51 protein-coding genes and 1 pseudogene are annotated in these 46,889 nt (G+C 35.9%); 24 read left to right on the top strand and 28 right to left on the bottom strand.

Translation table 11 applies throughout. The features are described from left to right. Positions 1 to 161: 161 nt before the first annotated feature. Positions 162 to 1,034, bottom strand: a complete 873-nt coding sequence (locus AC6CHR_RS23335; RefSeq protein WP_498251520.1) for a nucleotidyltransferase-like protein — start codon at positions 1,032 to 1,034, stop codon at positions 162 to 164. Between the two features lie 266 nt (positions 1,035 to 1,300). Here AC6CHR_RS23335 and AC6CHR_RS23330 point away from each other — a divergent pair, with 266 nt between their 5' ends. Then, a complete protein-coding gene (locus tag AC6CHR_RS23330) occupies positions 1,301 to 1,657 on the top strand; it encodes a YgzB family protein (RefSeq protein ID WP_498251518.1) in 357 nt (118 codons plus the stop codon). A gap of 86 nt (positions 1,658 to 1,743) precedes the next feature. Here the strand turns inward: AC6CHR_RS23330 and perR are convergent, their stop codons facing one another. The 5 genes from perR to AC6CHR_RS23305 form a co-directional block, all read right to left on the bottom strand. Beyond that, a complete protein-coding gene (gene perR / locus AC6CHR_RS23325) occupies positions 1,744 to 2,184 on the bottom strand; it encodes a peroxide-responsive transcriptional repressor PerR (RefSeq protein ID WP_498251516.1) in 441 nt (146 codons plus the stop codon). Positions 2,185 to 2,294: 110 nt separating this feature from the next. After that, on the bottom strand, positions 2,295 to 3,248 hold the full coding sequence (locus AC6CHR_RS23320) for a D-2-hydroxyacid dehydrogenase (RefSeq protein ID WP_498251514.1): 954 nt from the start codon (positions 3,246 to 3,248) through the stop codon (positions 2,295 to 2,297). A gap of 222 nt (positions 3,249 to 3,470) precedes the next feature. After that, positions 3,471 to 4,580 carry an aminopeptidase gene (locus AC6CHR_RS23315; RefSeq protein ID WP_498251512.1) on the bottom strand — a complete coding sequence of 370 codons (1,110 nt, stop codon included), beginning with the start codon at positions 4,578 to 4,580 and terminating at the stop codon, positions 3,471 to 3,473. 11 nt (positions 4,581 to 4,591) lie between these two features. Then, positions 4,592 to 5,068, bottom strand: coding sequence for a thioredoxin-dependent thiol peroxidase (gene bcp, locus AC6CHR_RS23310; RefSeq protein WP_498251510.1), 477 nt, complete (start codon positions 5,066 to 5,068; stop codon positions 4,592 to 4,594). Positions 5,069 to 5,175: 107 nt separating this feature from the next. Next, positions 5,176 to 5,646 (bottom strand): potassium channel family protein, encoded by a 471-nt coding sequence (locus AC6CHR_RS23305; RefSeq protein ID WP_498251508.1) that lies wholly within the window; start codon positions 5,644 to 5,646, stop codon positions 5,176 to 5,178. A 256-nt stretch (positions 5,647 to 5,902) separates the two neighbouring features. Here AC6CHR_RS23305 and AC6CHR_RS23300 point away from each other — a divergent pair, with 256 nt between their 5' ends. After that, positions 5,903 to 7,189, top strand: a complete 1,287-nt coding sequence (locus tag AC6CHR_RS23300; RefSeq protein ID WP_498251506.1) for a glutamate-1-semialdehyde 2,1-aminomutase — start codon at positions 5,903 to 5,905, stop codon at positions 7,187 to 7,189. A gap of 659 nt (positions 7,190 to 7,848) precedes the next feature. Then, complete coding sequence (locus AC6CHR_RS23295; protein ID WP_498251504.1) at positions 7,849 to 8,910, top strand: aromatic acid exporter family protein; 1,062 nt, start codon at positions 7,849 to 7,851, stop codon at positions 8,908 to 8,910. 73 nt (positions 8,911 to 8,983) lie between these two features. On the opposite strand, the gene AC6CHR_RS23290 is transcribed toward AC6CHR_RS23295, so the two are convergent. The 5 genes from AC6CHR_RS23290 to fabL all read right to left on the bottom strand — a co-directional run bounded on the left by AC6CHR_RS23290 (position 8,984) and on the right by fabL (position 13,519). Further along, positions 8,984 to 10,726 carry an ABC transporter ATP-binding protein gene (locus AC6CHR_RS23290; RefSeq protein WP_498251502.1) on the bottom strand — a complete coding sequence of 581 codons (1,743 nt, stop codon included), beginning with the start codon at positions 10,724 to 10,726 and terminating at the stop codon, positions 8,984 to 8,986. Positions 10,727 to 10,967: 241 nt separating this feature from the next. Beyond that, positions 10,968 to 11,498 (bottom strand): nucleoside tri-diphosphate phosphatase, encoded by a 531-nt coding sequence (gene ntdP, locus AC6CHR_RS23285; protein ID WP_498251500.1) that lies wholly within the window; start codon positions 11,496 to 11,498, stop codon positions 10,968 to 10,970. A 146-nt stretch (positions 11,499 to 11,644) separates the two neighbouring features. Continuing rightward, on the bottom strand, positions 11,645 to 11,899 hold the full coding sequence (locus AC6CHR_RS23280; RefSeq protein ID WP_498251498.1) for a YgaB family protein: 255 nt from the start codon (positions 11,897 to 11,899) through the stop codon (positions 11,645 to 11,647). A gap of 487 nt (positions 11,900 to 12,386) precedes the next feature. Next, on the bottom strand, positions 12,387 to 12,686 hold the full coding sequence (locus tag AC6CHR_RS23275; protein WP_498251496.1) for a gamma-type small acid-soluble spore protein: 300 nt from the start codon (positions 12,684 to 12,686) through the stop codon (positions 12,387 to 12,389). 77 nt (positions 12,687 to 12,763) lie between these two features. Then, on the bottom strand, positions 12,764 to 13,519 hold the full coding sequence (fabL, locus tag AC6CHR_RS23270; protein WP_498251494.1) for an enoyl-[acyl-carrier-protein] reductase FabL: 756 nt from the start codon (positions 13,517 to 13,519) through the stop codon (positions 12,764 to 12,766). 193 nt (positions 13,520 to 13,712) lie between these two features. Between fabL and yfhS the strand changes: the two genes are divergently transcribed. Next, entirely contained in the window at positions 13,713 to 13,937 is a 225-nt protein-coding gene (gene yfhS / locus AC6CHR_RS23265; protein WP_498251492.1) for a mother cell protein YfhS, read from the top strand. A gap of 113 nt (positions 13,938 to 14,050) precedes the next feature. Here the strand turns inward: yfhS and mutY are convergent, their stop codons facing one another. Further along, complete coding sequence (gene mutY, locus AC6CHR_RS23260) at positions 14,051 to 15,148, bottom strand: A/G-specific adenine glycosylase (protein WP_498251524.1); 1,098 nt, start codon at positions 15,146 to 15,148, stop codon at positions 14,051 to 14,053. Positions 15,149 to 15,483: 335 nt separating this feature from the next. Between mutY and AC6CHR_RS23255 the strand changes: the two genes are divergently transcribed. Beyond that, positions 15,484 to 16,464 (top strand): metal-dependent hydrolase, encoded by a 981-nt coding sequence (locus AC6CHR_RS23255; protein ID WP_498251490.1) that lies wholly within the window; start codon positions 15,484 to 15,486, stop codon positions 16,462 to 16,464. 243 nt (positions 16,465 to 16,707) lie between these two features. On the opposite strand, the gene AC6CHR_RS23250 is transcribed toward AC6CHR_RS23255, so the two are convergent. Next, entirely contained in the window at positions 16,708 to 16,974 is a 267-nt protein-coding gene (locus AC6CHR_RS23250; protein ID WP_498251488.1) for a YfhJ family protein, read from the bottom strand. Positions 16,975 to 17,068: 94 nt separating this feature from the next. Between AC6CHR_RS23250 and AC6CHR_RS23245 the strand changes: the two genes are divergently transcribed. Then, the gene (locus tag AC6CHR_RS23245; protein ID WP_498251486.1) at positions 17,069 to 17,218 is read left to right on the top strand and encodes a small, acid-soluble spore protein K; all 150 of its coding nucleotides are present in this window, start codon (positions 17,069 to 17,071) and stop codon (positions 17,216 to 17,218) included. Positions 17,219 to 17,356: 138 nt separating this feature from the next. Here AC6CHR_RS23245 and AC6CHR_RS23240 read toward each other — a convergent pair whose 3' ends face one another. After that, the gene (locus tag AC6CHR_RS23240; RefSeq protein WP_498251485.1) at positions 17,357 to 17,674 is read right to left on the bottom strand and encodes a YfhH family protein; all 318 of its coding nucleotides are present in this window, start codon (positions 17,672 to 17,674) and stop codon (positions 17,357 to 17,359) included. 22 nt (positions 17,675 to 17,696) lie between these two features. Beyond that, positions 17,697 to 18,497, bottom strand: a complete 801-nt coding sequence (gene recX / locus AC6CHR_RS23235) for a recombination regulator RecX (RefSeq protein WP_498251483.1) — start codon at positions 18,495 to 18,497, stop codon at positions 17,697 to 17,699. 125 nt (positions 18,498 to 18,622) lie between these two features. On the opposite strand from recX, the gene AC6CHR_RS23230 reads away from it, so the two are divergent. The 7 genes and pseudogenes from AC6CHR_RS23230 to AC6CHR_RS23200 all read left to right on the top strand — a co-directional run bounded on the left by AC6CHR_RS23230 (position 18,623) and on the right by AC6CHR_RS23200 (position 23,953). After that, complete coding sequence (locus tag AC6CHR_RS23230; protein ID WP_498251481.1) at positions 18,623 to 19,513, top strand: TIGR01777 family oxidoreductase; 891 nt, start codon at positions 18,623 to 18,625, stop codon at positions 19,511 to 19,513. 47 nt (positions 19,514 to 19,560) lie between these two features. Continuing rightward, entirely contained in the window at positions 19,561 to 20,685 is a 1,125-nt protein-coding gene (locus AC6CHR_RS23225; RefSeq protein WP_498251479.1) for an amidohydrolase, read from the top strand. Positions 20,686 to 21,362: 677 nt separating this feature from the next. After that, on the top strand, positions 21,363 to 21,920 hold the full coding sequence (locus AC6CHR_RS23220) for a GNAT family N-acetyltransferase (RefSeq protein ID WP_498251477.1): 558 nt from the start codon (positions 21,363 to 21,365) through the stop codon (positions 21,918 to 21,920). 185 nt (positions 21,921 to 22,105) lie between these two features. Continuing rightward, positions 22,106 to 22,234, top strand: a complete 129-nt coding sequence (locus AC6CHR_RS23215) for a YfhE family protein (protein WP_498251475.1) — start codon at positions 22,106 to 22,108, stop codon at positions 22,232 to 22,234. Between the two features lie 69 nt (positions 22,235 to 22,303). Next, complete coding sequence (locus tag AC6CHR_RS23210) at positions 22,304 to 22,495, top strand: YfhD family protein (protein WP_498251473.1); 192 nt, start codon at positions 22,304 to 22,306, stop codon at positions 22,493 to 22,495. A 348-nt stretch (positions 22,496 to 22,843) separates the two neighbouring features. Further along, positions 22,844 to 23,374: pseudogene (locus AC6CHR_RS23205) on the top strand (peptidoglycan recognition protein family protein); the annotation flags it as partial. Then, positions 23,357 to 23,953 carry a peptidoglycan-binding domain-containing protein gene (locus tag AC6CHR_RS23200; RefSeq protein WP_498251522.1) on the top strand — a complete coding sequence of 199 codons (597 nt, stop codon included), beginning with the start codon at positions 23,357 to 23,359 and terminating at the stop codon, positions 23,951 to 23,953. The pseudogene AC6CHR_RS23205 and the gene AC6CHR_RS23200, both read left to right, overlap by 18 nt. Positions 23,954 to 24,134: 181 nt before the next feature. Here AC6CHR_RS23200 and AC6CHR_RS23195 read toward each other — a convergent pair whose 3' ends face one another. Further along, positions 24,135 to 25,268 carry a DEAD/DEAH box helicase gene (locus AC6CHR_RS23195; protein ID WP_498251471.1) on the bottom strand — a complete coding sequence of 378 codons (1,134 nt, stop codon included), beginning with the start codon at positions 25,266 to 25,268 and terminating at the stop codon, positions 24,135 to 24,137. A 334-nt stretch (positions 25,269 to 25,602) separates the two neighbouring features. Between AC6CHR_RS23195 and AC6CHR_RS23190 the strand changes: the two genes are divergently transcribed. After that, positions 25,603 to 25,734, top strand: a complete 132-nt coding sequence (locus tag AC6CHR_RS23190) for a hypothetical protein (RefSeq protein WP_498251469.1) — start codon at positions 25,603 to 25,605, stop codon at positions 25,732 to 25,734. 184 nt (positions 25,735 to 25,918) lie between these two features. On the opposite strand, the gene AC6CHR_RS23185 is transcribed toward AC6CHR_RS23190, so the two are convergent. Continuing rightward, the gene (locus AC6CHR_RS23185; protein WP_498251467.1) at positions 25,919 to 26,758 is read right to left on the bottom strand and encodes a manganese catalase; all 840 of its coding nucleotides are present in this window, start codon (positions 26,756 to 26,758) and stop codon (positions 25,919 to 25,921) included. A gap of 225 nt (positions 26,759 to 26,983) precedes the next feature. Between AC6CHR_RS23185 and AC6CHR_RS23180 the strand changes: the two genes are divergently transcribed. Beyond that, positions 26,984 to 27,772, top strand: coding sequence for a nucleotidyltransferase domain-containing protein (locus AC6CHR_RS23180; RefSeq protein ID WP_498251465.1), 789 nt, complete (start codon positions 26,984 to 26,986; stop codon positions 27,770 to 27,772). Between the two features lie 60 nt (positions 27,773 to 27,832). Here AC6CHR_RS23180 and AC6CHR_RS23175 read toward each other — a convergent pair whose 3' ends face one another. Both AC6CHR_RS23175 and AC6CHR_RS23170 read right to left on the bottom strand, forming a co-directional pair. Then, positions 27,833 to 29,389 (bottom strand): glycine betaine uptake BCCT transporter, encoded by a 1,557-nt coding sequence (locus AC6CHR_RS23175; protein WP_498251463.1) that lies wholly within the window; start codon positions 29,387 to 29,389, stop codon positions 27,833 to 27,835. Between the two features lie 954 nt (positions 29,390 to 30,343). Beyond that, a complete protein-coding gene (locus tag AC6CHR_RS23170) occupies positions 30,344 to 30,535 on the bottom strand; it encodes a YczI family protein (RefSeq protein WP_498251461.1) in 192 nt (63 codons plus the stop codon). Positions 30,536 to 30,706: 171 nt separating this feature from the next. Here AC6CHR_RS23170 and AC6CHR_RS23165 point away from each other — a divergent pair, with 171 nt between their 5' ends. After that, positions 30,707 to 31,105 carry a YkvA family protein gene (locus tag AC6CHR_RS23165; RefSeq protein WP_498251459.1) on the top strand — a complete coding sequence of 133 codons (399 nt, stop codon included), beginning with the start codon at positions 30,707 to 30,709 and terminating at the stop codon, positions 31,103 to 31,105. Positions 31,106 to 31,388: 283 nt separating this feature from the next. Here AC6CHR_RS23165 and AC6CHR_RS23160 read toward each other — a convergent pair whose 3' ends face one another. Then, positions 31,389 to 31,916, bottom strand: a complete 528-nt coding sequence (locus AC6CHR_RS23160; RefSeq protein ID WP_498251457.1) for a P-loop NTPase family protein — start codon at positions 31,914 to 31,916, stop codon at positions 31,389 to 31,391. A 151-nt stretch (positions 31,917 to 32,067) separates the two neighbouring features. Here AC6CHR_RS23160 and AC6CHR_RS23155 point away from each other — a divergent pair, with 151 nt between their 5' ends. Beyond that, positions 32,068 to 32,268 carry a hypothetical protein gene (locus AC6CHR_RS23155; RefSeq protein WP_498251455.1) on the top strand — a complete coding sequence of 67 codons (201 nt, stop codon included), beginning with the start codon at positions 32,068 to 32,070 and terminating at the stop codon, positions 32,266 to 32,268. 326 nt (positions 32,269 to 32,594) lie between these two features. Here the strand turns inward: AC6CHR_RS23155 and AC6CHR_RS23150 are convergent, their stop codons facing one another. The 5 genes from AC6CHR_RS23150 to AC6CHR_RS23130 all read right to left on the bottom strand — a co-directional run bounded on the left by AC6CHR_RS23150 (position 32,595) and on the right by AC6CHR_RS23130 (position 38,252). Next, positions 32,595 to 33,791, bottom strand: coding sequence for a class I SAM-dependent rRNA methyltransferase (locus tag AC6CHR_RS23150; protein WP_498251453.1), 1,197 nt, complete (start codon positions 33,789 to 33,791; stop codon positions 32,595 to 32,597). A gap of 201 nt (positions 33,792 to 33,992) precedes the next feature. Then, positions 33,993 to 34,961: a sugar phosphate isomerase/epimerase family protein gene (locus AC6CHR_RS23145; protein WP_498251451.1), complete on the bottom strand. Its 969-nt coding sequence runs from the start codon at positions 34,959 to 34,961 to the stop codon at positions 33,993 to 33,995. 296 nt (positions 34,962 to 35,257) lie between these two features. After that, positions 35,258 to 36,289, bottom strand: a complete 1,032-nt coding sequence (locus AC6CHR_RS23140) for a Gfo/Idh/MocA family protein (protein ID WP_498251449.1) — start codon at positions 36,287 to 36,289, stop codon at positions 35,258 to 35,260. A 120-nt stretch (positions 36,290 to 36,409) separates the two neighbouring features. Continuing rightward, positions 36,410 to 37,132, bottom strand: coding sequence for a ThuA domain-containing protein (locus AC6CHR_RS23135; RefSeq protein ID WP_498251447.1), 723 nt, complete (start codon positions 37,130 to 37,132; stop codon positions 36,410 to 36,412). Positions 37,133 to 37,226: 94 nt separating this feature from the next. After that, positions 37,227 to 38,252 carry a LacI family DNA-binding transcriptional regulator gene (locus AC6CHR_RS23130; RefSeq protein ID WP_498251445.1) on the bottom strand — a complete coding sequence of 342 codons (1,026 nt, stop codon included), beginning with the start codon at positions 38,250 to 38,252 and terminating at the stop codon, positions 37,227 to 37,229. 196 nt (positions 38,253 to 38,448) lie between these two features. On the opposite strand from AC6CHR_RS23130, the gene AC6CHR_RS23125 reads away from it, so the two are divergent. After that, positions 38,449 to 38,643 (top strand): YwbE family protein, encoded by a 195-nt coding sequence (locus tag AC6CHR_RS23125; protein ID WP_498251443.1) that lies wholly within the window; start codon positions 38,449 to 38,451, stop codon positions 38,641 to 38,643. A 57-nt stretch (positions 38,644 to 38,700) separates the two neighbouring features. On the opposite strand, the gene AC6CHR_RS23120 is transcribed toward AC6CHR_RS23125, so the two are convergent. The 3 genes from AC6CHR_RS23120 to brnQ form a co-directional block, all read right to left on the bottom strand. After that, the gene (locus tag AC6CHR_RS23120) at positions 38,701 to 38,850 is read right to left on the bottom strand and encodes a hypothetical protein (protein WP_498251441.1); all 150 of its coding nucleotides are present in this window, start codon (positions 38,848 to 38,850) and stop codon (positions 38,701 to 38,703) included. Positions 38,851 to 38,892: 42 nt separating this feature from the next. Continuing rightward, positions 38,893 to 39,915, bottom strand: a complete 1,023-nt coding sequence (locus AC6CHR_RS23115; protein WP_498251439.1) for a LacI family DNA-binding transcriptional regulator — start codon at positions 39,913 to 39,915, stop codon at positions 38,893 to 38,895. A 463-nt stretch (positions 39,916 to 40,378) separates the two neighbouring features. Next, positions 40,379 to 41,698, bottom strand: coding sequence for a branched-chain amino acid transport system II carrier protein (brnQ, locus tag AC6CHR_RS23110; protein WP_498251437.1), 1,320 nt, complete (start codon positions 41,696 to 41,698; stop codon positions 40,379 to 40,381). A 447-nt stretch (positions 41,699 to 42,145) separates the two neighbouring features. Between brnQ and AC6CHR_RS23105 the strand changes: the two genes are divergently transcribed. The 6 genes from AC6CHR_RS23105 (at position 42,146) to AC6CHR_RS23080 (ending at position 46,510) form a co-directional block, all read left to right on the top strand. Next, positions 42,146 to 42,931 (top strand): hypothetical protein, encoded by a 786-nt coding sequence (locus tag AC6CHR_RS23105; protein WP_498251436.1) that lies wholly within the window; start codon positions 42,146 to 42,148, stop codon positions 42,929 to 42,931. A gap of 3 nt (positions 42,932 to 42,934) precedes the next feature. Then, positions 42,935 to 43,303 (top strand): GntR family transcriptional regulator, encoded by a 369-nt coding sequence (locus AC6CHR_RS23100; protein ID WP_498251434.1) that lies wholly within the window; start codon positions 42,935 to 42,937, stop codon positions 43,301 to 43,303. Position 43,304: 1 nt separating this feature from the next. Continuing rightward, a complete protein-coding gene (locus tag AC6CHR_RS23095) occupies positions 43,305 to 44,015 on the top strand; it encodes an ATP-binding cassette domain-containing protein (protein WP_498251432.1) in 711 nt (236 codons plus the stop codon). Then, positions 44,016 to 44,927: an ABC transporter ATP-binding protein gene (locus AC6CHR_RS23090; protein WP_498251430.1), complete on the top strand. Its 912-nt coding sequence runs from the start codon at positions 44,016 to 44,018 to the stop codon at positions 44,925 to 44,927. Continuing rightward, positions 44,920 to 45,876 carry an ABC transporter permease gene (locus AC6CHR_RS23085; RefSeq protein ID WP_498251428.1) on the top strand — a complete coding sequence of 319 codons (957 nt, stop codon included), beginning with the start codon at positions 44,920 to 44,922 and terminating at the stop codon, positions 45,874 to 45,876. The genes AC6CHR_RS23090 and AC6CHR_RS23085 overlap by 8 nt, the downstream gene beginning before the upstream one ends. A 274-nt stretch (positions 45,877 to 46,150) precedes the next feature. After that, entirely contained in the window at positions 46,151 to 46,510 is a 360-nt protein-coding gene (locus AC6CHR_RS23080) for a hypothetical protein (RefSeq protein WP_498251427.1), read from the top strand. Positions 46,511 to 46,889: the final 379 nt, after the last annotated feature.

The raw sequence follows: 46,889 nt of genomic DNA, 5'->3' as shown, positions 1-46,889 counted from the left end.
CGTTTGTCGTTTCGTCTAGAAGCGACTTTATTAATATAACATCTGCTTCATTTTCTGTCAATAACTTTTTCGAAAGTTTTTTTAGAAAATTGCGATGTACGCCGCTTCTGTTTTTGTAAACTGCATCAGCGACGTTTATTAATATAACACCACATTAATAATTAGTCAACACTTTTTCTAACAAAATATGATCGATGATAAATATCGCCCTTAGATCTAATTCGTTCAATTGATATAACATTCTTCTCAACCAAAAATTCTACTATCACACTTAGATCTACTGAATAATGAATGAGTTCTGGATGTTGGACGAGTTCATTATAAAACCACGATTCTCTCTCAGACATAATAGAAAGAATATGCGCTGAACCTACCTTTGTTTTAGAATGAATCAAAAAGTCACTTGCCAGAAATAGTAGCTCAAGTCTTTTTTCTAATGATTCATCACTTTCAACTAATTCTTTATACAGTTTGTAAATTTGTGGTTCTATTTGTTTCACCTGATTCCACACTGTTACCTCAGGATAGTATCCTCGGTCTATTACCTCAAGTCGGGCTAAATGGTGTAGCGCATGAACGATATGATTATACGCATCTAAAAGCTGATTCGATTCAAAAAACACTTTTCCTTCTAAGTATCTACGTATTAGCTTTCCGTATTCAATTCCAATTTTCAGTTTACGTTCAGAAGAAGGAAACGTTCGTAAACGATCAATTACCCCTATAATATACTCATTTCGATCAAAGAGGATTTTTCCATTTATTATCCAATCTACAATTCTTCTATTTGTACCTAATAGTATTGATTCATTTACTTCATCTTTTGTCATGACCATTAATGAAGCGTTCTTATCTCCATATTCATAATGTTTGATAAAAGTTGACTCATCCATTTCATTAATAATAACAAGTAAAATAACATCTAGATTATCCGTTAAAGGAGAGGTTTGATTCCTCTTTTCAATCATGATGATCGCTAATGTATTTAGTTGGCTGGCTCTTTCTTGATAAATAGGACGGAGAATATTTTCCATCATAATTCCTCCAATATAAAGGCTTTAATAAAGATTCTACATTAAAAAGCAAAAACCCTTTTCAAAATCGATTGATGATGATGATTAGTTAAACGAATTATTCACCAAAGTATTTTTGTTAAATTTATGTTTTTTCCTTTGCTAGTATAAAATAAAGACAACACGGAAGACAAACATTAAATACAGCATTGCTTTAAATAGCCATTTAAGTTAACAATTTATCTACAATACAAGCTGTGCTATATTTAATAGAGGAGGAATGTGTTATGGCTCGCAAATATACTAGTAAAATAAATAAAATAAGAACTTTTGCACTTAGCTTAGTCTTTATCGGCTTTATCATTATGTATCTTGGTCTATTTTTCAAAACAAACATCTGGATAATGACGATCTTTATGCTTTTAGGTATGTTATCTATCATAGGAAGTACTGTTGTTTACTTTTGGATTGGGATGCTTTCAACTAGAGCGGTACAGGTCATTTGTCCGTCTTGTGAGAAGCCTACGAAAGTGCTTGGACGTGTGGACATGTGCATGTATTGCAAGGAACCTTTAACCTTGGATAAGGATTTAGAAGGCGTAGAATTTAATGAGGATTATAACCGTAAATCAATAAAGAAATAAACAAGTAAGAACGGCTAGCCGTTCTTTTTTTTGTAAAATTTTCAAGAAATAAACAAAAAAACAAGCCCGTTTGAAGTGAGCTTGCTTTAATGTGTTTCTTTCTTTTCGCAACTTTTGCACAATCCGTATATTTCCAATCGGTGGTGACTTACATTAAATCCTGTTACATGTGCTGCTAGTGCCTCAACCTCATCTAGCCCTGGATAATGAAAGTCAACAATCGTACCACAGTTCTCACAAATACAGTGATAGTGATCCGATGTTACAAAATCAAATCGACTTGATGAATCGCCATACGTTAATTCTTTTACAAGACCAACCTCACGAAATACCCTTAAGTTATTGTATACTGTTGCAACACTCATATTTGGGAATTTACCTTCTAATGCTTTATATATATCATCTGCTGTAGGGTGTGTCATGGAGTCGACTAAGAATTCAAGTATAGCATGACGCTGAGGTGTGATACGCACTCCTGTTTCCTTTAGTGAATCTAACGCATCTTTTAATTGATGATGTTCAGACATCCGCCATGCACCTCGCTTTAATAAATATTATTACTTTATAATGGTTATAAATAGTGTACATGGTGATGAAGTCTTTTGTCAAATGTTTACCTAAAACGATGGTTAAGAGGTTAATATCTTTGTTGTAAAGATACAATATTTTTCATGTTAGTCACGTTGCCTTCTGAAAACAATTCAAGATTCGTTTCGAAAATTTGAATAGCTCTTGGTAGATAATTTTCGGTAATACCCGATAGGTGCGGAGTAATTGTTACATTATCCATCTCCCAAAAAGGGTGTTTTTCACTCAAGGGTTCTTCATCAAATACATCTAAAACCGCATGTCTTATCAAGTCCTCTTCAAGTGCCCGAATCAGATCTTCTTCAATTACCGCGTCACCTCTACCAATATTAATAAATACAGAATTGTTTTTCATCTGGATAAATGTTCCATAATCAATTAATCCCTTTGTTTTTTCGGTACTAGGTAGAACGGAAATAACAAAATCTGCCGTTTGAATCGCTAATGGCAGATCCGCTATTGGATAGACTTTATCGAATTGTTCAACATCTCTACCATCTTGATTAAGACCAAGAACCCTCATTCCAAATGCTTGAGTTAACTTGGCTATCGCTGATCCAATTGCCCCTGCTCCCAAAATAAAGACGGTCTTCCCATATAGTTCCTCCATCTTCACACGCCTATTCCACTCATGTTTTTTCTCATTCTCAATTAGAGCTTTTGTTTGACGTGATATTAGTAGCATCATTGCTAGGCAATATTCAGCCATAGGTATAGCATGGACACCTTTTGCATTTGTTACAGCTATTTTTCTTTTTTCGAGTTCAGCAAATGGAAGTTTTTCTATTCCTGCAGATGCTACCATAACCCATTTTAGGTTTTTAGCTGCTCTTATATGCTCTTCGGTTAAGTCCTCACCATAGGTTAAGATAATATCTGCATGTGGTAACAAATCCGTTACATCCTCAATCCTTTTATCATGATAAAAGTGGTGTTCTTTATCACTGTTTTCTAATTTCTTTTTCAAATCGCTTGGAAGTTTTACTGTCGATAAGACGATCACTCTAATCCCCCTCTTTATGAATTTAACTATAGCTTGGTTACAATTATTAAGTATGTATGATAATTAAACTCGTTACTATTCAAAAAAAAAAGAGTGCGGAGCACAGTCCGCACTAAGTCCGGCGCTAACATTTGAGGAGGTAATGCCTTCTCTATAAGCTACGTTTTTTTCTCTGTTTTGGCTGGACGTTCGCCTTGCTAAAAAAAAATAGGCAGTTTTAATTCATATAAGTTTGTCTTGATTTAACCCCTGTAAGTCAGGGAGAGCAAACTTTCCATCTTTACGAATTAAAACGTCATCAAAATAGATCTCCCCTCCACCGTATTCAGGTCGTTGAATTAACACCATATCCCAGTGAATAGCTGATCTGTTACCGTTATCCGCTTCCTGGTATGCTTGACCAGGTGTAACGTGCAAACTGCCGTTTATCTTTTCATCGAATAATATTTCCCCAATTGGCTCATCTATATAGGGATTGAAACCAATCGCAAACTCTCCAATAAACCTAGCACCAGTATCTGTATCAAGAATCTCATTTAACTTTTCTGTCTTATCAGACGTTGCATTAACAATTTCACCCTTATGAAAAGTTAATTCTACATTATGAAAGATTGTCCCATAATACGTGCATGGTGTATTAAAAAGGATCTTACCATTTACAGAATCTCTAATCGGTGCAGTGAAAATTTCCCCATCTGGTACGTTTGTTTCACCAGTACAAGGGATAACTGGTATATCTTTAATAGAAAAGTGCAAATCTGTTCCAGGACCTTTAATTCGGACACGATCCGTTTTTTCCATCAGCTTTTTTAGTGGTATTGAAGCTTCCTCCATCCTTTGATAGTTAACAGTACAGACCTTAAATAGATAATCCTCAAAATCACACAAATTCATTTTAGCTTTTTGGGCAAGACCCTCCGTTGGATAATTAAGCAGTACCCACTTTTTATGATTCACATAATACTCAGCTATTGGCTTCATTAATTCACTATGAAGTTTATGCATTTCTTTTGGGATGCCTGCCATATCATCATCAATTTCTTCGCCAATGATCAAAATCACAGCATCCACATCTTTATATACTTGCATTTGCCACTTTGCTAACGTGTCGAGCTGCTCCCTTTGATAATTCTTTGCTAGATTAAGATCGATTTCATCATCAAAAATCTCGATATAGGGGTATGCTCCCATGGCATAGGCGAGTTCAATTAACTCAAGGATCAGCGGTTTTGTTGTTAGATGCCCACGTATTAACACCTTTTCAGCCCTTTTTAACTTTACTGAATATGATAATAAAATAGAAGCTAGTTTGGCTATTCTCTCATCTCTCATTTATATACCAACTATCTGCTGGCCTGGACGTCCTTTATAGCTTGTAATGCTTCTTGGACATGATCCTTAACTTTTACTTTTCTCCACTCTTTAACCACTTTACCCTCAGGATCAATAATAAAGGTCGATCTTTCAATGCCCATATATTCTTTGCCAAAATTCTTCTTTAATTTCCACACACCATATGCGTCAGCTAACTTATGTTCATCATCCACTAATAACTGAAAGGGAAGATCATGTTTTTTAATAAATTTTTGATGTTTCTCATGAGGATCTGGGCTTACTCCTAGGATGACAGCATTTAATCCTGAAAAGCTTTCATATTGATCTCTAAAATCACAAGCCTCTGTTGTACATCCGGGTGTCATGTCCTTTGGGTAAAAATATAATACAATATATTTCCCACGATAATCAGCGAGTTTTACTTTTTCACCATTATCAGCTACTAATTCTAAATCTGGAGCAACGCTACCAATTTCACTCGTCATCATAATCCCTCCGATATCTAACTTGATTTCTAAACTTATCAATATAACAGGTCATTCGTCTCCTTGCCTGTTTACATAAGCGTAACCAACTTTCACTTTTCATACAACTAATTACTGTTTTCAATACCTATGACTGTACGTGCAAGAAAAACGGCAGGAAGGACATAACCGATTAATGCCTCAATCACAGCTAGAAATCTCCCTAAACCAATTGGAACTATATCTCCATAACCGACAGAAAATAGAGTAACCGCACTAAAGTAAAGTGCTGTGAACAGCTTATCAAAATACCCTCCAGAGATTGGGTTACCCGCTTCAATTATTACTGCCATATTACTTTGCATACAAATTAAATAAATCATACCAAAACCTAAAAGAAGTGAAATATATAGATAAGTAATCATTATAACTGTTTCATAGGATAAAAAATTCTTCTGAAAACATGCTTTCACAACAGTCTTAAAGCTCATAAAAATACAAACTACAATAAATACACCAACTATTAATTCCACTTCACCACCACCCAACTCTTGCTTTCGCTTTGTACAATATATACAAGCAGTTGGTCTCTTATTCAACAGACCTTCCAGATTTTTTAGAAACATCGCTATTTGTGAAGGGAAACAACTCAGAGTGATTTAAATGATTGCTGTTTTCGAAATCACTCAGCTTTTTGCTTTTTAATCAGCTTCCAATTATATGAAAAAAATCCCAATGTTATATAGCATAGAATTTTTAGAAAAGAGTGTATAAAAGATAAAGTGATGGAATTTTTTTAGAGTAAGCTTTCATGGTAAAATAGAACAAGATTTTGATACACAGTAGGAGGCAATCATGGAATTTACAAAATCGAAAGAAATACATGAAGAAGCATTAAAACATATAGTTGGTGGTGTTAACTCACCTTCTCGGTCTTATAAGGCAGTGGGTGGCGGTGCTCCAGTGGTAATGGAACGAGCAAAAGGCGCTTACTTTTGGGACGTCGATGGCAATAAGTACATAGATTACTTAGCAGCATACGGACCTATAATTACAGGTCATGCTCACCCACATATAACAAAAGCGATACAAAAGGCTGCTGAAACAGGGGTATTATACGGTACACCAACACCTCATGAAGTCACATTTGCAAAAATGTTGAAAGAAGCAATGCCAGCTCTAGAAAAGGTAAGGTTTGTAAATTCTGGAACAGAGGCAGTCATGACAACAATTCGTGTAGCAAGAGCATATACGGGACGTAACAAAATTATTAAATTTGCGGGTTGCTACCATGGTCATTCAGACCTTGTTCTTGTTGCAGCTGGCTCTGGCCCTTCAACCTTAGGTATCCCCGATTCTGCTGGAGTACCTAAGAGTATTGCACAAGATGTTATCACAGTCCCTTTTAATGAAATCGAACCACTTAAAGAAGCATTGGATAAATGGGGAGATCAAGTAGCTGCAATATTAGTAGAACCTATTGTTGGCAACTTCGGAATCGTCGAACCAAAGCCTGGCTTTTTAGAGACGGTAAATGAGTTAGTTCATGATGCTGGAGGAATTGTCATATACGATGAAGTTATTACAGCCTTCCGATTTATGTATGGAGGTGCTCAGGACTTTTTAGGTGTTTATCCTGACCTAACAGCTTTTGGAAAAATCATTGGTGGAGGACTACCTATCGGAGCTTACGGTGGTAAAGTTGAAATTATGGAACAAGTCGCACCACTAGGACCAGCTTATCAAGCAGGAACAATGGCAGGAAACCCAGCTTCGATCTTGTCAGGCATCGCTTGCTTAGAAGTTCTTAAGCAGGATAAAGTATACGACAACCTCGACGAATTAGGGGCAATACTAGAAGCAGGTATAATTAAACATGCTCGGACATATAATATTCCGATAACGATTAACCGTCTTAAAGGAGCATTAACAATATATTTTACAAATGAAAAAATCACCAATTATGAACAAGCTGAAAATACAAACGGAGAAACATTCGCAAAATTTTTTAAATTAATGCTCCACCAAGGTATTAATTTAGCACCATCAAAATATGAAGCATGGTTTTTAACAACTGCTCACACAAAAGAAGACATAACAGAGACATTAAAAGCAGTTGAATACTCATTTAGTAAGCTTTAAATCACGAAAAGCGCAAGGCGCCCGTTCATCGGCGACAAGCAGACGAGACGGCTGGAAGGTTGCTCTTTAACCTTCTAGACGGATTGGCTTATGACCTAGGAAAATAGGTATTAATTTTTCCTCGAGCCGATGGCGCCTGGAGCTAGACTACTCGAAAAGCGGAAGAGCCCGTTTAGCGACGTATAAACTGGAGCACTCCGCAATGAGATAAAAGAAACACGAAGAGCAAAGCGATTCGATGTTGACTTATCTTATGGAGGAGGGTGAAGTTCACTAGGCGCTGGGCTCTGGAGCTAGACAACTCGAAAAGCGCAAGGCGCCCGTTCATCGGTGACAAGCATAAGGCGAGACGGCTGGAAGGTTGCTCTTTAACCTTCTAGACGGATTGACTTATGACCTAGGAAAATAGGTATTAATTTTTCCTCGAGCCGATGGCGCCTGGAGCTAGACACAAACCTAAAATGAAAGCACCTATAAATTGATCATTCAAAAAAGACAAGCGTACATCAGTACCTTGTCTTCAATTTTCTTTACATCTGTTTTATTTTCATTATAAATAGGGAAATCACCTTGTATATAGAGACTAAAGCATGTATAGTACGATATTGGTTGAAAAATAGACAACTATGAAAATAAGAAGGGAATGTTATTAAACACACATGAAACTAGGTGCCCGCATCCTTAAAACTGGGATTGCTATTACACTAGCTTTATTTTTAGCTACTGCCTTTCAGTTACCTTCTGCAGCATTTGCAGGAATATCAGCCATATTTGCGATACAGCCGACAATTTACCGTTCTTATGTATCGATTATTGAACAAATACAAGCAAATATTATAGGTGCACTATTAGCTCTAGGTTTTGGACTATTATTCGGCTCACACCCGGTTATAACTGGACTAACTGCTATCATTGTCATTGCAATAAACATAAAGCTAAAAGCAGAGAAAACAATACCAGTTGCCCTTGTTACCGTTATTGCGATATTAGAAACTCCAGGAGATGACTTTACTGAAATAGCATTTATCCGTTTTTTCACCATCTTGCTTGGTGTTTTAGCTGCCTTTATCGTTAACTTGGTGTTTCTACCACCTAAATATGAAACAAAGTTGTATAATCGTATCTCTGAAAACACTGAGGAAATTATTAAATGGATTCGAATAAGTCTACGATCAACATCTGAACACACTGTTTTAAAGGAAGAGATAGTGAAACTTAAAGATAATATGATCAAAGTTGATCAACTAAATTTGCACTACAAAGAAGAACGAAATTACTTTAAACGAGAATCTTATGCAAAGTCTCGAAAACTTGTCATTTATCGACAGATGACTGTTACTACAAATCGGGCATTAGATACTTTAAAGAAACTACACCGTTTAGAAAATGAAATTCATCAACTTCCTGAAAATGTTCAACGGATGTTAATTAGCGAATTAGACTTCTTGCTACATATCCATGAAGAATCCTTACTACGGTTTATTGGGAAAATTAAAACACAGCCTTCAACTGAGATCTTACGAGAAGATAAATTCCATAAACAAGAGTTCACAGAGGCATTTTTGACTTTCCATAATGAACAAAAATCAGATTGTTTTTATCAGTTATTACCATTAATAGCTGCAATCATTGATTATAGTGATCAACTCGACCATTTAGATACATTAATCTCTAGTTTTCAAAGCTATCATAAAGAAGAAAATGAAATGAAAATTCACTAGGTCCTGTCTCTTCAAAGAGAAAATATAAGAAAAGCCACATCCTAAAATAAAACAGGATGTGGCTTTTTATTCGTTAGTCCAATTGCTGAATTTGAAATAACTTGTAGTAACTGCCTTTACTCTCCATCAATTCATAATGCGTACCTTGCTCAACAACCTTTCCGTCCTCAATTAAAACAATCTTATTAGAATGCGTTATCGTTGATAGTCGGTGCGCTACAATAAAGGTCGTTCGATCAACTGAAAGATTTTCAAGTGCTTCCTGGATTAAATGTTCACTTTCTAAATCTAGTGCTGAAGTAGCTTCATCTAAAATAAGAATCGGAGGATTTTTCAAGAAGACCCTTGCAATAGAGACTCTTTGCTTTTGTCCTCCGGATAGTTTAACTCCTCGCTCCCCTACCTTAGTATTATAGCCATTTGGCAATTTCAAGATAAAGTCATGAGCATTTGCAGCTTTTGCAGCACTTACCACTTCTTCTTCAGTTGCATTTGGTTTACCTATTAATATATTTTCTCTTACTGTATTGCTAAATAAAAACGTATCTTGAAGGACCATTCCAATTTGTTCCCGCAAGCTTTGAGCTTGATAATCGCGGATATCGATGTTATCCAATAAAATTTTACCGTCCGTCACATCATAAAATCGTGGCAAGAGGCTAACAAGTGTAGACTTACCGCCTCCACTCATACCGACAAGTGCAACAGTCTCTCCTCTTTTAACCTTTAAGGACAAGTCTTCAATGATTAATTCCTCATTCTCTTGATAACGGAAAGAAATGTTTTCGAACTCAACTTCTCCATCAATATTTTCCGCCACCTTTGCATCAGGCTTATCAACTACCTCATAAGGAACATCGACAAATTCAAATACACGGTCCATTGAAGCAAAAGCCTGTGTTAACGTCGTAGAAGAATTAATCAATCTTCGAAGCGGATTATATAACTGCTCAATATAAGCGATAAACGCAACCATTGTACCAACTGTTAAAGAATTGTTAATCACTTGATAAGCAGCAAAACTTATCACGACAAGTGGAGCAATGTCTGTTAACGTATTAACAACAGCGAATGTCCGGGCATTCCAGCTTGTATGGTCCAATGCTTTATTTAAGAAATTTTTATTCTCCTTAGCAAATTGCTCCTGTTCAAATCCCTCAGTCGCAAAACTTCGAATGACAGGCATACCTTGAACCCGCTCGTGTAGATGTCCTTGTACTTCCGCAAGTGCTTGAGATCGATCCCTCGTTAAATGACGAAGTCTTCCGTAGAAATATTTTATTGATAACCCATAAAATGGGAATAAAACAATCGATACTAGTGTTAGTTTTACATCTAATGTCATCATAATAATGATTGCAATAATAATTGTTACAACATCTAGCCATATATTCATCAATCCCGTAATGACGAAATTTTTTGTTTGCTCAACGTCATTTATAACACGTGAAATGATTTCTCCACCTCGCGTATTTGCATAATAACGCAAACTTAATTTCTGCATATGTGTAAACAATTGATTACGTATATCATATAAGATTTTACTTCCTACCCATTGCGCAAAATACTGGCGATAATATTCAATTGGTGGACGAACAATGACAAACAATCCAAACATAACTCCCATAATCGTCAGCAATGTTTTCGTTTTTTCGTCAGCTGTTCCTGATCCACCAATAATATCATCTAAAACATATTTAATAAGTAATGGCATTAATAATGGGATAGAAAATTTGATGATCCCAATTGCTATTGTTCCCACTATCTGAAACCTATATGGTTTAACAAAAGCCATATAGCGCTTTACAGATCCCAAAAAGATCCCCCGTTTCTCTCTATAATTAAGCTCTTCTCAACAACTTTATTATCCGTAATGGATTCTCAAGGGTAATGTATCAAAAGCCACAGAAAATAAAGACTCTGGTTCTGTACCGAACTTTTAAATTCCCTATTTTCTTTCTTTATTGCTCGTATTTGAACATAAAAAAGGCTGACTCTCTCATTTACTTCAACCATTTTCATAGTTGAAGTATCACCTGAGCCACCCTACTTCATTCTTATCGTACATATGTGAGATATCGTTCATACCACTCATCAATAAATTCTGGAGCAAATGGGCCCTTTCTTTGTCGAATCCATCGAAGCAAAGTGTCTAGATTATTTTTTAAGATGAGATCGATTACTTCTGGATAGTTCATTTGCTTACTATGTTGCTCGTACTCATCTTCATCCAAAATCGTATAAGTCATATCCGGGTACACTTTCACATCAAGATCATAGTCAATATATTTTAGCGCTTCATCATCCCAAACAAATGGCGAACTAATATTGCAATAATAATATACTCCATCTTCTCTAAGCATACCAATTATATTAAACCAATACCTTGCGTGGAAGTAGCAAATTGCTGGTTCTCTCGTTATCCAGGTTCTCCCGTCAGATTCAGTAACCATTGTGCGATCATTTCCGACGATAACACAATGCTGTGAGCCTTTAAGAACGGTAGATTCCTCCCAGACTCTGTGAATGTATCCATTATGCTTATAGCTGTGAATTTGGATTTTTTCTCCTTCCCTGGGAATGCCCAAACTTCTCCCCTTCTTTCAAATAGTTGCTTCATGAAATCTCGTGTTTCATAAATGTCATCTCGTAGTTACCTTCTCATCATTATACCGTTAGTCCATAAAAAAAGAAAATAAAAGAGTCATTCCATTTGAAATGACCCTAATTACCTTCAAGAAACTGTTTCAAACTTCTGATTTTCGTATGAACGAATAACCGCTTCTGTTTGTTTTTCAAACACCTTTTGAATGTTATTCAATTCTATCTTCATACACTCAATTTCACTCTGTACCGTTTGTAACTTTGACTCATCCTGTAACACTGTTAATTGTTGTTTAATATCTTTGCATCTCTCTATTTCGGACTGTAAATCTAATAACTTTTCCATCGTTTTTAACTGTTCACCGACTAGTTTATCAAAATTCATATTTCCTCTCCTTTCAAATACAGAGAAATTTTTATATTCGGTATTCGGTATTCGTTTTATCTCAATACTGTTTAATTCTCTGTAGCAACTAGCATTCCTTTGACTAGTTATGTTGAGTAAACAGAGGTTTTGTCGTAAAAAATTTTGTTGTGCAAAAAGGAAAGAAATGTTTAGTGATAAACGGATTAATATCATTGGGTTTATTAGCTGCTCTTAGGACTTAATCTTACATGTTACTTTTATGTAGTTATGCTTTATATTATTGCCTTTTTTCATTTGGTTGCACTACTATTCCGTTTTATTATTTATCTCTCTTCTCTAGTGTTCCTCTCCGATTCTAGTTTAACCATCACTTTCCGCTCAGTCGTAAAGAAACAAAAGCGCTTGGGTTGTATGTCGATGCTCATCCACTTTACCAGAATTTTAAAATTTCCTGACATACAAAAAGACATCTCTCATCGAGAAAGAGAGATGTCTTTTGTACTAATTAAGAGTTTTGGTTCTTATTAGATTCTGCTTGTTGGTTTTGTTTTTTCACTTTTTGAGCGTTTGTTTCACTAGCAAATTCAGTGCCAAATTGACCTGCACCTGCTTGTGAACCACCTTGTGCTGATTGAGCGTTTTGTTGTCTTACTTGTTGAGCGTTTGTTTCACTAGCAAATTCAGTGCCAAATTGACCTGCACCCGCTTGTGAACCACCTTGTGCTGATTGAGCATTTTGTTGTCTTACTTGTTGGATGTTAGTTCCTGATGATGTTTTACCAGCTTGTTTATTATTCTGTGCCATTCGATATCACCTCCACGAAATATAGATTGTCCTTTCGTCGAGGTTAATATCCATTAAAATTAAATTTTTTAAAAAAATTAAACGAGAATCGAGATGCCTCCATCTACAATCAGCGTTTGACCTCTAATCATTGATGCCTTTTCGGATAATAAAAATTCAATTGCATTTACCATGTCCTCAATTTCAACCATTCTGCCTGCCGGGGTATTTTTTCTAGCGTCTTCTAAGAGTTCTTCTCTATTTGGAAAATGCTTTAAGGCATCCGTATCAACAGCTCCACCTGAAACTGCATTTACAATTATATTTTTCGGGGACAATTCAACAGCCAAATACCTTGTCAATGCTTCTAGCGCTGCCTTGGAAACTCCTACAGTTGTATAATTCTCCAGATAGCGGATTGATCCTAGTGAGCTTGTGCTAACAATGAAACCCCCACCGTTTCTTTCCATAAGCTTAGCCGCTTCTTGAGCGCAAAAAAGCAAAGCCTTGCTATTAATATTCATCGTCCAATCCCAGTGATTCTCCTCCAATTCCATTGCAGGTTTTTGAACCCCCGATGCAGCATTACTTACAAAAATATCAAGTCTCCCAAACGTTTCATCAATTTGAGCAAATAGCTCTTTAATTTTTTCAGGCTTTCCTACATTTGCCTTTATCGCAATTGCTTTTACACCGAATTTCTCTATTTCTTCTACGACCTCTAATGCAGCCGTTTTACTACGTGCATAATTAACGACTATGTCATATCCCTTTTCAGCTAACCGAATTGCAACCGCCTTACCAATACCTCTACTACTTCCAGTTATGAGTGCTACTTTATTTTGTTGGCTCATTTTGTCAGCTCCTTTTATGTAAAACAATTGAATATATGACTATATTGTATCAGATAATAAGGAAAATACGCTCTCCTTTTTCAACAGTCTTAATAGCAAAGCAACCAAAGTAGCATGTGCAACACAAGGAAAAAGTGTTTTGCTTTTCCCTAACCAGGAAAAAGCAAAGTCCACTATCTTAGGAGGTATATCCATGTACGTAGGTCGCGACATGACTGAATTGTCTATGATGTCAAAAGCGGAGTGGAAGGACACCGAACTAGCCTTTTTCCACCACTCCCTTCAACAGGTAGTCCCATATTTAAACGTAGAAGGACAAGCCATCCACCGAAGTATAGTAGAAGAAATCACCTCCCGTGGCGGACTACAACGAAATGAAGCCACCTACACACAAGGTACAACAATTAGTTATGACTAACCAGAAAAGCGTAAGGCGTCCGTTCATCGGCGACAAGCATAATAACTAAAAAGAAAAAGACCTCTCAAACAAATATATGTCACATTGAAGACAAATTGTTTAGAGGTCTTTTTCTATTCATTTGCTTTTGATTGATAAATTTGATAAATCTTTTGATGGGAAACAGGAAATGCAAATGTAGATAACGTTTCTTCAGATACCGCGACTAAATTTTCATGCGCAATATTTTTTACTTCTCCGATAAAAATTGAGATATTCCAAATTAAATGGGAAAAAACATGCTCGACATTCCCGACTAATTCTGATAATTCTACTTTTACCTCATACTCTGATTGTAAAAAATCAGTAAGTTGTTCACGGTATGTTTTAGTCGAAGTGGAATCTAGCTCAAAATTCGGATGCTCCCATAAATTAGCCAGTAACCCACTTGATGGCCGTTTATGAACATAGAAATGACCCTTTTCATCGTATAATACAGCTGCGGCCATATTTAAAGGTCTCGGTTTCTTTTTCTTACTTTTAATTGGTAGATCCGTTTGTACACCTGCTTCAAAAGCTGTACATTGCTCACGAACAGGACATAGTAGGCAAGATGGTGAAGTTGGTGTACATATTAATGCACCGAGCTCCATTAACGCTTGATTAAAGGAAGATGGGTCCTCTTTCGATATAAGTACATAGGTTGCTTCCTCAAAAATTTTTCGAGTTTTTGGCTTGGCGATATCTTCTGAAATTGTTAATATTCTTGATAGCACCCTCATAACATTTCCATCAACCGCAGGCTCAGGAATGTTGTATGCAATACTTAAAATAGCTCCTTTTGTATAAGGACCGACACCTTTAAGTTTAGATATTTCTTGTGGGGAATCAGGAACAACACCACCATAAGTCTCTTTTACTTCCCTAACAGCAGCTTGGAGATTTCTAACGCGTGAATAATAACCTAAACCTTCCCATGCCTTTAGTACTTCTTCTTCATTTGCATCTGCTAACGCTTCGATAGTTGGGAATTTATTGATAAAAGATATGAAATACGGAATCACCGTATCAACTCGAGTTTGTTGCAACATAATTTCTGACACCCATACTTTATATGGATCTTGATCTTTTCGCCATGGCAAGTCTCTTTTTTCAGTTAGATACCAATTAATCAAATTTTCCTGAAATTCAACAATTGGAAAGTCTTTTAGTTTATTTTGTACATTGTTCACCATATAGAATTTCCTCCGAATGTTAATTTTCATGAAATGTGGGAAAATAGAGTATAGACGTTGTTCTTTTTACTTTATTTGATCAACGATCTTTTTAGGATTATTACTTTTAACTTACTTATTATCATCCATTTGACCAGATTAGTATCGGTCATCAAAGGTAACAATTAGAAAAGAACACAAAAATTTATACAATTTGAACACACCATTCATTCAAATGATTTTGAACTTATCTTCTAGCTAAACAGATCTCTCTCTATGAAGGAAGTTGGTATACGAACGCAAGGTCTAGATAAAAACTTTCACTTAAGAGTAGATACAAGGGGGCATCTTTTTTGGATACTGGAACACATATAGTAATGGGAATTGCATTAGGTGGATTAGCAACCTTAGACCCTGCTGTTGGTATCGCTAATCCAACAGCACATGCCGTGATGTTTGGAGCTATTATTGGCTCACAAGCACCTGATCTTGATACGATTTTAAAACTTAGAAATAACGCACAGTATATACGGAATCACCGTGGGATTACCCATTCGATTCCAGCTATTTTCATATGGTCCTTTTTAATAACTGGGATACTCTCACTCATTTTTACTGAAAGCAATTCACTACACTTATGGTTATGGACATTGCTTGCCATTGTTCTTCATGTTTTTGTTGATATATTTAATGCATATGGAACTCAAGCATTGAGGCCATTTACCAAGAAATGGATCGCCTTAGGGATTATCAATACGTTCGACCCATTTATTTTTATTACGCATATAATAGGGATCGCCATTTGGTTGTTTGGTGGCCATCCTGGGTATACATTTTTAAGTGTATATATTGTCCTTATTAGCTACTATGTCATTCGAATCACGATGCAAAGAAATATAATCAAAAGGTTGCATAAGTTAGTACCTCAAATTGAACAAGTGACGATCTCACCGACAATTCGATTCCGCCAATGGCATATTGCCATTATGACAGATAGTAGTTTTCATGTAGCAAGAGCTATAAACGGTGAGATAATGTTTCTCGATGAGTTTGAAAGGATACCTGTCCCTCAAACAGATGTGATTAGAGCTGCAGAGGAAGATGATAACCTATCTGCCTTTTTATCCTTCTCACCTGTTTATCGTTGGGAAGTAGATGAATATACAGATCATTACGAGGTCCGATTTATTGATTTGCGGTACCGAAGTAAAGGCTATTATCCATTTGTTGCTATTGTTCAACTTGATCAAGATTTAAATATTGTTAGTTCATATACAGGCTGGATCTTTAGTGAGGAGAAACTTCGGAAAAAACTTCAATTAATTCCTGACTAATTAAATTTTTATGGCACTGTTAACATTGAAGGGAGATTTCCGTTCCAGACATTTGCTTTGTGAGGGCGGTCTGGGAGCCCCTCGGCGCAGCTCCTGCGGAGGCTCACCATGTCATCCACTTCAATCAACATAGCGTTGTGAATCAACCAAAAGCTTTCACATAGCCATTTATATAAAAGATTTGACCCAAATAACCAACCTTGCATTTTAAACGGTTGTTTGGGTCTCAAGCTTTTTCTCCGCTTAATTGCGTAGATAATCATCATTTAACAGGTGGCTATACTTTGGATTTGATGCAATAAACTCATGTAGCTTTTCTCCATAATGAGTAATTAATTGTCTAACAACCTGCTCGGTTACTTTCTTCCCTTGATATTTCCTACCAGTTTTAGCTGATGTCGATTCAAAGTCTTCCCACAATAGCTCAACCCATGTTCTAGCCTGAGCATAAGAAAGCATCGTATTTTTCCCTAATAATTCGTTTGTTAATCGTTCAAAGTACATTTCCATTATTCTCACCTCTAGGAAGGATTCGTTACTTATAATTTCAAATGGAGGACCCATACTACTAATGTGCTTCTTATAAAACTTGGAGGGGATTATATTGCGCAACAAAGAAAAGGGTTTTCCCATCGACAGAGTTGAAGGCCAACCAAGAGCAAGAGCTGAATTCGCTTCAAAAAGAGCAGATGGAACAACAAATACCCACCCACAAGAACGCATGAGAGCATCTGGAAAACGAGAAAAATTATAAAAGCGGAAGGCGCCCATTTATCGGCGACAAGCATAAGACGAGCTGATGGCGCCTGGAGCTAGACAACATGAAAAACGCAAAATCCCGTTTTAGCTACTGAAGCAATTCGTTGTGTGTGACTGACTCAGTATAGATGAGTCAGTCTTTTTTCAACATGGAAATGGGTAATGCTTCTTCTATGTTTGGTGTGGATAGACGATACCCCCATGCAAAGATACCATTCATATAATTAATTTTAAATGATTCTCCTGGTGCCCCTTCAATCTCATAAACATCCTCAGACTTATAATCACTAGGATCTAGTAAGTATGATTTTGCCATTGTTATCTTACGTTCTAAAACAGCAAACTCATTTACAATTCCGAGTTGTTCCGCTTTGCGGGCTTTTTCTCTGAGAGTAGCTATTTCATTTTTTAAATCATATTCTGTCATTTCACTATAACGCATATTGCTCATTTTTTTATCCCCTTGCTATTCGTTACTCTTCTTCAAGAAATCGTTCAATTAATTCTATAGAGAACCCTTTACGGTATAAAAATTGTTTCACCTTCATTTTATATTGGTAAGGATCTTCTTTATTAAATTTTACCTTGGCTTTCTCAGCATGTTTTATAAGCGCAGACCATTCTTCTGATTCTTCTTGCTCCACCTGCACTTCTTCTAAAGCACATGTAATGATTTCATAAGAAAAACCTTTTCTCATCAAATGCTGTTCTACCTTTTGTTTTAGCATGACTGTAGATAGTCGATTGTTTTTCTTGAGAATTTTTCCAGCATGACTGATCGCCTCTTCAATCTGTCCTGATCTATCATACTGCGCTAGTGCTTGTTCGATTAATGGTTGGTCAACTCCCTTGCCAACGAGCTCGCGTTTAATCACACTCGGCCCTTTTCCATTTGTTTGTCGCTGTGTTCTTACAAATGCTAGTGCAAACTCTAAGTCATCAACATAACGGTATTCCTTGAGTTTAATGAGGACCTCACTAATTATTGCATCATTATATTCCTTTTTTCGTAATTGATCTTCTACTTCTTTTATTGAGCGCATTCGATAGCTTAAATAATCTATGGCTTTATTATATGCCTTTTTAACCTGGTCCCCATATTGAATTTCAACAATATCAAATTCGTCCAGCTCTTTACCCTTTAAAAGATTAAAACGAATTAAAATATCTTGGTCCACACTAAACGCATATTTTTCTCCCTTACCTTCATCTAGAAAAATATTAAAGCGATCATCCGTGTGCTTTTGTGAGGTAATTTTTGAAATGACAGCCATATTCTCACCTACTATTCAATATTAATGGTTTAACAACTAACAAGAATTCCACTTAAAAAGAGGAATCATCTATTTAAAATGGTATATATGAAAAGAAAGATTTTTTCTAAAAAGGGTGTGATCCAATGAAAATCGCAATTGCTGGTGGTACTGGTTTTATAGGACAGCAGCTAACCGAATATTTTTTAACAAAAGGTTATCATGTATATATTTTAACACGAAGTCAAAAAACTTCTTCAGAAAAAAACTTACATTACATGAATTGGTTTAATGATACAGAAGTTCCTATCGTACTAGAAACATTCGATGTTGTCATTAATTTAGCAGGGAAATCAATCAATGACCGATGGACTGATAAAACAAAGAATGAGATCGTTGAAAGTAGGGTTCGTTCTACGAATGCATTATATTCATTGTTAACAGAGATGCGAAAAAGACCTACTGTTTATATTAACGCAAGTGCTATCGGTATTTATGGAACATCGTTAGATAAGACATATACAGAAGCATCTACTACAGAGGGTCATGATTTTTTGGCTAACACTGTTAAGAAATGGGAAAAGGAAGCTGCTAAGGTGAACGAATTACAAGTAAGAACTGTCTATATGAGATTTGGGATTGTATTAGGAGAAGAAGGTGCTTTACCTAAGATGCTACTACCTTTTAAACTTTTTGCAGGCGGTAAGCTGGGATCAGGTCATCAATGGATGTCATGGATACATATATCTGACCTTGTGAAATTAATCGACCATGTCATTCATACACCAGGAATATCTGGACCAGTTAATGCCACATCACCAAACCCGGTAAAAATGAATGAATTTAGCAAAACTATTGCCTATATTCTAAATAAGCCGTATTGGTTACCTGTACCAGCTATTGTATTAAAAACCTTATTAGGTGAGATGAGTATACTTATCTTAGAAGGTCAAAAAGTATTACCTCAAAAAGCTCTGGAGCACCAATTTCAGTTTTTATATCCAGATCTTGATAAGGCATTATCCAATCTACTGTAAGAAAATTGTGGCAAATAGCCATGAATAAAATTGACTGGAGATAAATCATGAGTGCATTCCTTTTTAAACAAGCTACAGTTTATCCGATTACTTCAGCTGTAAAATACGAAACAGATGTACTTGTTGAAAACGGCAAAATAGCTGCAATCGATAGGAACATTGAAAAAAAACAAAACATTGAAGTTATTGAATGTAATAATCAATTTTTATTTCCGGGTTTTATTGATGTTCATACACATTTAGGGTTATATGATGAAGGAACTGGTTGGGCAGGTAATGATGCAAATGAAACGATTGAACCTTTGACACCACATATTCGAGCGTTGGATAGTGTAAACCCTCTTGACCCTGCTTTTACAGATGCACGGAAATATGGAATAACAACAGCCCATGTTATGCCAGGAAGCGCAAATGTTATTGGTGGTACTACCTCTGTGATTAAGACATATGGCGCAAATATTTCTACTATGCTGTTGCGGGAAACAGCGGGCTTAAAAATAGCTTTAGGTGAAAACCCAAAACGCATGCATAGCCATGGAAATAAAGATTCTATTACAAGAATGGGCATAATGGGCATGCTACGCGAAGCCTTCTATAAAGCAAAATATAGTAAGGACACAGATGAGTTCCGCTCAATTTCCCTTCAAAAGGCACTTCGTCGAGAAATCCCAGTACGTATTCATGCCCATCGTGCTGATGATATTATGAGTGCCATTCGCTTTTCAGAGGAGTTTGACCTCGACTATCGAATAGAACATTGTACTGAGGGTCATTTGATCGCTAATGAATTAGCAGGTAAGCAAGCTAAGGTATGTGTTGGTCCCACATTAACTAGAAAGTCAAAAATCGAATTAAAAAACAAAAGCTGGTCAACCTATCAAGCATTATCTGAACAAGGTGTTGACGTTTCGATAACCACTGATCACCCCTATACCCCAATTCAATATCTAAATATCTGTGCTTCCATTGCTGTCAGAGAAGGATTCGCTGAACAAAAGGCATTAGAAGGGATAACGATCACTGCAGCTCATAATTTAGGTGTTAACCATCGTGTTGGTAGCATTGAAATTGGTAAAGATGCTGATTTAGTGATATGGAATTACCACCCATTTCATTATCTTGCAAAACCTCAATTAACGATGATAGATGGGAGTATCGTCTTTAAAAATTAAAAAGAATCTTCTTAAAAGGCTCTTTTCTAAAAGTTTGTTGCACTAATACTAATAAAAAGTTTATCAACTAGATTAAAGTCTTTACACGGATATCAGAGTAATTGAGCGGAAGAGCACAAAGGTTTCTTAAACCGTGTACATTAGTATTTTGTACGTAAAACAACAATTTTCGTGAAAACATCCTCTTAAAAAAATATAGTAGAATTGCAATAAGAGAGTTACTTCTACTTTTTCCATTACACGACACTCCTAAAAATATAGGAACGTTCACCTCGACTAAGTAACGCGTTAAATAAGTAGATAACCCCCCTTATTCTCGTGGGTTATTTTGACCAAATTACTTGATTCTATAAGCATTTCAACTACTATACTAGGATAAATAATTATTTTTTAGAATTCGACAAAAAAGGAGTATCTTTTTTATTTAAATTGACGTATTATACTTCATGGAGAAAGTTAAAAAAGTCTACTTTTTAGAGATATAACCTTTTAGAAAACACTTTAACTTACACAATTAAATCTAGTAATGGGAAGGCAAATGGTGCGCCACCAGCTTTACTGGTTCTAGTGGGTTCGATTCCCACCCCGAAATTTTTTAAATGTAAAGATTTCATAAAAAATTTCGAGGGTGGGGACGACCATATCGCGTGGGGTCTACCCTCAATGGAGGGATCCAGATGCTAAAAAAACGTGATATTCATGATAGTCATGCACTCTACGAACAATTGGTTCACCCAGATGTTTTCCCATTTGTGCGTCATAAAGCAAATTCATTTGAAGAATATCTATTTTTAACGAAACAAACAATTGAAGCTGAAGAACGTGGTGAGTTAATTTCACGTACCATTTTAGACGAATGGGGCTCTCCAATTGGCACGATAAGCTTATTCGATGTACAGGATAAAGCTGGATTTTTAGGGACCTGGCTTGGCAAACCCTACCATGGGAAAGGCTATAATAAGTTAGCAAAAGATGCATTTTTCCATGAATTGTTCCATGAACTCGATATCGAAACGATTTTCATGCGAATTCGAAAACAAAACATTCGTTCAACGAAGGCTGCTGAAAAACTTCCGTATGTTGTTAATGCTAATGAAACACGAGCTAGCTTATATGAACAAATCAATGGTAGTGAGGATCTATTCAACTTATTTGAAATTACTAAGGATTTATATACATTCAACACGTATCATAGCACTTCAGAAACTGATGAACATCAATTGAAAGAAGCTTAACTTTAATAGCACTAAGTTTATGAGATGTGATCACACTTGATCGCATCTCTTTTTTGATAACCCAGATAAAACTTTATTTTTTTGTTGTATCTTAAGCTGTACTAGATAGTAGCAACATTAGTATGAATCCTTCTATCTTTGTCAAAACTACTGTTGAATACTACCTATTGGAAGGATGATAACAGATGACTACAGATAAGAAGAAGAGAGATAAGGCGAAAAGTACTCTTTCTAGTATGCAGGAGGTCACCTATACTAGAGAATTTAGAAACGCAGATCGTGCAGCTGGATACATAAATAAATCTAGGAACTAACTACCAACATGAAAGTCTGAAAAATAGCCATCCTAAACTTGAACACATAAGTTAAAGGAGGGTTTTATCATGGGTCGAGGAAATAAACAAAAAAGTCGTGATAAAAATAAACAATCACTACCACAAGTACCTAAAAATTTAAAGCGTGATGGTGTTGATCAAGAATTCTCACAAGAACTAGCAGATCAAGAAGATATTGAAGCACAAGCAAGATCAAATGCTGCTAATCAACGTCAGAAAGCTAATAAAAAGGGTAAATAAAGATTAAAGAAATAATAAATGAAAAGATCAAGCTCTTGAAAGGTAAATGTTACCTTTCAAGGGCTCTTTTGCATTTTATTTAGAATGAATAGTAACTTTGGTTATCCACTTCCTCCACAAATTGTGGATAACCAGTCCAAAAAGTGTGGACAATTATTTTAGTTGGATGTTGATAATGTGTATAAGTTGTTAATATGCACCTAGACCAACGCAAGGTTATCCACATATTTATTCTACATAATTATATATATGCCCCCTTCCCTCTGTGGATAATGTGAATAACTATAGTATATTCCCACCTTTCACAATATGCTTTCTTTCTTCATACAATAAAGGGTATTCGTTCGCATGAAAAAATCGACAGGGGTGTTTATAAATTTGGCTTACGAAATTACAAGAGACTATATACGTACTGGTAACTCACGCTCTGGACAACGTATTGGGACTGTACGATTTATAGTAAGTCATGATACTGGTAATCCTGGCTCAACTGCTTATGGTAATCGAAACTATTTTAATAACCAACAACCTTCTGCATCAGCACATACATTTATAGATGATAAGTATATACTTGAGATTGTTCCATTGAGCGAGAAGGCATGGCATGTACGTTCAAACGTTTCAGGAGACAATTCCCGTTATGGTGCTAATTCAAATGATGCTGCAATTGGGGTAGAATTGTGTCACGGAGGTAAAATTAACTTTCAACAGGCATATAATCGTTACGTTTGGTATCATGCTTATCTATGCGATAAATTTAATTTATCTCCAAGATCTCATATTATAGCTCACGCAACTTTAGATCCCTCAAGACGGACAGATCCAATAAACATTTTAAGATCACATGGTATTTCCTGGTCTATGTTTATAGACGATGTTGCCGAAGCATTACAGAACGTTAACGGGGCCACTCCTACTCCATCAACACCTTCCCCTAAACCACCAAACACGTCGAAGCCACCTACACCAGTTGTAAAAGGATCGACAGTTAAACTACCAATCGGTGAAGGCGATTCTGGAGCATTTGTCCGTGATATCCAGCAAGAGTTAATAAAAGCAGGATACAGACTTCCTCGTTATGGGGCAGATGGAACGTTTGGAGATGAAACCGAAAATGCAGTAATGCGATTTCAAAGGAATTTTGGACTATCAGTTGACGGCTTGGTCGGCCCGATCACTTTAAATAAATTACAAGAAGTTAATCACCAAAGAATCTCCACATCAGACTTTCCTTTACCAACAGGGGTTTTACAAGTTGGTAGTGAGGGTGAAGGTGTCAGACAGGTTCAAAGAGCTTTAAAAGAAATAAATTTCAATCCCGGTGCCATTGATGGAATATATGGAGCAAATACTCAGGATGCAGTGAGAAGATTCCAATCGATGTATGCAGCATTATCAACTGATGGCATTTATGGACCTAACACACGAAAGTTTATCAGAATGGAATTAGATAATTAATAGAAAATTTATGTATAAGCTTCTTAAAAGCCACATAAAGTATAACTACACCATGAAGAAACAACACGAAAAAACACGCTACTCTTTTAGAGTGGCGTGTTTGCCGTTATAAAACAATTCCCACTTACTCTTATATCTTGATGCCATAAACACCTTTGGGCCTCACAACAGCCCATCACTCTTAACTCTGTACTAAATCGCCTTTATATAATCTATATTTTTTAAGAGTTACATTAATTTCTTTTGCGATTTTTTTTAATTCACGCTCTTCTCTCTCCGTTACTAGAGAAACAATTGTTCCAGAGGCTCCCTGTCTGCCCGTTCTTCCTGAGCGATGAACATACTGGGAAGAGTTTGCTGGTAGATCGACATGGATAACATGTGAGAGACCAACAATGTCTAACCCTCTAGCCGCTACATCTGTTGCCAGTAATAGACCTTGATTGTCATTTCTTAAACTTTTTAAAGCTGCTTCCCTTGCTTCCTTTTTCGTATCGCTATGTAATAAGTGTAAATCAACACCCTTAAATTCTAGCTTATCAGCAATTACATCTAGGTTACCAATATCTTTAACAAAGGCTAAAGCCTTCATCCGAACCGTTTTCGCTAATCTTTCGAGCATGATAATCTTTTCTCTCTGATCACATACCAGATAGACATGTTCAACATCTCCTACTGGTACTTCTTCAAGAGCGATTTTAATAATTTCTGGAGTTACCTTCATTAGATCTCTTGCCTTTGATTCAGTGCTAACATTTAACGTTGCCGAAAATAACACAACTTGTCGATCATTTGATGTTGTTTTGATAATATCCTTAATCGTATTTTGATGTTCAGGAGTAAGTAACTGATCACCTTCATCTAATACGATTGAATTAACTGCATGCAGTTTTAACTTCTTTATTTTGATTAATTCTTGAATTCTACCTGGAGTCCCGACAATCACTTGCGGGCTCTTTTTAAGTTTTTCAACCTGCCGCTTAATATTTGCACCGCCAATAAGCGCAATACTTGTTATATCACTACCATCTGACCACTTTTTGATTTCTTCAAAAATTTGCATAACAAGCTCTCTTGAAGGTGCAAGAATTAACACTTGGGCATTCTTTTTGTTCTCATCTATGTGATTAAGCAATGGTAGGACATATGCGAGTGTCTTACCTGTACCAGTTGGTGATTCGGCAATGACATTTTTCCCTTCTAAGATTAGAGGAATAGATTTTGACTGAATCGCAGTCGGTACCTGAAAATCAACCTTTTCCCAGTTAGTTTGAATGAATGATTTAACATCCGTTAAAAAATTCGCTTGTGTCATCTAGTTTAGTCTCCTTTAAAATATACTTAATCGTTTATCATTTCCTCATAAAACTTTACGAGTCAATTTATATTATCTTCTTTTTAGAAGTAGCTATTATTAAGCGTGTCAGTATGATTTATGTATAGAATTTGCCTATTCTAGCAACAAAATTTGTATGTAGCATGAATTGAAAGTCAACCATTATAGTACAGCTATTTACCTATAAATGCAAAGACATTCTGTATAAGGGTTTGAACTGAATTTTTCCACTGGTTATGGGGTTTATTACCAAGGAGGATACTAGTTATTTCGTACAAACTAAAATCGACTATGAAAATAAGGAGGCAATACTTTGAACAACAATAAGCAACCTTTCCAACCACCTGATACGGGAAAACTCACAAATCCCAATTATGCTTCTGAAAACGATGATCGAACGAATGCATTAGAACAAAAAGCAAAAAAACGACAACAACAAAAATAAAAAATAAATGCAGAAAAGAGAAACGTCCTTTTAGCGACTTATGAACTGAAGCCTATCTTAAAAGATAATGGAACACGAAAAGAGGTAACTATTCGATGTTACTTTATATCTTAGGGAGTTCATAAGTCGCTGGGTGTTTATTTCAGACAATTTTTTCGGTCATACATACCTCACCCTAGTTCGTTTATTTATCGGATACTTTCCAATCCAAGTCATGATGCACCTCAACTACAGGGATCATTGGTTTAGGAACTTGTCCCTTCGCTACTGGCTTAGCCACATAAGCAAAGTCACCGGTACCATCAGGTGCGCTTCCTTTTGCCCAAGGTCCCTCACCAGATTCTTCTCCCTCAGAAAGGTTCCAAAATTCATAAGCATCTGGCTGTGATTCTAGCTCTGCTTCTGCTGGGAACGAAGCTGGTACGACAACGCCGTTTTTCTCCTCTAATTCTTTTATCGCTTCCAACCATTGATATTGATGGTATCGGTCACGAGCTAACATTTTTCGGAATGTAGCACGTACACCTTCGTCCTTTGTCATATGGTATAACCTAGCAACTTGAAGTCTACCTTGACTCTCAGCATGTAAATTCGCACGCATATCTGCTAATAAATTTCCACTTGCGACAATATATGAACCATTCCATGGTACCCCGTTGGAATTAGTTGGCAAACCGCCAAGACCACTCACAAGTAAATGCTGTGGATTCATTCCTCCCATGATAGCCGCTGTAACTGGATCTTTTGCAGCTTCTGATTGATCTTCTGGAGAGGCATTATCAAGCAACTGACTAATAAGTGAACAAAGCATTTCAACATGTCCAATTTCCTCTGTTCCGATGTCCATTAACATATCCTTATACTTTTCTTCCCCTCGGCAATTAAACCCTTGGAACAAATATTGCATCATAACGGTCATTTCTCCAAATTGCCCACCCAATATTTCCTGTATTTGACGAGCAAGCATCGGATCAGGACGATCAACCTTTACTTCAAATTGTAATTCCTTTTGATGACGAAACATAGAATCTCCTCCTCAATTAATCATAAATATCAAATGCAATCATGCATCTATATCGTCAATTCCCTCCTATATTCGATAAAAAACGATTTAGAAGGATTTTATAACTAAAGTACTATGTATCTAAAGGAAGTAACAATTTATCAATATAAAATGGGTTTACATCCCATAAATAACCTATAATTGGTGTAATACGAAAAATAAAAAATAGATGGGAAGAAATCCAAAATGAATACTATTAATGACATGATTATGAAGATTTCGTCTGTATTTTCACAGTTAGAAGAAGTGGAAGGTGTTGTACTCTCTGGCTCTCTTTCAACAAATACCCAAGATGAACATTCTGATATAGATTTGTATATTTATAGTGTTCAAGAAATCCCTACCAGTACACGAAAAAAATTGTTAGAACCGTTTTCGGATTATATGGAGATTAATAACCAGTATTGGGAAACAGAAGATGATGGAACGCTAATTGAACCCAATATTGGTATAGATATTATATATAGAAATTATACGTTGATTGAAAACGAACTAATGAAAACGGTAGTGAATTTCCAAGCTCAGGTCGGCTACAGTACATGCATTTGGAGTAATTATTTAAATTCCAAAATACTATATGATCGAAATGGACAATTAAAGAAACTACAGAATAGAATTAACGTAACCTTTCCAAAAGAATTAAAAGAAAATATCCTTAACAAAAATTACCCTTTATTACGAGACAGTGTTACATCCTACTATTTTCAAATCGAGAAAGCTCTAAAAAGAAAAGACTACATAAGTGTCAATCATAGGGTTGCTGCATTACTTGCAAGTTACTTCGATATCTTATTTGCGATTAACGAGTGGCCACACCCTGGAGAAAAGAAATTAATTCAGACCGCACAAAAAACATGCAAATATCTCCCAGATAAGATGGAAGAAAACATAATCATGATTCTTAGCAACAATACCATAACACTATTAAGTGACATAAATGATCTGGTTGACAGCGGTTATAAGAATTGCATTTAACATAAACAAGCAACGTCCCAACCGAAGTTGAACGTTGCTTGTTTAATAGTTTGATATTGTTTATCCAGCTTCCTTAGCATCCTCTTTGTTTGGTTTATCAACAGTTTTCTTTCGATCCACTCTAAACTGACCAAGTCCGAGCTCTTTTGCTTCCTGTTTTAAGGATTTAAGTAAGCTGACTACCATCAACACCATTATTACAGAAAATGGAAGAGCTGCAATAATCATTGTGTTTTGAAGTGCTAGCAGGCCCCCAGAATAAAGGAGAGCTATAGCAGTTATCGAGAGAAAGACTCCCCATGTAACTTTAATCGGTGTACTTGGATTTTGAGATCCATTCGTTGTCATCATACCTAGAACAAACGTACCAGAGTCAGCCGATGTAACAAAGAACGTAACAATGATCAAAATAGCTAAAAGGGATAACACCATACTTATTGGAAACCCTTCTAACACCCCGAAAAGGGATTCCTCTGCAGCTAATGAAGAAATCGAAAGCAATCCTGAAGATTCCGTGACAATGGCTGCACTCCCAAAGGTTGAAAACCAAAGGAAACCAATAAGTGACGGAACGAGTAAGACACATACAACAAACTCACGAATCGTTCGACCCTTTGAGACTCTAGCAATAAACACACCAACAAATGGAGCCCATGCAATCCACCATGACCAATAAAAGATCGTCCACCCATTAATCCAGGTACGTCCCTCTTCGTTCAGGGGTGCAATTCGAAAACTCATGTTAATGAAGTTTTGCATATAAGCCCCTATCGTATCCGTAAATAAGTTAAGTGTAAAAAGTGTAGGTCCAAAAACAAATACAATCAAGAATAGGACAGCCGAAAGCCCCATATTCAAATTACTCAGGATCTTAATTCCTTTACTTAGACCCGTTAAAGCCGAAATCATAAATAAGGCTGTAACAACGAGAATGATGATGGTTTGGCTTGTCATCGTACTAGGTACTCCAAATAGGTAGGACAGTCCCCCGTTAATTTGCATGGCACCAAATCCCAAAGTAGTAGCGACCCCTATAACAGTAGAAATGACCGCAATGACATCAATCGCCTTCCCGACAGATCCATCCGCATGTTTCCCAATCAGCGGTCGTAAGGTTCGACTAATTAAGCTCAGTTCCCCTTTTCTATAGGTAAAATAAGCCAGAGCCATTGCAACCGAACCATAGATTGCCCATGCATGGATACCCCAATGAAAGAAAGTAAACCTCATCGCATCCTTAATACCTTGATTAGTGCCCTCTTGCCCTGTAGGAGAACTAATGATGTAATGGCTAATTGGTTCAGCTGTACCATAAAAAATTAACCCAATCCCCACACCTGCACTAAAAAGCATCGCAAGCCAAGTTGGACGAGAAAACTCAGGCTTGTCCTCCTGTTTCCCGAGCTTAATCCGGCCAACTGGACTCACTAATAAATAGAAGCACACAAACACAAACAACGAAACAACCACAAGGTAATACCACCCAAATGAATCCGTAATCACCCCTTGTGTACTGCTCGTGATACGTTCTAACGATGCTGGCATCGTGATTCCCATTAAAACAAGACCAGCCACTAATGCTAATGATACATAAAAAACAATTGAAGCATTTTTCATATTTAATTTTAACTCCCATCTTTGATCTATTCGCAGAGGGCCTTACTTCGATTGGTGAACATATAAAATGCAAAACCACATGATAAAAGTATTTTTTGTGAAGTAATACTAACGGAACGAACCCTTATAAATTGCGTTATTCATTTACTCTTAACTACGACATTCTTATTAACGTAAAGTTACCATTGTCCATCTGTTTGGGTATTGGATAATTAGATAGATTGAATACGGCAGAGGTATTTAGTATAGATCAGGTTAAAGGTTATTTAGGGGAATGTTTAAACTATACCAAAAAGTACTAAACCAATCACATACGAAATACAAGCTTATTTAATGCTCTAGTCTTACTATCGCTTCGTAGAAGGGGTAATCATGACATATTCTTAATATAACTCTCGGATCCTCTCTATATAGCCGATATTCAAGAAATAGTAGTCCTTTGCGGCTTTAGTTCCTAATCTCACTCTTTTTAGTTTAGTATAGATTGTACATAAGTTATTTGAGATTTCATTCCATTAAGTGGGCCTTTTCAAATATGGTGAAGTAAAAAATAGCCGTGAAGGTTTTGAATCTTATTCAAGGTCAACCTTTTCTGAAACAAAGAAAGATGGACTCCCATTTATTTATCGTTACGAAAAGGTAATCAAAAAATTGACGTTATTGCGCAAACAAATTATTGGTATTAGTAAAGATTAGTATTTCGGTAATATATAAATCTAATAGTAGTTAAATATTAGATTTTTACCATATACGTTTATAGTTTACATAATGCCAACTATAAAAAGTTAGAGAAAGAGTCAAACCCTTGTTAGATAGGAGGTTGATTCCTATTGTTTTTTTATCGTTTATACAAGGTTTTACATCGTTGATTTATCAACGATTCTAGCTTCTTTAGAAGCATGCTAAATTCATAAAAAAGTAGAGTTTTATTCATCCTCATATGTATTTACCCTTTTATCTTAATAAAAACCCTTGAATTGATACGAATAATGAAAATAAAAATACACTAACAAATAAACAACCAGTCACTTTTCGCTTTTTTCGAAATTCTTCTAATCCTATAACTAACATCATTAAACCTAAGAAAAATGTAATAATATGGTTGAAATCAAAATTTTGAGTAATTAATCCAAAGGCAGCAAGCAAAAATAACTACTACTGATAAAACATAACGTGAAATTTCCAATTAACAATCACCCTCTTTTGGTTTTGAGCTACCAAAACGGTGGCTCTTATTGCAAACTGTTCATTAACCCAATAATTTCCCTAATCAATTATAATAATTTATAATGGTTGTGGATGGGGGCCTAATTTACAATGAAAAATGGCAATATAATAACTACATTAAAAAACTATGCAAGAAAATTAAAACAAGATTTATTCGTTATTTACCTATCATACAAAGATGATAGAACTCCTTGGTACGCAAAAGCTGTGGCAATTTGCGTAGTCGCATACGCTTTTAGTCCAATTGATTTAATCCCTGACTTTATCCCCATTTTAGGGTACCTTGATGACCTAATTCTTGTTCCTCTAGGAATCTCCCTTGCCTTAAAATTAATACCTCCTCTTGTTACTGAGGAAAATCGGGAAAAAGCTAATGAGATGCAGAAGGATAACAAACCAAAGAATTGGTTTGTTGGCATTCTCTTTATTTTAGTTTGGATTTTTCTTGCAGTTTGGATCTATAAATTGATAATTGACCTTACTTCTTGAGAATTATTACTACGCATTTCTATCTTCTACACATACCTTGGGTTAACATTCTTCGCGGATATTCGTTAGAAACTTTGACTGCTTACGAACCTTATTTTCATTTTCCACCTCATTCGGCATATTTCCCCAGAAATAATTGTCGTTCTTTAAGGTATTTATAAGAACTTTGATTCAAGTAAACCAATAAAAAATTGCCTCTCCACTACTATTATTAGTCGTTTTCATACCATTACTCAGACACAACAATTATTGAAATAACCTTATATAAAGATGTTCTGCAATATTATGAGTTGGTTTCAATATGAACATTCCCCTTTAAATATTGCTTTATTTCCTTTTTGTTTCGGAGTATGACTATATTTTTACTATCCTTTAAATCTTGTAATCGCACAGCCAATGTTTTTTTGCGATGATAATAAGTTCGATAAATATAGTTCAAGAATCCAAAATCCATTTTCTCCTCACATCCATTTGCTCTGTCGGGTCGCTCCTTACCGATATTAATCAGCCACCTCTTCAAAACACGGAATAAGCAAACAGCTAATGGTAGTTCCAAATAGATAATTGTATCGGCAGATTCTTCTCTTAAGTCGAACGTTCTACTGTAGTTCCCTTCGATTATCCATTCTGGTTTCCTTACAATTTCCTTTTGCCTTGTAGAAAATATCTCTATTGACGCCTCCACCCAGTTTGGTTCCCAAAAAAGACTATCAAGATGATACACATCTATTTGTAAGATGGTTGAAAGCTTCCGAGCGAATGTTGATTTTCCTGCTCCTGCTGAAACTCCAATAACCATTATTTTTTTCACAAAATCAACTCCTTCTTTGAAATTAATATTTATATTAATTCAAGTTATAGAAAAAAAAACTCTTAGTGAACTTTTAGTTTTGGACAAATTTTCGAAGGGTATATCAAAATAGCCGCATAAGGTATCAACTTTGAAGAATGGGGGACTATCTATGATTAAACGTATTCAATTTAAAAAGGCGCTTGAAATCAAGAAGGAATTATCAACCATTTCAAATGATTGTGACCTTGCATATTCAGCCTGGATCAAGGAAAGGAACAATACCGAATTGTTTCATGAATATCGAAACCTTCTAAAAAAACGTACAGAAGTTATTGAGAGGTATAAATCATCATATTTGGTCATTAAATGAAGACTTTTCTCGGAAACAGGAGGCTAAAAAGAGCTGACTTCTAACGATCTAAAGTCAGCCGCTTTTCTCCTATCTATTTAGTAGGCTCTTTTCTAAAAGTTTGTTGCTCTAGTACGAATAAAAATCGACTTTTGGATTTTTATGATCTAAATTGAAGCTATGTCCAAAGGGATATCAGAGTAATTTAGCGAAAAGAGCACGAAGATATACTTAAAACGTGTACATTAGTACTTTGTACGGAAAACAACAATCTTTGCGAAAACAGTCATTTAGTAAATTAAGGTGCTCTGTATACCCATTAAATAGTTTTTCTTGTACTAATTTTTCTAAGAAAGCTTCTGTAGAAAAACCACTTTTAAATAGTTACCTTCTTTAAATTCCTTAATTGTTTTAAAATCCTCTGGGAGGCTAAATTCCTCAACGATTTTATAGCTTCCCCCTGCTTCTTTAAAGGCCTTTTCGATAAACCCTTTAAATTTGCTCATACCAAAGGTACTACAATTCGAGGAAGCAACAATTACTCCATTTTTCTTAGTAATTGAAATCGCCTGCTTTAATAAGTCAGGATAATCTTTACCCGCACTAAATGTATGTTTTTTCGAACGCGCAAAACTCGGTGGGTCAAGAATAACCACATCAAAACTAAGTTTCTTTCTTACAGCATATTTAAAATAGTTAAAAACATCTTCAACTATTATATCTTGTGCTTCATGATCAAGATGATTTACACTAAATTGTTCAACCGTCTTAGCCTTACTGCGATTTGCCAAATCAACACTTGTTGTTTTATCCGCACCACCTAATGCTGCAGCAACAGAGAACGCGCCTGTATATGAAAATGTATTAAGTACATGCTTTCCATTTGAATATTTATCGCGAATTGTTTTACGGACATCTCTTTGATCAAGGAAGACCCCCACCATCGCACCATCATTTAAATAAATCGCAAACTGAATGCCATTTTCCTTTACGATCAGTGGAAACTGCGCTCTTTCTCCTGAAACGAAATCATCGTCCTCGATATATGTACCTTTCACGTCAAACCGCTTTTTTTCGTAAATCCCCTTGACGTTAACTACATCTGTTAAGGCTTTTATTATTTGATCCTTAAATTGGTAAGCACCCTCACTATACCAACTTGTCACATAATAGCCCTCGAAATAATCAATTGTTAATCCACCAAATCCATCCCCTTCACCATTGAAAACACGAAATGCTGTTGTCTCAGAGTCATCAAAGAGAGATTTGCGATAGGCTACTGCAGAATTAATTTTCTCGATAAAGAAGCGTTGTTCAATCTCCTCGTTTGGATTTCTCGTTAACACCCAGCCGATTCCTTTATTTTGCTTCCCATAGTATCCTCTTGCTAGAAATTGATTTTTCTCGTCAATGAGGTCGATAATACTTCCCTCGTTTATAAGTACATCTGAATTAGTAATTGCATCTCGGTTAATAAGCGGAAATCCCGCTTTAAACTGCTTAATTGAATTTGGTTTTACTTTTATTCGTATTGACTTATTCATTTCATTCACCCATTCATTCTTATAAAATTTAAAACGTCGTCTTTTACCATCATACCCATTTTTGCTTAGGAAAGAAAATATAGAAAGGACGAAAAGGTCAGACCTCTTCAAAACCAATGTTAAGCTCCAGCGAATAAGCTGCCTAATGCTTGATCATGATTTAGAGGTCTGACCTTATAAACGATTCATTTAGGATGGATCTTACACCCACCACATTTCTGAAGGGGAATCATTAATTAAAACTTGTTTAAGATTAGTTACTGCTCGCTCAAAGCCTTCATCAATCGACATGATTGGATCTTCATGCTCAATACTTACAACATAATCGTAGTTGTATGTACGAAGGGCGCTCATGATGTCACTCCATTCAGTCAGACTATGACCACAACCAACAGATCTAAACGTCCAAGCTCTTGTTTGTACCTCTCCGTATGGTTGCATATCTGTTAATCCGTACATGTTTACATTGTCTTGATCAATATACGTGTCTTTTGCATGGAAATGATGGATTGCATTCGCTTTACCTAAAATCTTAATTGCGGCAACAGGATCAATTCCTTGCCACCATAGATGACTTGGGTCTAAGTTAGCGCCAATTGCATCACAAGTTGCTTCACGAAGTTTTAGAATTGTATGAGGTGTGTGCACCAAGAATCCTCCGTGTAATTCTAAACCAATTTTAACATGATGCTCTTCCGCATATTGGCCTACTTCTTTCCAATAAGGAATCAATTTTTCTTCCCATTGCCATTTTAAGACATCACCAAAGTCATTTGGCCAAGGTGTAACAGGCCAGTTCGGGTATTTTGCATCTTCATGATCACCAGCTGTTCCTGAAAATGTGTTAACAACTGGCACATTTAGCAATGAAGCTAGTTTAATTGTTTTTAATAATGTTTCTTGACAATCCTTAGCAAACTCTTTATCTGGAGAAATTGGATTTCCGTGACAACTAAAGGCACTTATGATCAAATCGCGCTCTTGTACTTTAGCTAAGTACTCACTACGCTTCTCTTCGCTTTCTAATAAAGCATCTAAATCACAATGTGTGTTTCCTGGATAACCACCTGTACCGATTTCAACTGCATGAAGACCAGAAGCTTTTACATGATCTAACATATCCTCAAAAGATTTATCGTTAAAAAGAACTGCAAATACACCCAATTTCATTGTTTTTCCTCCTCGTATTATCTTTTCTATTTATTAATTATCTTTTGGCTGTTTTCGGAAACTTTGTTGCTATTTGCAAAGTAGTGCGGTGTGGTTGATTTCCGCTCCAGTTGCTCATCTTAAGCGGGGAGGGCGGGTGGTGACCCGCCTTGGCGGTGATCCTCCTCGGCGTAAACGCCTGTGGGGTCTCACCTGTCCCGCTACTCCCGCAAGAGTCTCGCACATCCGCTCCAATCAACCTTAAATAGTTTTCTTTTAAAAAAACAACGATCTCTTAAAAAATAGAGCCTATCTTTTTAAGCAAATACTTTAGCAATTGTCTTCGTTTCATTTGATTTAAGTGCTGCAATGATTACGGCTAATGACTTCATGCCTTCCTCACCTGTAATGAGTGGTTCTGTATTGTTTAGAATAGATTCAACAAAATGATCGATTACGTGAGTCGTATTCTGACCGCCTTCATCATTTGACTGGATTTTCCCAAGCTCATAATTAACAACTTCTCCGTTTGTATATTGTGCAATTAATGAATAGTTTGGATTTTCTTCTAAACGAAGAATTGCCTTTTCTCCATAGATAATTGTTGAATTATCTTCTTTTGCTGTATAAGACCAACTAGCTGCAAGGGTTCCGATTATCCCACTTTCAGTTTTTAGCGCACAAACTGCCGTATCATCTACATCAGCAAACTCTTTCGCTGTCGTTTCGATAAATGCACCAACCTCAACAATTTCTTCTCCTAATAAGTAGCGGAGTAAATCAGTTTTGTGAACACCTAAATCACCCATTGCACCGATATATGCCTTATCCTTTTCAAAGAACCAGCTTTCTTTCCCATCAATGCTCCAACCTTCAGGACCAGGGTGACCAAATGCAGTTCGGAAACTATAAATCTTACCAACTTCGCCACTTTCAATTAATTGACGTGCCAATTGATGTGATCGAACAAAACGTTGGTTGTGAGCAATCATTAATTTCTTTTCATTTTTAGCTGCTGCTGCAATCATTGCATCTGCTTCTTCTTGAGAAGTAGCCATTGGCTTTTCACATAAAACATGTAAACCATTGTTTAATCCTTCAATTGATACAGGAGCATGTAAATAGTTTGGTAGACATACGCTAATTGCATCTACTTCACCACTATGGATTAATTCTTTATAGTCGGTATACGCTTTTACATTATATTTAGTTGCTACTTCGTTTACACGGTCCTCAACAATATCACATACTGCCACTAGCTCAACCTCTTTATTTCCTGCATATTCTGGAAGATGACGAAATTGTGCAATACTTCCACAACCGATAACACCAATTCTTAATTTTTCCATTTTATAATTCCTCCTAATGATGATCGTTTCTACTTATCTCTTTACTTATTTAATAATGACTAGAAAATTAGATTAATCGAAGCACTATTCCTTTTGTAAACTAAACTCATTTACTATCCATTACTTAGCTGAAATTGTTTCTAACGGTTTGGCATTTCCATAAATAGGGCGCTTACGGTCAACTGGCTTTACATAGTTGACAGCATTTTTAATGACTTGTTGCACTTGTTCATTATGATAAGTTGGATAAGTTTCATGACCTGGTCGGAAGTAAAAGATCTTACCGTTACCACGTTTAAATGTACAACCGCTTCGGAATATTTCTCCACCTTCAAACCAGCTTGTAAAGATCAATTCATCTGGTGCAGGAATATCAAAGTGTTCTCCATACATTTCTTCCTTTTCCAGTTCAATGTACTCACCGATACCTTCTGCAATTGGATGAGTTGGATCTACCACCCAAAGGCGTTCTCTATCATCCGCTTCACGCCATTTCAAATCACAGCTTGTACCCATTAGTGTTTTGAAAATCTTAGAAAAGTGGCCTGAGTGAAGGACGATAAGCCCCATTCCATCCAATACACGTTGTTGGACTTTGTTGACAATTTCATCTGAAACTTCATGGTGTGCAAGATGTCCCCACCAAACCAACACATCTGTGTTTTGTAAAACTTCATCTGTCAGTCCATGCTCGGGTTCATCTAACGTTGCTGTTCTTACTTCATTGTTGTCACTTTGTAAAAATTCAGCAATCGCGCCATGAATTCCTTGAGGATATATTTCACTTACAACTGGATTTTTCTTTTCATGTCGATTTTCATTCCATACAGTTACATTTGTCATCATTATCCATCCTAACTAGTAAATTTTGTTGTAATCTATTTGACAAGTAATTGATTGAATCTTTACTACTTCATCCTGAATTTTTTCAAAAACTCTAACTTTTAGTAGTTGACTCTCGAATGACTAGTTCAACAGGTAGCATAATTTGTCGTGGCTGTTTATCTTTCTTTTCTGTCACTTCAATTGCTGTTTCAGCAGCTACTGCACCTTTACGGAACACATCCTGACGTATTGTTGTTAAACTCGGTGATGAATACCTGCTAATCATTAAATCGTCAAAGCCGACAATTGAGATATCGTCTGGAATTCTTTTCCCATGATCCTTAAGCGATTTCATAATCCCTAATGCGGAAATATCTGATGAAGTAAAAATAGCTGTCATTTGTTGATTCTCAGCAATTCGCTTGCCAATTTTATAGCCATTTTCAAAGGAATTATACCTTCCCTCTATAATCATACTCGGACTAAATTCAATGTTTGCTTCAGATAATGCCCGTTTATACCCCATGAAACGTTGACCATCAACAGCACGATCAACTCTACCATTAGGAATAAACGTTATTTTTCGATGTCCTAACTCAGTTAGATGCTTTGTGGCTAAATATCCTCCATGTTCATCATCAATTCGAATGTTATGATAAAGGTTTGCCAAGTCTTCGAATGAATCGATAAATACAATGGGAGTAGACAGCGTTTTCATTTCTTCGAATACCTTGTGTGGAAATCTTCCTAGAACAAGAAGGACATCCAAATTACGTTTCATTACCCAGTTCTTACATTCCTCTGCCTTAGAGATACCTGAAATGAGAAAATCATAGCCTTTTTTCCGACATATGTATTCCACTCCGCTCACAAGCTCACTAATGTAGTGATTTTCTTTAAACAATGGTGCTAAAGAATCCTCTACTAGTGGCATAATAATGCCAAGCATTTTGGATTTTCTCTTTGACAGACTGATAGCTGTGAAATCTGGTTGATAATTTAATTCTTCAATTGCAGATAAAACTCTCTCTTTTGTTTCTTCTGATACCTTATTTACTCCGTTAAGAACATAAGATACTGTTGCAGATGAAACGCCAGCAAGTTTAGCTACGTCTCGTATTGTTATTCTCTGGTTCATTTTACCTCCGGTTAAGCGGTTAACTAACTTAAACACATTATATAATAGCCATCATAGAAGTTCAACGACTAATTTTGTAGAATGCTGTCTTTTAATTGAGTTTATTTCTAACTATTTGTTGGTTTGATTGCAACTTTATGAAGTTTAGGCTACTCTAAATAAGGAAATAGTGAAACTATCTGAATGGAGGAATACCATGAACGGACAAGAAAGAAAACATATTTCTGCAGGAATACTTGTTAGAATTGTTCTAAAACAGGATCAAAAATCTGGAAAATTAACAGAAGGAACGGTAAAAGATATTCTAACTAACTCTAGCTCTCATCCCCACGGTATTAAAGTGCGCTTAACAGATGGACAAGTAGGTAGAGTGAAGGAAATTCTAAAGTAGAGATACTTTTGAATTTCCTTTCAGCTAATTGTGAAAATAACTTTTCATCTTCAACTACTAGGTAAAGCTTTTTAAATCTCCTCCTAGCTCTACTGGAACACGTAAACCTAGGTATTCTAATTTATCTCCACCTAAAGGGATAATTCCACTCATTTCTATAGGAAGAAGTACTTGTTCTTTACCATTGCCTTTTCTTCTTCGGGTCATCTTACCAAATCAAGTTCATAACCTAGCCAAGGTGGGCCTTAACTACTTCGCTTGACAACTTTCTCTAATAACCAATTCTGTACTCAATACTGCCTTTAACGGAATCGTCCGACCCTGTATTCGATCATACAATAACTTTACTGCTGTTTTCCCCATTTCATTTGTTGGGATTTTCACGGTTGAAAGCGGAGGATTTAAAAATTCAGCTGCCTCAATATCATTAAAGCTAATAATGGAAATATCCTGTGGAACATTGATTCCAGATTCATGAAGTGCTCGCATAGCCCCGATGGCCATCGGATCTGATCCAACAACAAATGCTGAGGGTAAGTTCCCATTCCCTATAGCTTGCTTCATCAATTGATACCCACCATTTGCACCCCAATCTCCAATATAAACATGCTCCGATTTTAAGAGTCTCTCTTTACGCATGACAGTCTCAAACGCCAGTTTCCTAATATCCTCAACTTCTTTCGTTGATCGGTAATCTTGAATACTAGTAAAACGATCATTCCCGCCTATGTATCCAATTTCAGTATGATTTAACTGGATTAAATAATTGAGAACATCCTCTGTCGCGCGATCTAAACTAGACGCGACAACATCATATTCCCCTGTTTCTGGTAAATGGTTCAAAAAAACAATGTGTTTATCCTGTAAATAAAGCTCTTTTATTGAAGATGGATCTATAGCACCAATTATTATTATTCCATCTAACTCCTTGAGTACGGATAGAGAAGCTTCATTACCAGGTCTGATTACCTTTTTAATTCTTAAAGGAAGTTTTTCACAGGCCATCTCTACACCACCTCGAATTGACATAAAATATGGGTCATGAACCTCTCCCTCTTGAGTTACCTCAGATATAATCCCAATATTGTATATGTCCATTTCTTTTTTATGGGCTTTTTTCTTCGAACGCCGATAATTCAGTGATTGTGCAGCATCTAACACTCTTTTTCTAGTTTCTTCCCCCACGGATAATGTTTCGTCATCATTCAAAATCCTTGAAACGGTCGCTGACGAAACTCCTGCCAAAGTTGCTATATCTTTTATCGTTGCCATCATTATCACCATACTTTTTAGCTTTTTAGTAAAGTTTACCTAACCTTTTCCTCACTACCTTAATATAACAAATAGCATCCGCTTACAAAAGTCCTTATACTTGACTGCAATTTAAAACCCTTTCGTTATGTTTAGTAAATTGATTCTATTTACCTTTATTCTTAGCTGTCTGACCACCCTTTTCCTCGCTTCTTTTTCGCTTATGAACAAAAAAGAGAGACTTATCACATAAAGGATTAACCTCACTTAAACCTAAGCAGTCAGACCTTTATATAAGAAGTCTCTTACTATTATTTTATGCTTATCTAAGAAATCGCTGTTTTCGTAAAGATTGTGCTTTTCCATACAAAGTATGAATTACACGTTTTAAGGATATCTTCGTGCTCTTTTCACTAATTCAATCTAATATCCCTATTAAGATAGCTTCAATTAGTACTAGAACAACAAACATTTAGAAAAGAGCCTAAGAAATAGATTTTAGTTTGTTTGACTTACCTGTATAACTTAATACGATCCCTAAGACTACGCCAACAATAGCTGGAACAATCCAATCTAATCCCATTGATGAAAACGGGAGAATTTCTCTAACTGATTGCACTGGACCCAAATCAAGACCGAATGCATTTAGTCCGCCAATTACAGCAAAGACGCCTGTCAATAAAAGCGTACTTCCGTATACTCTTTTAGGGTTTTTAAAATAGCGATTAAAGAAAGTTAAGGCAATTAATACAATTGTTAAAGGATAAGCTGTGACTAAAAAGGGTACTGAAAACTTTAAGATTTGATTTAATCCAAGATTAGATAGTGTGAAGCCTACCAATGTAACAACTAATACAACTGTTTTGTAATTGAGCTTTGTGACCAGATTCGAAAAGTATTGCCCACAGGCAGTTGTTAATCCTACCACCGTTGTAAAACATGCTAATGTAAAAATAATACCAAGCAGTGTTTTACCACTTTGCCCAAATAAAACTGTTGAGGTAGCTGAAAGAATATCTGTGCCATTTACAAACGAGCCATTGGTAGCCATTTTTCCACCAATTAACCCTAGACTGATATAAACAAAGGATAATAACGCACCTGCGATTAAGCCCGCCTTTAAAGTATACCTTGTTAGCTGCCTTCTTTCTGTTATCCCTCTTTGTTGAATCGAGGTGAGAATAACAATACCAAATGCTAAGGCCGCGAGAGCATCCATGGTATTATAGCCTTCAATAAAACCCTTTGAAAAAGCACCCGATTGATATTGAGCTGATGGAGCTTGTAATGGGGCATCAAGCATGATAAAACCAACGACACATAAGGCGATTATTGATATTAAAAGGATTGGAGTTATCCAACGACTCATGTATCTTTCCATTTTTTCTGGATTTAAACTAACGACATAAACGAGTGCAAAAAACACAAATGTAAATAATAACAAGACGAAGGAAGAATGAACAGTCTCATTTAAAAACGGTTTAATCCCCATTTCATATGCAACATTTGCATTACGGGGTATAGCTAAGAATGGCCCGATAGATAAGTAAATAACCACCATAAAGACTGTACTGAATATAGGATGAACCCTATTCCCAATCGTCTGAACTCCACCTTTTACAAGCGAGACTGCATACAAGACAGCAAATGGCAGTCCAACTCCAGTGGCAATAAATCCTAGCATTGCAGCCCAAAAGGATGTTCCTGATTCCGCTCCTAAAAATGGTGGAAAGATTAGGTTTCCTGCTCCAAAAAACATCGAAAATAGCATAAGTCCAATTAATAATGTATCTAGTTTTCTCAATATATACCCTCCTGACATTTCTTCTAAAATAAAGACTTTCTCTCATATAGCATTACCTTTAGTGATGATTTAAAGAGGTAGTCCTCGGCAACTCACATGTAGAAATGTTTCTACTAAAAAAACTCATCCCTTGTATAGGGACGAGTTTTTACTCAAGTTACCACCCTTTGTTTCTTAACGACCAACTATGAAAAATCGACAATCCCAGCCTTTAGATGCCGTTTCATTTACTCATTCTTACCTTTGTATATTTAATTATCCTAAGATAATTTATCAAAGAGGAAAAAGACTGTCAATATATATTGGATGTTAACTCAATAATAGTTATTTCTGCATTGCCATTTGTGCATTCAATATTATACCTAATAAAAAACAATTTATGGGATTGACTTCCATTTTGTATTAGTGTACTATCCAATTAGTACACTAATACAAGGGAGATTACTTATGAATCCTATACAAGGTTTATTGAAGAAGGATTATCGAATTTCAAAGTGGATGTTTTTAACGTCTTTAGTTGTTTTTTTGCTTTTTATGGCCTTTGGCTTTGGGCTTTCAACTTATTTCAAACAACAAGCCGGTACATTGCCAATTTTTATCGTTTCGGCATTTATCATGATCTTTTTCGCACCGATTATGATGCTTTCTATGTTAAGAATAGAAGCGAAAAATCAGCTTTGGCTTTATAGCCCTCGTTCAAGTTTAACCCTGATCCTATCTAAATTTGCGGTTATCATTTCCTACCAGCTTGTCATTCAAATTCTCTTGACCCTTTACGCTGCAATCAGTATGTATCTATTTGGTAGCAGTGCCTATGAACAGATTGAGATTGGTATTTTCATTCAAGCTTTAAGTGCTCTTAACTTATGTTTATTACTAACAGGAATTGCACTTAGTTGCTGGGCTACCTTTTATTGGGCTGTTTATCATTCATTAACCAGATATCCAAAAGTTAAACCCTTCCGATGGTGGATTATCATTCTCATGTTTTTTGCTTATAACCTCTTGGAAACATTCTTGCTAAAAATCGATAGTCTTTATGCGTTCATGATGCGTTATCAAATCAAAGATGTCTTCCCTATCCCTTTCTTAGAATATGAAAATGAGAATTGGAGTGTTTCATTTTCAGCTATGGAATCAATACCGATTGCACCACTTATCTATTATGCATGTTTATCTATTACCCTCGTAATAGTAGCAGCTAGATTACTTGAGCGGAAAGTAGAGGTGTAAGATGTGACTGAACAATTCCAATCATCGAAGCCTATATATATGCAGATTGTCGACAAGATTGTTGTTGAGATTATTAATGGAAAACAACAGCATGGTGATAAATTGCCATCTGTGCGAGAAATGGCTGTACAAATGGGAGTAAACCCAAACACGATTCAAAGAACGTATAGTGAATTGGAAAGGATGGGTATTGTGGAAACGAGAAGAGGACAAGGAACATTTGTTGTAGAAAATCAAGAGTTACTAAATGACATAAAGGGTTCAATACAAGCAGAGATTATCAAAGACTTTGTTAAGCAAATGAACGAAATGGGTGTGTCAAAGGAACATATGATTCGTTATCTTCAGGATTATCTTGAGGGGGGAAAATAAGATGTCTATCCAATTAATTGACGTTGAGAAAAGCTATGGCAACTTACAAGCAGTAAAGAAAGCAAATATTACCTTCGAAAAGGGGAAAATTTACGGACTACTTGGTCCAAATGGCAGTGGAAAGTCAACAATCTTAAAACTCATAACTGGTTTGTGTTTTCCAACTAGTGGATTGATAAAGGTGAATAATCAAGAAGTGACCAGAAAAACCTGTCAAACTGTTGCCTATTTAACTGAACTAGATATGTTTTATGATACGTTCACAGTTAAAGAAACAATTGATTATGTCGCAAGTCAATTTTCTGATTTTAATTATCAGAAGGCAGAAAAATTAGTCATAGAGATGAAATTAGATCCTACTAAAAAGGTGAAATCATTATCAAAGGGAAATCGAGGACGTTTAAAACTAGTGACAACACTAGCTAGAGACACCAATGTGATCCTGCTTGACGAACCCTTTTCTGGTTTAGATCCAATGGTTAGGGATTCTATCGTCAAAAGCCTGCTTCAATATCTCGATTTTGAGAATCAAGTATTGCTTATCGCTACACACGAAATTCAAGAAATTGAACCACTTCTTGATGAAGCCATTGCTATCTACTATGGAACGATTATTGGCCATGAAAATGTTGAAGCTTTACGTGAAGAACAAGGTCTCTCTGTTCTGAATTGGTTTAAACAAATAGTAATGAAAGTTGAGGATGGCATATAAATGGAGAATATATTAACACTAAATCAAGTATCAAAAACAATTAAAGGGAAAAAGATCATCAATAATTTAAGCTTTTCTGTAAAAAAGGGAGAAGTATTCGGATTTTTAGGCCCCAATGGTGCTGGAAAAACAACAACCATCAGAATGATTGTCGGTTTAATGGAAATTGGTGAAGGAGATATCACTGTTTGTGGAAAAAGTATAAAAGAGGATTTCGAGGGAGCTGTTCATCACATCGGTGCAATTGTTGAAAATCCTGAAATGTATAAATTCCTAACAGGTTATCAAAATCTTATGCAATACGCACGAATGCACCAAGGAATTACCAAGAACAAAGTGAATGAAGTTGTCGATCTGGTTCGTTTAACGGAGAACATTCATAATAAAGTCAGAACTTATTCGTTAGGTATGAGACAGCGCCTGGGCCTAGCACAATGCTTATTACATGATCCTAAACTATTAATTTTGGATGAACCAACAAATGGCTTAGATCCAGCTGGTATTCGAGAAATACGTGATCACCTTAAAATGTTAACTGCAAAAGGAATGAGTGTGATTGTATCTAGCCACTTACTTTCTGAAATGGAAATGATGTGCGACCGTATAGCCATTATCCAAAAAGGTGAACTTACAGCAATTCAAAGTATCCACGAAATGGTAGATGATAACCAATTACTCTATCAATTTGAGACAGGTACACTCGGTAGCACAGCTAAATGGCTGCAACAGGAATGGAATGCAACCACCCTTCCTACAGGGTTTACCATCCAAGCAAGCAAGGAAAAGATTCCATTGTTAATAAAACAACTAATTGAAGAAGATATTTTAATTTACTCTGCAAAACATGTTTCAAAAACACTAGAAGACCGATTCCTTGAAATAACCGAACAAGGGGGTAAACAAATTGTTTAAACTAATAATAAATGAATGGCTAAAAATTTTCAAAAGACCTGGTTCGTTCGTAATGATTGGATTATTGGCATTATTCATCTTAGGTTTAGGTGCGTTTACCAAATATGATGAGATGAAAAATCCACCACAAGACTACCCCGAATGGAAACAAGAATTAGAGAATCTGATAACTTCTGATCGAGAAGCCTTAGAAGAAGCTGGAGATCATAATTCGAATCTAAAAATGTACTATGAAAGAGAAATTGCACTGAATGAATATAGAATTCAACAAGATATTTCGCCACAAACAGAGAACAATATTTGGTCGTTTGTTGAGAAAGCTCGACCAATAATAGACTTTGCTGGAATTTTTACGATCATTATCGCAGCAGGTACGATTGCATCAGAATTTTCATGGGGAACTGTAAAATTACTGCTCATTCGACCAATAAGCCGCTCAAAGATATTGTTGTCAAAATATCTAACAGTCCTATTATTCGGCCTTCTGCAATTGGTGTTCATCTATGCCCTTTCAGCAATAGTCGGCCTACTATTGTTTGGTTTACCTTCTAGTGAACTTTCAAATCTGATTTTTACAAATGGAGAAGTTTTAGAACAAAATATTGTCTTTTATACAGTCAGTCAATATTTGCTTGCAACCGTTGATATAGTCATGGTTACGACACTGGCATTTATGGTTTCAGCTGTATTTCGTAACGCTTCACTTGCCATCGGATTATCATTATTTCTATTATTTATGGGTAATACGGTCATGATGTTACTTGCAGGCCGCTTTGAATGGACAAAGTACTTTTTATTCGCTAACACTGACTTGACCGTCTACTTTGACGGAGTTCCACCTATTGAAGGAATGACTCTTACCTTTTCGATCATCATGCTAATAGTCTACTTTATCATTTTTCACCTACTTGCCTTTTCAGTATTTAGAAAAAGAGATATTACAGCTTAATTGATAAGTAGATATGAGATTAGATTCATTTTCACATGAATTAGGGAAACTAATTAAAAGCTCTAGTAAAATAATCCTGATGAAAGGATCTTCTAAATTTGAAGATCCTATTTCACATGGCCGATAAGGGATTTGATGTATCTAGTTTTGTATAGAGTACACATTTGGTTCTGTGAATTAAGGAATACAAAAAGACAACTATTTATTTTAGTGGAACTTTAGTCAAAGTCATTCGTAATGTTATTTAAAGATTTTGATAGTTGGAGGTGATCAGTTGGAAGTAAATCCACAAACGTCTCATAGTATTGAAGTAGTTACCAAGAAAGAAATTAGTATAAGGAAAGTGCTAAACATTTATGGAGCCTTTACTTTTCTTGGGTTATTAGTGTCCATTTATACTGTTCCACTAACGATTAGTGGAGATATGGAATTTATTCGTCATGAAATGGAACCTAAGTATATAAAGGAGTTATTATTATTCGTCCTTGTAAGTGCTTTTCCTTACTACTTTTTAGTGAATATATACTTCATAGGGCATTTATGGAGAAAAGTGTTTTTTGCAACGTTAATTCTTCTTTTCAGTTTTAGTATTTTTATTATTTATTATCTCCTTCACTATCCAACACCTCACTAGAAAAGAACATATCAAAACAACAAAAGGCCCACTCAATAATGATGAGGAGGCCTTTTGTTTATATTTATCATAAATCAAGGCTGATTTCGCAAAGATTGATTTTTGTAGAAAGTACAATTATACGTAACTAGACTTGCTTGATGATGGGTTTCATTTTTAGGTAAACTTTGCTTGTTCAACATTTTTGTTGTGAACTAAGGTTAAGATATTGGCTTTTTCTTTGGTGATGGATTCCTTTAATAGGTAAAGATCCTAGTGCCGCTTGTACAGTGAACTTGATTTTGAAATAAGTTAACTCATTTCGTGGATTACATTGTCTGTTTTTTTAAAATGGATTCCATTAATAGGTAAAAATCCTAGTGCCGATTTTTACTTGGTT

The sequence above is a fragment of the Metabacillus sp. GQ13 genome (genome assembly GCF_059758525.1).
The sequence above is the reverse complement of the archived record's forward strand: the minus strand, read 5'-3'. Positions and strand labels throughout refer to the sequence as shown.

Excerpts from the sequence above, each read along its gene's own strand:
- AC6CHR_RS23335 (WP_498251520.1), bottom strand. The coding sequence starts at position 1,034 with ATGGAAAATATTCTCCGTCCTATTTATCAAGAAAGAGCCAGCCAACTA.
- AC6CHR_RS23330 (WP_498251518.1), top strand. The coding sequence starts at position 1,301 with ATGGCTCGCAAATATACTAGTAAAATAAATAAAATAAGAACTTTTGCA.
- perR (WP_498251516.1), bottom strand. The coding sequence starts at position 2,184 with ATGTCTGAACATCATCAATTAAAAGATGCGTTAGATTCACTAAAGGAA.
- AC6CHR_RS23315 (WP_498251512.1), bottom strand. The coding sequence starts at position 4,580 with ATGAGAGATGAGAGAATAGCCAAACTAGCTTCTATTTTATTATCATAT.
- bcp (WP_498251510.1), bottom strand. The coding sequence starts at position 5,068 with ATGACGAGTGAAATTGGTAGCGTTGCTCCAGATTTAGAATTAGTAGCT.
- AC6CHR_RS23300 (WP_498251506.1), top strand. The coding sequence starts at position 5,903 with ATGGAATTTACAAAATCGAAAGAAATACATGAAGAAGCATTAAAACAT.
- AC6CHR_RS23295 (WP_498251504.1), top strand. The coding sequence starts at position 7,849 with ATGAAACTAGGTGCCCGCATCCTTAAAACTGGGATTGCTATTACACTA.
- AC6CHR_RS23280 (WP_498251498.1), bottom strand. The coding sequence starts at position 11,899 with ATGAATTTTGATAAACTAGTCGGTGAACAGTTAAAAACGATGGAAAAG.
- AC6CHR_RS23275 (WP_498251496.1), bottom strand. The coding sequence starts at position 12,686 with ATGGCACAGAATAATAAACAAGCTGGTAAAACATCATCAGGAACTAAC.
- fabL (WP_498251494.1), bottom strand. The coding sequence starts at position 13,519 with ATGAGCCAACAAAATAAAGTAGCACTCATAACTGGAAGTAGTAGAGGT.
- yfhS (WP_498251492.1), top strand. The coding sequence starts at position 13,713 with ATGTACGTAGGTCGCGACATGACTGAATTGTCTATGATGTCAAAAGCG.
- AC6CHR_RS23250 (WP_498251488.1), bottom strand. The coding sequence starts at position 16,974 with ATGGAAATGTACTTTGAACGATTAACAAACGAATTATTAGGGAAAAAT.
- AC6CHR_RS23240 (WP_498251485.1), bottom strand. The coding sequence starts at position 17,674 with ATGAGCAATATGCGTTATAGTGAAATGACAGAATATGATTTAAAAAAT.
- recX (WP_498251483.1), bottom strand. The coding sequence starts at position 18,497 with ATGGCTGTCATTTCAAAAATTACCTCACAAAAGCACACGGATGATCGC.
- AC6CHR_RS23230 (WP_498251481.1), top strand. The coding sequence starts at position 18,623 with ATGAAAATCGCAATTGCTGGTGGTACTGGTTTTATAGGACAGCAGCTA.
- AC6CHR_RS23225 (WP_498251479.1), top strand. The coding sequence starts at position 19,561 with ATGAGTGCATTCCTTTTTAAACAAGCTACAGTTTATCCGATTACTTCA.
- AC6CHR_RS23220 (WP_498251477.1), top strand. The coding sequence starts at position 21,363 with ATGCTAAAAAAACGTGATATTCATGATAGTCATGCACTCTACGAACAA.
- AC6CHR_RS23215 (WP_498251475.1), top strand. The coding sequence starts at position 22,106 with ATGACTACAGATAAGAAGAAGAGAGATAAGGCGAAAAGTACTCTTTCT.
- AC6CHR_RS23210 (WP_498251473.1), top strand. The coding sequence starts at position 22,304 with ATGGGTCGAGGAAATAAACAAAAAAGTCGTGATAAAAATAAACAATCA.
- AC6CHR_RS23200 (WP_498251522.1), top strand. The coding sequence starts at position 23,357 with ATGTTTATAGACGATGTTGCCGAAGCATTACAGAACGTTAACGGGGCC.
- AC6CHR_RS23195 (WP_498251471.1), bottom strand. The coding sequence starts at position 25,268 with ATGACACAAGCGAATTTTTTAACGGATGTTAAATCATTCATTCAAACT.
- AC6CHR_RS23185 (WP_498251467.1), bottom strand. The coding sequence starts at position 26,758 with ATGTTTCGTCATCAAAAGGAATTACAATTTGAAGTAAAGGTTGATCGT.
- AC6CHR_RS23180 (WP_498251465.1), top strand. The coding sequence starts at position 26,984 with ATGAATACTATTAATGACATGATTATGAAGATTTCGTCTGTATTTTCA.
- AC6CHR_RS23175 (WP_498251463.1), bottom strand. The coding sequence starts at position 29,389 with ATGAAAAATGCTTCAATTGTTTTTTATGTATCATTAGCATTAGTGGCT.
- AC6CHR_RS23165 (WP_498251459.1), top strand. The coding sequence starts at position 30,707 with ATGAAAAATGGCAATATAATAACTACATTAAAAAACTATGCAAGAAAA.
- AC6CHR_RS23155 (WP_498251455.1), top strand. The coding sequence starts at position 32,068 with ATGATTAAACGTATTCAATTTAAAAAGGCGCTTGAAATCAAGAAGGAA.
- AC6CHR_RS23150 (WP_498251453.1), bottom strand. The coding sequence starts at position 33,791 with ATGAATAAGTCAATACGAATAAAAGTAAAACCAAATTCAATTAAGCAG.
- AC6CHR_RS23145 (WP_498251451.1), bottom strand. The coding sequence starts at position 34,961 with ATGAAATTGGGTGTATTTGCAGTTCTTTTTAACGATAAATCTTTTGAG.
- AC6CHR_RS23140 (WP_498251449.1), bottom strand. The coding sequence starts at position 36,289 with ATGGAAAAATTAAGAATTGGTGTTATCGGTTGTGGAAGTATTGCACAA.
- AC6CHR_RS23135 (WP_498251447.1), bottom strand. The coding sequence starts at position 37,132 with ATGACAAATGTAACTGTATGGAATGAAAATCGACATGAAAAGAAAAAT.
- AC6CHR_RS23130 (WP_498251445.1), bottom strand. The coding sequence starts at position 38,252 with ATGAACCAGAGAATAACAATACGAGACGTAGCTAAACTTGCTGGCGTT.
- AC6CHR_RS23125 (WP_498251443.1), top strand. The coding sequence starts at position 38,449 with ATGAACGGACAAGAAAGAAAACATATTTCTGCAGGAATACTTGTTAGA.
- AC6CHR_RS23120 (WP_498251441.1), bottom strand. The coding sequence starts at position 38,850 with ATGACCCGAAGAAGAAAAGGCAATGGTAAAGAACAAGTACTTCTTCCT.
- AC6CHR_RS23115 (WP_498251439.1), bottom strand. The coding sequence starts at position 39,915 with ATGGCAACGATAAAAGATATAGCAACTTTGGCAGGAGTTTCGTCAGCG.
- AC6CHR_RS23105 (WP_498251436.1), top strand. The coding sequence starts at position 42,146 with ATGAATCCTATACAAGGTTTATTGAAGAAGGATTATCGAATTTCAAAG.
- AC6CHR_RS23095 (WP_498251432.1), top strand. The coding sequence starts at position 43,305 with ATGTCTATCCAATTAATTGACGTTGAGAAAAGCTATGGCAACTTACAA.
- AC6CHR_RS23090 (WP_498251430.1), top strand. The coding sequence starts at position 44,016 with ATGGAGAATATATTAACACTAAATCAAGTATCAAAAACAATTAAAGGG.